The 52,381-nt window shown below is 33.5% G+C and carries 56 protein-coding genes, 4 tRNA genes and 1 other RNA gene; 50 read left to right on the plus strand and 11 right to left on the minus strand.

The window, feature by feature from the left end:
- Nucleotides 1-413: 413 nt before the first annotated feature.
- The 9 genes from trkA (at nt 414) to TA89_RS17060 (ending at nt 9,563) form a co-directional block, all read left to right on the plus strand.
- Complete coding sequence (gene trkA, locus TA89_RS17020) at nt 414-1,820, plus strand: Trk system potassium transporter TrkA (protein WP_040215146.1); 1,407 nt, start codon at nt 414-416, stop codon at nt 1,818-1,820.
- Nucleotides 1,771-3,222, plus strand: coding sequence for a TrkH family potassium uptake protein (locus TA89_RS17025; protein WP_040215147.1), 1,452 nt, complete (start codon nt 1,771-1,773; stop codon nt 3,220-3,222). The genes trkA and TA89_RS17025 overlap by 50 nt, the downstream gene beginning before the upstream one ends.
- Before the next feature lie 105 nt (nt 3,223-3,327).
- The gene (locus TA89_RS17030; RefSeq protein WP_052447591.1) at nt 3,328-4,260 is read left to right on the plus strand and encodes a ComEC/Rec2 family competence protein; all 933 of its coding nucleotides are present in this window, start codon (nt 3,328-3,330) and stop codon (nt 4,258-4,260) included.
- Nucleotides 4,261-4,295: 35 nt separating this feature from the next.
- Nucleotides 4,296-4,979, plus strand: coding sequence for a Crp/Fnr family transcriptional regulator (locus tag TA89_RS17035; protein ID WP_040215148.1), 684 nt, complete (start codon nt 4,296-4,298; stop codon nt 4,977-4,979).
- Nucleotides 4,980-5,049: 70 nt separating this feature from the next.
- Nucleotides 5,050-5,808, plus strand: coding sequence for a formate/nitrite transporter family protein (locus TA89_RS17040; protein ID WP_040215149.1), 759 nt, complete (start codon nt 5,050-5,052; stop codon nt 5,806-5,808).
- Nucleotides 5,809-5,882: 74 nt separating this feature from the next.
- Nucleotides 5,883-6,935: an anaerobic sulfite reductase subunit AsrA gene (asrA, locus tag TA89_RS17045; RefSeq protein WP_040215150.1), complete on the plus strand. Its 1,053-nt coding sequence runs from the start codon at nt 5,883-5,885 to the stop codon at nt 6,933-6,935.
- A complete protein-coding gene (gene asrB / locus TA89_RS17050; protein WP_040215151.1) occupies nt 6,935-7,726 on the plus strand; it encodes an anaerobic sulfite reductase subunit AsrB in 792 nt (263 codons plus the stop codon). The genes asrA and asrB overlap by 1 nt, the downstream gene beginning before the upstream one ends.
- 9 nt (nt 7,727-7,735) lie before the next feature.
- The gene (asrC, locus tag TA89_RS17055) at nt 7,736-8,686 is read left to right on the plus strand and encodes a sulfite reductase subunit C (protein ID WP_040215152.1); all 951 of its coding nucleotides are present in this window, start codon (nt 7,736-7,738) and stop codon (nt 8,684-8,686) included.
- Nucleotides 8,687-8,975: 289 nt separating this feature from the next.
- A complete protein-coding gene (locus tag TA89_RS17060) occupies nt 8,976-9,563 on the plus strand; it encodes a 5-formyltetrahydrofolate cyclo-ligase (protein ID WP_040215154.1) in 588 nt (195 codons plus the stop codon).
- Nucleotides 9,564-9,618: 55 nt separating this feature from the next.
- Here TA89_RS17060 and namA read toward each other — a convergent pair whose 3' ends face one another.
- Entirely contained in the window at nt 9,619-10,641 is a 1,023-nt protein-coding gene (namA, locus tag TA89_RS17065) for an NADPH dehydrogenase NamA (protein WP_040215156.1), read from the minus strand.
- A gap of 384 nt (nt 10,642-11,025) precedes the next feature.
- Here namA and TA89_RS17070 point away from each other — a divergent pair, with 384 nt between their 5' ends.
- Nucleotides 11,026-11,400 (plus strand): zinc ribbon domain-containing protein, encoded by a 375-nt coding sequence (locus tag TA89_RS17070; protein ID WP_040215158.1) that lies wholly within the window; start codon nt 11,026-11,028, stop codon nt 11,398-11,400.
- Between the two features lie 63 nt (nt 11,401-11,463).
- On the opposite strand, the gene TA89_RS17075 is transcribed toward TA89_RS17070, so the two are convergent.
- Nucleotides 11,464-12,348 (minus strand): phosphatidylserine decarboxylase, encoded by an 885-nt coding sequence (locus tag TA89_RS17075; protein ID WP_040215160.1) that lies wholly within the window; start codon nt 12,346-12,348, stop codon nt 11,464-11,466.
- Nucleotides 12,349-12,469: 121 nt separating this feature from the next.
- Complete coding sequence (locus TA89_RS17080) at nt 12,470-13,858, minus strand: pyruvate carboxylase subunit B (protein WP_040215163.1); 1,389 nt, start codon at nt 13,856-13,858, stop codon at nt 12,470-12,472.
- A gap of 231 nt (nt 13,859-14,089) precedes the next feature.
- On the opposite strand from TA89_RS17080, the gene TA89_RS17085 reads away from it, so the two are divergent.
- Nucleotides 14,090-14,164: transfer RNA gene (locus TA89_RS17085), tRNA-Arg, on the plus strand.
- Nucleotides 14,165-14,282: 118 nt separating this feature from the next.
- Here the strand turns inward: TA89_RS17085 and TA89_RS17090 are convergent.
- A complete protein-coding gene (locus TA89_RS17090; protein WP_040215165.1) occupies nt 14,283-14,750 on the minus strand; it encodes a hypothetical protein in 468 nt (155 codons plus the stop codon).
- Nucleotides 14,751-14,930: 180 nt separating this feature from the next.
- Here TA89_RS17090 and TA89_RS17095 point away from each other — a divergent pair, with 180 nt between their 5' ends.
- Both TA89_RS17095 and TA89_RS17100 read left to right on the plus strand, forming a co-directional pair.
- Entirely contained in the window at nt 14,931-15,113 is a 183-nt protein-coding gene (locus TA89_RS17095; protein WP_040215167.1) for a hypothetical protein, read from the plus strand.
- 294 nt (nt 15,114-15,407) lie between these two features.
- A complete protein-coding gene (locus TA89_RS17100; protein ID WP_040215169.1) occupies nt 15,408-15,794 on the plus strand; it encodes a hypothetical protein in 387 nt (128 codons plus the stop codon).
- 231 nt (nt 15,795-16,025) lie between these two features.
- Here the strand turns inward: TA89_RS17100 and TA89_RS17105 are convergent, their stop codons facing one another.
- Together TA89_RS17105 and TA89_RS17110 are read right to left on the minus strand one after the other, a co-directional pair.
- On the minus strand, nt 16,026-16,244 hold the full coding sequence (locus TA89_RS17105) for a hypothetical protein (RefSeq protein ID WP_040215171.1): 219 nt from the start codon (nt 16,242-16,244) through the stop codon (nt 16,026-16,028).
- Between the two features lie 575 nt (nt 16,245-16,819).
- Nucleotides 16,820-18,358, minus strand: coding sequence for a P-loop ATPase, Sll1717 family (locus TA89_RS17110; RefSeq protein ID WP_040215173.1), 1,539 nt, complete (start codon nt 18,356-18,358; stop codon nt 16,820-16,822).
- Nucleotides 18,359-19,352: 994 nt separating this feature from the next.
- Here TA89_RS17110 and TA89_RS17115 point away from each other — a divergent pair.
- The 12 genes from TA89_RS17115 (at nt 19,353) to TA89_RS17170 (ending at nt 26,905) form a co-directional block, all read left to right on the plus strand.
- The gene (locus TA89_RS17115) at nt 19,353-20,600 is read left to right on the plus strand and encodes an HlyC/CorC family transporter (RefSeq protein ID WP_040215175.1); all 1,248 of its coding nucleotides are present in this window, start codon (nt 19,353-19,355) and stop codon (nt 20,598-20,600) included.
- Between the two features lie 53 nt (nt 20,601-20,653).
- Nucleotides 20,654-21,115: a nucleoside deaminase gene (locus tag TA89_RS17120; RefSeq protein WP_040215177.1), complete on the plus strand. Its 462-nt coding sequence runs from the start codon at nt 20,654-20,656 to the stop codon at nt 21,113-21,115.
- Nucleotides 21,116-21,235: 120 nt separating this feature from the next.
- Nucleotides 21,236-21,311, plus strand: a tRNA-Leu gene (locus tag TA89_RS17125).
- Nucleotides 21,312-21,513: 202 nt separating this feature from the next.
- A complete protein-coding gene (locus tag TA89_RS17130; protein ID WP_040215179.1) occupies nt 21,514-22,053 on the plus strand; it encodes an ECF transporter S component in 540 nt (179 codons plus the stop codon).
- Nucleotides 22,043-22,633, plus strand: a complete 591-nt coding sequence (locus TA89_RS17135) for a class I SAM-dependent DNA methyltransferase (RefSeq protein ID WP_040215181.1) — start codon at nt 22,043-22,045, stop codon at nt 22,631-22,633. The genes TA89_RS17130 and TA89_RS17135 overlap by 11 nt, the downstream gene beginning before the upstream one ends.
- Entirely contained in the window at nt 22,630-23,043 is a 414-nt protein-coding gene (locus TA89_RS17140) for an arsenate reductase ArsC (protein WP_040215182.1), read from the plus strand. The genes TA89_RS17135 and TA89_RS17140 overlap by 4 nt, the downstream gene beginning before the upstream one ends.
- Before the next feature lie 142 nt (nt 23,044-23,185).
- Entirely contained in the window at nt 23,186-23,527 is a 342-nt protein-coding gene (locus TA89_RS17145; protein WP_040215184.1) for an ArsR/SmtB family transcription factor, read from the plus strand.
- Nucleotides 23,528-23,541: 14 nt separating this feature from the next.
- Nucleotides 23,542-24,558, plus strand: a complete 1,017-nt coding sequence (locus tag TA89_RS17150) for a permease (RefSeq protein WP_040215185.1) — start codon at nt 23,542-23,544, stop codon at nt 24,556-24,558.
- A gap of 15 nt (nt 24,559-24,573) precedes the next feature.
- A complete protein-coding gene (locus TA89_RS17155; RefSeq protein WP_040215187.1) occupies nt 24,574-24,801 on the plus strand; it encodes a thioredoxin family protein in 228 nt (75 codons plus the stop codon).
- 153 nt (nt 24,802-24,954) lie between these two features.
- Nucleotides 24,955-26,283: a magnesium transporter gene (gene mgtE / locus TA89_RS17160; protein ID WP_040215190.1), complete on the plus strand. Its 1,329-nt coding sequence runs from the start codon at nt 24,955-24,957 to the stop codon at nt 26,281-26,283.
- Between the two features lie 91 nt (nt 26,284-26,374).
- A tRNA-Ser gene (locus tag TA89_RS17165) sits at nt 26,375-26,463 on the plus strand.
- Nucleotides 26,464-26,692: 229 nt separating this feature from the next.
- Nucleotides 26,693-26,905 carry a hypothetical protein gene (locus tag TA89_RS17170; protein WP_040215192.1) on the plus strand — a complete coding sequence of 71 codons (213 nt, stop codon included), beginning with the start codon at nt 26,693-26,695 and terminating at the stop codon, nt 26,903-26,905.
- Nucleotides 26,906-27,034: 129 nt separating this feature from the next.
- Here TA89_RS17170 and TA89_RS17175 read toward each other — a convergent pair whose 3' ends face one another.
- Nucleotides 27,035-27,481 carry a Dps family protein gene (locus TA89_RS17175; RefSeq protein WP_040215193.1) on the minus strand — a complete coding sequence of 149 codons (447 nt, stop codon included), beginning with the start codon at nt 27,479-27,481 and terminating at the stop codon, nt 27,035-27,037.
- 152 nt (nt 27,482-27,633) lie between these two features.
- Nucleotides 27,634-28,053 (minus strand): Fur family transcriptional regulator, encoded by a 420-nt coding sequence (locus TA89_RS17180; RefSeq protein ID WP_040215195.1) that lies wholly within the window; start codon nt 28,051-28,053, stop codon nt 27,634-27,636.
- Between the two features lie 208 nt (nt 28,054-28,261).
- Here TA89_RS17180 and rbr point away from each other — a divergent pair, with 208 nt between their 5' ends.
- Nucleotides 28,262-28,849 carry a rubrerythrin gene (rbr, locus tag TA89_RS17185; protein ID WP_040215197.1) on the plus strand — a complete coding sequence of 196 codons (588 nt, stop codon included), beginning with the start codon at nt 28,262-28,264 and terminating at the stop codon, nt 28,847-28,849.
- Between the two features lie 95 nt (nt 28,850-28,944).
- Here rbr and TA89_RS17190 read toward each other — a convergent pair whose 3' ends face one another.
- On the minus strand, nt 28,945-30,222 hold the full coding sequence (locus tag TA89_RS17190; RefSeq protein WP_040215200.1) for a VanW family protein: 1,278 nt from the start codon (nt 30,220-30,222) through the stop codon (nt 28,945-28,947).
- Nucleotides 30,223-30,417: 195 nt separating this feature from the next.
- On the opposite strand from TA89_RS17190, the gene TA89_RS17195 reads away from it, so the two are divergent.
- The 15 genes from TA89_RS17195 (at nt 30,418) to ffs (ending at nt 41,187) form a co-directional block, all read left to right on the plus strand.
- Complete coding sequence (locus TA89_RS17195) at nt 30,418-30,927, plus strand: DUF2179 domain-containing protein (RefSeq protein ID WP_082023997.1); 510 nt, start codon at nt 30,418-30,420, stop codon at nt 30,925-30,927.
- Between the two features lie 42 nt (nt 30,928-30,969).
- Nucleotides 30,970-31,665, plus strand: coding sequence for a FadR/GntR family transcriptional regulator (locus TA89_RS17200; RefSeq protein WP_040215204.1), 696 nt, complete (start codon nt 30,970-30,972; stop codon nt 31,663-31,665).
- A gap of 393 nt (nt 31,666-32,058) precedes the next feature.
- Nucleotides 32,059-32,847 carry an electron transfer flavoprotein subunit beta/FixA family protein gene (locus TA89_RS17205; protein WP_040215206.1) on the plus strand — a complete coding sequence of 263 codons (789 nt, stop codon included), beginning with the start codon at nt 32,059-32,061 and terminating at the stop codon, nt 32,845-32,847.
- A gap of 12 nt (nt 32,848-32,859) precedes the next feature.
- On the plus strand, nt 32,860-34,050 hold the full coding sequence (locus tag TA89_RS17210; RefSeq protein WP_040215209.1) for an electron transfer flavoprotein subunit alpha: 1,191 nt from the start codon (nt 32,860-32,862) through the stop codon (nt 34,048-34,050).
- Between the two features lie 3 nt (nt 34,051-34,053).
- Entirely contained in the window at nt 34,054-35,490 is a 1,437-nt protein-coding gene (locus tag TA89_RS17215; RefSeq protein ID WP_040215211.1) for an FAD-binding oxidoreductase, read from the plus strand.
- Nucleotides 35,491-35,640: 150 nt separating this feature from the next.
- Nucleotides 35,641-36,417, plus strand: a complete 777-nt coding sequence (lgt, locus tag TA89_RS17220) for a prolipoprotein diacylglyceryl transferase (RefSeq protein WP_040215213.1) — start codon at nt 35,641-35,643, stop codon at nt 36,415-36,417.
- 280 nt (nt 36,418-36,697) lie between these two features.
- The gene (locus tag TA89_RS17225) at nt 36,698-36,958 is read left to right on the plus strand and encodes a metal-sensitive transcriptional regulator (protein ID WP_040215215.1); all 261 of its coding nucleotides are present in this window, start codon (nt 36,698-36,700) and stop codon (nt 36,956-36,958) included.
- A 44-nt stretch (nt 36,959-37,002) separates the two neighbouring features.
- Nucleotides 37,003-37,299, plus strand: coding sequence for a rhodanese-like domain-containing protein (locus TA89_RS17230; protein WP_040215216.1), 297 nt, complete (start codon nt 37,003-37,005; stop codon nt 37,297-37,299).
- 51 nt (nt 37,300-37,350) lie between these two features.
- Nucleotides 37,351-37,926, plus strand: coding sequence for a sulfurtransferase TusA family protein (locus TA89_RS17235; RefSeq protein WP_040215218.1), 576 nt, complete (start codon nt 37,351-37,353; stop codon nt 37,924-37,926).
- A 37-nt stretch (nt 37,927-37,963) separates the two neighbouring features.
- Nucleotides 37,964-38,359, plus strand: a complete 396-nt coding sequence (locus TA89_RS17240; RefSeq protein ID WP_040215220.1) for a DsrE/DsrF/DrsH-like family protein — start codon at nt 37,964-37,966, stop codon at nt 38,357-38,359.
- Between the two features lie 70 nt (nt 38,360-38,429).
- Nucleotides 38,430-39,557 (plus strand): MBL fold metallo-hydrolase, encoded by a 1,128-nt coding sequence (locus TA89_RS17245; protein ID WP_040215222.1) that lies wholly within the window; start codon nt 38,430-38,432, stop codon nt 39,555-39,557.
- A 22-nt stretch (nt 39,558-39,579) separates the two neighbouring features.
- A complete protein-coding gene (locus tag TA89_RS17250) occupies nt 39,580-39,807 on the plus strand; it encodes a sulfurtransferase TusA family protein (RefSeq protein WP_040215223.1) in 228 nt (75 codons plus the stop codon).
- 73 nt (nt 39,808-39,880) lie between these two features.
- Nucleotides 39,881-40,657, plus strand: a complete 777-nt coding sequence (locus tag TA89_RS17255) for a sulfite exporter TauE/SafE family protein (protein ID WP_040215225.1) — start codon at nt 39,881-39,883, stop codon at nt 40,655-40,657.
- Nucleotides 40,658-40,821: 164 nt separating this feature from the next.
- A tRNA-Ser gene (locus TA89_RS17260) sits at nt 40,822-40,912 on the plus strand.
- Nucleotides 40,913-40,923: 11 nt separating this feature from the next.
- Nucleotides 40,924-41,187, plus strand: an RNA gene (gene ffs / locus TA89_RS18150) — signal recognition particle sRNA large type.
- 155 nt (nt 41,188-41,342) lie between these two features.
- Here ffs and clpB read toward each other — a convergent pair.
- A complete protein-coding gene (gene clpB / locus TA89_RS17265) occupies nt 41,343-43,955 on the minus strand; it encodes an ATP-dependent chaperone ClpB (protein WP_040215227.1) in 2,613 nt (870 codons plus the stop codon).
- Between the two features lie 248 nt (nt 43,956-44,203).
- Here clpB and dnaX point away from each other — a divergent pair, with 248 nt between their 5' ends.
- From dnaX to TA89_RS17310, 9 genes are all read left to right on the plus strand, one after another.
- The gene (dnaX, locus tag TA89_RS17270) at nt 44,204-45,832 is read left to right on the plus strand and encodes a DNA polymerase III subunit gamma/tau (RefSeq protein WP_040215228.1); all 1,629 of its coding nucleotides are present in this window, start codon (nt 44,204-44,206) and stop codon (nt 45,830-45,832) included.
- 115 nt (nt 45,833-45,947) lie between these two features.
- Nucleotides 45,948-46,289 carry a YbaB/EbfC family nucleoid-associated protein gene (locus tag TA89_RS17275; RefSeq protein ID WP_040215230.1) on the plus strand — a complete coding sequence of 114 codons (342 nt, stop codon included), beginning with the start codon at nt 45,948-45,950 and terminating at the stop codon, nt 46,287-46,289.
- Nucleotides 46,290-46,483: 194 nt separating this feature from the next.
- On the plus strand, nt 46,484-47,080 hold the full coding sequence (gene recR, locus TA89_RS17280; protein ID WP_040215231.1) for a recombination mediator RecR: 597 nt from the start codon (nt 46,484-46,486) through the stop codon (nt 47,078-47,080).
- Nucleotides 47,081-47,331: 251 nt separating this feature from the next.
- A complete protein-coding gene (locus TA89_RS17285) occupies nt 47,332-47,865 on the plus strand; it encodes a 2'-5' RNA ligase family protein (RefSeq protein WP_040215232.1) in 534 nt (177 codons plus the stop codon).
- A 14-nt stretch (nt 47,866-47,879) separates the two neighbouring features.
- Nucleotides 47,880-48,404 carry a GNAT family N-acetyltransferase gene (locus tag TA89_RS17290; protein ID WP_040215234.1) on the plus strand — a complete coding sequence of 175 codons (525 nt, stop codon included), beginning with the start codon at nt 47,880-47,882 and terminating at the stop codon, nt 48,402-48,404.
- Nucleotides 48,405-48,612: 208 nt separating this feature from the next.
- Complete coding sequence (locus TA89_RS17295; RefSeq protein WP_040215235.1) at nt 48,613-48,990, plus strand: PH domain-containing protein; 378 nt, start codon at nt 48,613-48,615, stop codon at nt 48,988-48,990.
- A 90-nt stretch (nt 48,991-49,080) separates the two neighbouring features.
- Entirely contained in the window at nt 49,081-49,356 is a 276-nt protein-coding gene (locus tag TA89_RS17300) for a DUF2508 family protein (protein ID WP_052447592.1), read from the plus strand.
- Nucleotides 49,357-49,435: 79 nt separating this feature from the next.
- Nucleotides 49,436-49,690, plus strand: a complete 255-nt coding sequence (locus TA89_RS17305; RefSeq protein ID WP_040215237.1) for a pro-sigmaK processing inhibitor BofA family protein — start codon at nt 49,436-49,438, stop codon at nt 49,688-49,690.
- Between the two features lie 287 nt (nt 49,691-49,977).
- Complete coding sequence (locus TA89_RS17310; RefSeq protein WP_040215239.1) at nt 49,978-51,069, plus strand: hypothetical protein; 1,092 nt, start codon at nt 49,978-49,980, stop codon at nt 51,067-51,069.
- A 180-nt stretch (nt 51,070-51,249) separates the two neighbouring features.
- On the opposite strand, the gene TA89_RS17315 is transcribed toward TA89_RS17310, so the two are convergent.
- Complete coding sequence (locus tag TA89_RS17315; RefSeq protein ID WP_040215241.1) at nt 51,250-51,897, minus strand: DUF1700 domain-containing protein; 648 nt, start codon at nt 51,895-51,897, stop codon at nt 51,250-51,252.
- Nucleotides 51,898-52,381: the final 484 nt, after the last annotated feature.

Genomic DNA, 52,381 nt, shown 5'->3' on the forward strand with positions numbered 1-52,381 from the left:
CTTTAAAAATTATATAAAACTATATAAAAATAAACTCCTGTATTTTAATATATCAGGAGTTTATTTTTATAATGTGAAAATTATTAATCTGCTTTTGATGTTCATAAGGCGTGAAAGAAATGAAGGATTTATATATTAAAAAAAGTTATACACAAGATGTTGTGCATAATGTGCATAACTATTACTATATATTGAAATATGATGAAAAATGTAAAAATAAGAGATTATTTATTGAATTGCTTTATCTGATTTAAAGGAGGCTTAGCTTTATGAGGAGGAAATATAGGAGTGCATATCTCATAATTATACATTATAATGGTAAGTAACCTGAGGAATAAAGGATGTATATAAATATATCTTTATATTAGAGGGGGTATAAATTAAATGTAACATCATACCATTTGGAGGAAGCCATGAAGATCATAATTATAGGTTCCGGAAAGGTTGGGTATACCCTGGCAGAGAACCTGGTTAAAGAAAAGTTTGACGTAATAGTTATTGACAAAAATCACTACGCATTGGAAAGGATAGAAAATAACCTTGACGTAATGTGTATAAAAGGAAATGGTGTAAGCACAGGAATATTACTGGAAGCTGGGGTAGATACTGCTGATTTATTAATTGCAGTTACAGAAAGCGATGAAATTAATATGGTGTGCTGCTTAACGGCAAAGAAACTGGGGGTACTTAAAACCATAGCAAGAATTAGGGACCCTGAGTATGCAGCGGAGCTGTCTATTTTAAAAGAGCAGCTGGGACTTAATCTTGTTATTAATCCCGAGCAGGCTGCAGCAGAAGAAATAGCAAATTCCATAAGCTTTTCTTCCGCAATTAATATAGAAAGCTTTGCTAAAGGTATGGTGAAAATGATAGATCTTAAGGCAACCGCCGATATGAATATTGTGGGAAAAACCATACAAAAGATAGACAGAGAAACAAATTCCTCCGTACTTATCGGTGTTATAGTGAGGGCTGGAAAGGTTATTGTTCCAAAAGGAGATTTCATCATTGAAAATAATGATGATATGTATATAATAGGAAAGCACTCCTGCATTTATAATTTTTGCAAGCATTATAACAGAGAGCCTCAAAAGATTAAGAAGGTTATGATAGTAGGGGGAGGAAGAATAAGTTATTATCTTTCAAAGGCTTTAAATGAAATGGGTGTAAAGGTAAAGATAATTGAAAAAAACAGAGAAAGATGTGAAGAGCTTTCAGAGCTTTTGCCTGAAATCCTGGTTATAAATGAAGACGGCACCGATGAAGAAATTCTACTTTCAGAGAACATAGGGGATATGGATGGATTCATAGCTGTTACCGGAATGGATGAAGAAAATTTAATGTCTTCCCTTATTGCAAAGAGATCAGGAGTAAAAAAAGTTATAACTAAAATAAGCAGAACTAACTATATTAATATTGTAAAGGAAATCGGTTTAGATTCAATTATAAGTCCTAAGCTTATAATTACTAATCATATATTAAGATATGTTAAGGGAAAGAAATTGGACGCCTTTTTAAGACTAATAGATGGACAGGCAGAAATACTGGAATTCGTAATCAAGGATGATAACAGAATTTTAAATAAGCCTATTAAGGATTTAAACATACCTAAAAATGTGATAATTGCTACTATAGTTAGAAAAAATGAAGTTGTTGTCCCTCATGGCAGGGATATGTTTAAAAAGGGGGACAGGATAGTAGTAATATCTATGGGGAAAAACATCTCCAGCTTAGATGAACTATGTATTACTACACCTGGAGGAGCACACAATGAATTCTTTAATGGTATTAAAAAACTTGGGAGTCTTATTAATATGTGAAGCTATTGCAATGATTCCATCATTAATTGTGGCGGTAAAATATAAGGGCAGCGATGTAAATGCCTTCTTATATACAATACTTGTTTTGGTTTTCCTTGGAGGAATATCAAGATTTATAAAGCCTAAAAATAATAACATATATGCGAGAGACGGTTTTGCTATCGTGGCTTTTGGATGGATATTGGTGTCCTTTTTCGGAGCACTTCCTTTTTATTTCAGCGGAGCAATACCTTCTTTAATAGACAGCTTTTTTGAGGCAAGCTCTGGTTTTACAACCACCGGAGCAAGTATACTAAAGGCCATAGAAGGTCTCCCTCATGGTATTTTGTTTTGGAGGAGTTTTACCCATTGGGTAGGGGGTATGGGGGTTTTGGTTCTTACTCTTGCAATACTTCCTTCCGTAGGTGCAGGAACCCTTCAGATTATGAAAGCAGAAAGCCCTGGCCCTTCTCCAGGAAAGCTTGTACCAAGAGTAAAGGAAACTGCAAAGATACTTTACGGAATTTATCTGGTTATAACCGTGTTAGAGATAGTTCTTCTTATGATGGCAGGTATGAGCTTGTATGATGCCTTTATACATGCCTTCGGAACTGTGGGAACCGGTGGATTTTCCAATAAAAATTTAAGTGTTGGAGCATATAATAACATACTCGTAGAAGTGATTATAAGCATATTTATGTTTATATGCGGAGCAAATTTTACTTTATATTATCAAGCTTTAAAGGGAAATATAAAAGGGATATTTAAGGATGAAGAGTTTAGGCTTTATGCAGGCATTGTAATTGTTTCTATTCTCCTTATAACCTTTAATTTAACAGGAAGTATATTTAATTCTTTCGGAGAATCTTTAAGACATGCTTCCTTTCAGGTGAATTCTGTAATAACTACCACAGGGTATGCTACAGTAGATTTTAATACCTGGCCTGTATTTAGTAAAATTATACTTTTTGTTCTTATGTTTATAGGAGGCTGTGCAGGATCCACAGGTGGAGCTATAAAAAACATAAGGATACTTATTTTGTTTAAAACTATGAAAAGAGAGCTTTTAAAGATAATACATCCAAGAGCAGTGTACTCCATAAAGATAGGCGGAAAAACCATAAATGAAAAAACGCTTTCTGAGATTCTAACCTTTTTCTTTATGTATATATTTGTATTTATAACTGCGGTTATCATAGTAGCCCTAGATGGCAAGGATATTGTGACAACCTTATCCTCTGTAGCTGCTACTCTCGGTAATATAGGTCCCGGATTTGAATTGGTAGGACCTGCAGGTAACTTTTCAGAGCTGTCACAGCTTAGCAAGATGGTTTTATCCTTCTGTATGTTAATCGGAAGACTTGAAATATATCCTATACTGCTACTGCTTGTACCTAGCTTCTGGAAAAAGGTTAATATATAGATGAATTTTAATTAATACATATTAAAGAATAAAACAATAACATAGAAAAATCACTCAAAAAGCTTTATGTAAATTTTTATAGCTTTATTTGAGAAAGGAGAACAAATGAAGATAATAAGAGGAAGATTTTTAAGTTTAATTTTTATAATAGCTTTATCATTAGGAATTACTGCCTGCGGCAATCCCGTGCAGCAGAATAACAGCGAAAAGATTACAGGGGGGAATACAGAAAAAAGCGAAACTGCAAACAAGGAAGATAATAAGGGTAAAGCTCAGCTGAATGGAAATCTTACTGTACACTTTATAGATGTAGGTCAGGCAGATTCTATATTGATTCAGCAGGGAGAACATTCCATGATAATAGATGGAGGAAATAATGCTGATGCTCCTCTTGTTAAGGATTATTTATCCAAGCAGGGAGTTAAGAAGCTGGATGTAGTGGTGGGAACCCATGCCCACGAAGATCATATAGGAGCTTTAGATGATGTTATAAAGGCCTTTCCTGTAGATAAGATATATTTTCCTAAAGTGGAGGCAACCACTAAAACCTTTGAAAACTTTATAAAGGCAGCTAAAAGTAAAAACCTACAGTTTACCAAGCCTGAGCAGGGAAAAACCTTTAAGCTAGGAGATGCGGTGTGCACCATTATGGCACCTATAAGCTCCAAGTATGAGGGTGCTAATGACTACTCTATAGTTTTAAAGGTTCAGTATGGGAATAATTCATTCCTTTTCACCGGAGATGCGGAAGCAGTAAGTGAAAAGGAAATGGTGAACAAGAAACTTGATTTAAAGGCTGATGTGCTTAAGGTAGGACATCACGGAAGCAGGACCTCCACCACCAGTGAGTTTTTAAAGGCGGTATCGCCTAAGTATGCAGTTATTTCCGTAGAAAAGGGAAATGATTACAAGCATCCTCATGATGTGGTAGTAAACAGGCTGAAAAAATCTGATGTTAAAATATACAGGACAGATGAACAGGGCACTGTAAAAGCAGTTTCCGATGGCAATAATATAAGTTTTACTACTTCAAAATAATTAATAGTTTAAAGTGTGGGAGAAAGGAGATTTGAATGGCTATATCTTTAGATGAGATTAAAGCTATCAAGGTTTTCAGCAGGGCACACTCAAGTACAGAAGTAAAAGCGCAGAAGGATTTTGTTAAAATATATTTAAAAAAGGAAGAAAAGCTATTAGAAGAACGTCAAAAAACAAACAATGTGTATTTTGTTTTAGAGGGTAAAGTAAGCATATTTAAGCTTACAGAAGGAGGCCAAAAAAAGATTATTTATCTATTAGGGAAGGGTGAAATGATAAATGACGATATATTTGGCAGGGATAGTTCTTCTGTGAGCTGTGAAGCCTTTGAGGATAGTATTATCTTGTCTATTAATATAAAAAATTTAAAAGCTTTAATGGAAAAAGATTTTATATTTACCACAGAGGTGCTTTCCTCAATAAGCACAAAGATGAGGAGGCTCTATAGGCAGCTTAAAAATACAGTTGCAACAAGGATAGACAGAAAGGTAGCTATAAAGCTTTGGAAGCTGGCTAAAGAGTATGGCGTAGAAGTAGAGGAGGGTACATTAATTGATCTAAATCTCACTATTAATTTCCTTGCTGAAATGCTTGGTCATCCTAGGGAAAACATTTCTAAAGCTATGAAGCATCTTGAGGAACAGGGGCTTATAGTCAATAAGTCTAAAAAAATAATAGTGGATTGTGAGAAGTTAATAAAATTTCACAAGGGTATGTGATAAATATCACATACTTTTTTTATATAGCTAATTATAATTTAATTAAAGTATGAAAGGTGAGGATTTAAACATGGAAATGATTGAAAGGGTTTCTCAAGCAGCAAAGGGTAAGCTGTCACTTCTTAATAAAGGAAAGGGCAGATATTTGGTTTCATCTATTTTAGCAGGAATGTTTATAGGCTTTGGGGTTATACTTATGTCTACTGTAGGAGGAATATTAAATGAAGCCTCATCTCCCTTCAGTAAAATATCAATGGGTGTCTCTTTTGCCATGGCTCTTAGTCTGGTTATAATGGCAGGAGCAGATTTATTTACCGGAAATAATCTGGTTATGAGCATAGGTTATCTAAACAAGGATATTAAAGCTATAGATGTGATTAGAATATGGTTTTTCAGCTATGCGGGAAATTTAATAGGTTCTATGCTTGTATCTTTTATTTTTGCAGGAACTGGACTTGCCTCAGGAACCACAGGAAAATTCTTTACTGCTTTATCTGAGGCTAAAATGAATGCTCCTTTTATTCAATTATTTTCAAGAGCGGTATTATGTAACATACTGGTTTGTCTTGCAGTATGGTGCGGAATAAAACTGAAAGAGGAAACTGCAAAGCTTATAATGATATTCTGGTGCATATACGGTTTCGTAGTATCAGGCTTTGAACACAGCGTAGCAAATATGACTTTATTCTCTACGGCTCTTATGATACCTCACGGAGCTGCGGTTACTTTGGAAGGTTTTGCTTATAACTTGTCAGTAGTAACCCTTGGAAATATGGTAGGTGGAATAATATTTGTGGCAGCTGCTTATTTTTACATATTAAAGGATTAATAAATATATACCTGCATATTTCAATTAAATGCTTCTGAAATAGTCAAGGGGTAAATATTAAGGAGGAATATAAATTGGGGATTAGGGTTAAAGTTGATAAATTTAATGAAATATTGAAAGCTATATCCAAAGATTATAAGGTATTTGCCCCAGTGGTACAAAAGGGCAAAAATACCTTTTCAGAAACAGATCTCATAGCTTACAAAGAAGTAAAATCCATAGAGAAAATAGAATTTAATAAAAAGGCTCAATATTCCTCCAAAGAGGCTGTTATGCCAATAACTCAGACTTTGTTTTATTTTACAGAGGAGAATTATACAGAGCCTAAGTTAGATTCTAAAAAGGTTCTTGTGTTTTTAAGAAGCTGCGATATACATGCTTTTAAAAGAACCGATGAAATATTTTTAAAAAATGGATTAATGGATAATTATTATAAAGTATTAAGGGACAAGATTAAATTTGTTTTAATGGGATGTGAAAAGAGCTTTGATAACTGCTTCTGTGTAAGCATGGGTACAAACACCACTGAAGATTATCAAATGTATGTAAAGCCTTCAGGAGATGAAGTGCTTATGGATATAAAGGATGAAGAGCTTAAGAAGATAGTTATGGCTTTTGAAGATGATAATCTTACAATGGATGATAATTTCAATTTAGAGGGCAACCTTGCTATTGAGGAGGTAAAACCGGAATTTGTTAAGGAAAATTCGGTAGAGGTTAAAATTTCCCAGGGAATAGATAAGAGCTTATTCAGCCACGAAATGTGGAAAGAATATGATGAAAGGTGTATTGCCTGCGGCAGATGTAATTTTGCATGTCCCACATGTACATGTTTTACCATGCAGGATATATTCTATAAGGACAATAAAAATGCAGGAGAAAGAAGAAGAGTATGGGCATCCTGTCAGATAGAAGGCTACACTGACATGGCTGGAGGTCATATCTTCAGAAAAGCCAATGGAGATAGAATGAGATTTAAAGTTATGCATAAGATATATGATTTTGAAAAGAGGTTTGGCTATCATATGTGTGTCGGCTGCGGAAGGTGCGATGACATATGCCCTCAATATATATCTTTATCAAACTGCATAAATAAAATAAATCATGTAGTGGGAGAGCTGAAATAATGGAAAATATATATATGCCTTTTAAGTCAGAAATATTGGATATCTATGCTCATACAGATATAGAATACAATTTCACCTTAGAATATAAGGGGAAATGCAGGCCTGGGCAGTTTTTCGAGGTTTCCCTTCCAAAGTATGGTGAAGCACCTATATCTATATGCGGTATCAATGAAAATTCTGTGGATTTAACTATAAGAAGGGTTGGAGTTGTAACAGATGAAATTCACAATATGCAGCCTGGAGATACTCTGTTTTTAAGGGGACCCTTCGGTAATGGTTTTGATATTGAAAATTATAAAAATAAAGAAGTCATAGTAGCAGCAGGAGGAAGTGGGTTGGCTCCTGTTAAAGGAATAGTAGATTATTTTTCTCAAAATCCTTCAGAAGCGGTAAGCTGCACCTTGATGGCAGGATTTAAATCTCCTAAAGATATACTGTTTAAGGAATCCTTAAAGGAATGGGAAAAGAATATTGGTTTATATGTAACAGTGGACGGTGCTGCTGAGGATTATGAAGGCAGAGTTGGACTTATAACTAAATATATCCCTTCACTGTCTATAAAGGATGCTGAAAATGCACAGGTGGTAGTAGTGGGACCTCCTATGATGATGAAATTTACAGTGGCAGAATTCCTTAAAAGAGGAATAAAGGAAGAAAACATTTGGGTTTCCTATGAGAGAAAAATGTGCTGCGGAGCCGGTAAATGCGGGCACTGTAAGATGAATGATACCTATATATGCTTAGACGGACCGGTATTTAGATATACTGAAGCTGCAGATTTGGTAGATTAGGAGGTTTCTATGGATATTAATACTAAATCACTGATGAAAAATGCCTTTAGAGTTACAAAGCATAAAGGAATAACAGCCATAAGAATAAGGGTCCCCGGCGGGCACTTAAATGTAAAGTATCTTGATATACTTAAAGAGATTGCAGACAAATACGGTAACGGAACCCTGCATATAACTACAAGGCAGGGCTTTGAAATACCGGGAATTGACATGAAGCACATACCTGAAGTAAACGAGCTTATTCAGCCTATAATAGAAGGCTTAAATATTAATCAGTCTGAGGAAAAAGAAGGCTATCCTGCAGCGGGAACAAGGAATATATCCTCGTGTATAGGAAACAGGGTGTGTCCCTTTGCTAATTACGATACCACCTCCTTTGCAAAAAGGATTGAAAATGCTGTCTTTCCAAATCACTATCATGTAAAGATAGCCTTAACAGGTTGTCCTAATGACTGTATTAAAGCAAGAATGCACGATTTTGGGATAATTGGTATGACAGAGCCTCAATATGACAGCTATAAATGCGTAAGCTGCGGAGCCTGCGTTAAAAACTGCCAAAAGAGAGCAACAGGAGCCCTGCGCATGGAAAACTTTAAAGTGGTAAGGGATCATGAAAAGTGCATAGGCTGCGGAGAATGTGTAAACAAGTGTCCAACAAGAGCGTGGGCACGCAGCGACAAAAAGTATTATAAGCTGGTTATAATGGGTAGGACCGGAAAGAAAAACCCAAGGATAGCTGAGGATTTCATTAAATGGGTAGATGAAGACAGTATCATAAGAATAATAAAAAATACCTATGACTACGTTGACAAATATATAGACAAAGAAGCTCCTAATGGAAAGGAGCATGTAGGCTATATAGTAGACCGAACAGGCTACCAAATATTCAAAGAATACGCCCTAAAGGACGTAAACCTCCCGCCTTTAGCGGAAGTAAAAAACCACATTTACTGGAAGTAAATGTATCTACCCCTGGGGTGCTTCCAGCAAAAGGAAGCACCCCAGGGGTGAATCCATAAAATGGAACAGGGCGCAGCTGTGATTAACAGCTGCCTTTTTATATCATTTGGATTATATTGTATAATGATATAAAGCAGATACTTAATCTATCAAAAATAAGCTGAGTAGATTAAGCAGGCTAAATAATATAAACAAATAAAATAAACTAAACAAACTAAGCTGTTTACCCAAACTAAACAAAAATAAGTGTATAAATAAATACAAATTAAAGAGTAAGGAGGTTTTAACTATGAATAATTTAAGTAAAAAGGATGTAAGAAAGAAGATAATAGCTCAAAGAGATATTCTTAGTGAAGAGGAGATAAGGGAAAGGTCTGAAATTATAAAAAATAAGCTCTTTGATATTGATGAATATAAGAACGCAAAAAATATATTTCTCTTTACCAGCTTTGGAAGTGAAGTAGATACCCATGAAATAATCAGGCAGGCTTTAAGACAAGGAAAAAGGGTAGCTGTTCCCAGAGTAAATAAGGAGACTAAGCTTATGGAAGCTAAGATTATAGATAATTTAGAGGATATGGCTGAAGGATATTACGGAATTCTGGAGCCTTCTGAAGCAGCTGAGGAAATGTCCCCTGAGTCTATAGACTTAATAATAATGCCTGGCGTAGCCTTTGATTTAAAGGGAGGAAGAATAGGCTATGGAGCTGGATTTTATGATAAGTTTCTCAAGGAAGTGTCTGAAAGCACTCCCAAGATTGCAATAGCTTATGAGCTGCAGCTTATAGAGGAAGTTCCCATGGAATCCTATGATGTTAGAATAGATGGAGTGATTACAGAGAAAAGAATTACTATATTTAAAAAGTCATCCTTTTAAAAAGTCACTTTTCAGGTGCCAGGCACCTGAAAAGTGACTTTTTTTCTTCTGGTTTTTAATATTTTGCTCTGTCGTACTGATGAGGATATTCTATTTCTTCTCCCAGTTCCTTTGCTGCTCTTAAGGGCCAGTAAGGTTCTCTTAAAAGCTGCCTTCCAAGGAAAACAAGATCTCCTCTGTTATTTTGTATTATTTCTTCTGCCATTTCCGGTGAGGATATGAGCCCGCCTGCTATAACCGGTATGTCTACAGCTTCTTTAATTTTTTCTGCATAGCTTATCTGGTATCCGGAAAATACATTTATTTTAGCATGAACTACTGCTCCGGAGCTTACATTTACAGCATCTATACCTTCTTTAGCTGCAAGCTTTACAACCTCTATGGTATCTTCTATATGATGACCGCCTTCTGCATATTCCTCTGCTGAAAGTCTTAAAAATATAGCTTTATCTTCCGGCCATACCTCTTTTACAGCCCGTATTATTTCTATTAAAAATCTAGCCCTGTTTTCAATGCAACCTCCATACTCATCCTTTCGTTTGTTGCATAAAGGAGAAAGAAATTCATTGATGAGATAGCCGTGAGCACCATGAATTTCTACAGCGTCAAATCCTGCTTCTAAAGCTCTTCTTGCTCCCTCCTTAAAAGCGTTTATCACCGTTTTTATATCTTCCTTAGTCATTTCCTTAGGAACTCTATAGCTTTCATCAAAGGCTAAGGAAGACGGTGCTATAGGCTCTATATAATCTATAATTGATTTTCTTCCGGCATGACCTAGCTGTATTGCTGTTTGTGCACCATAACTTCTGCATAAATCAGCTATTTCCTTTAAACCTTCTATGTGAGAATCCTTCCATATTCCAAGATCTCTGGAAGAAATTCTTCCTCTATCTTCAACTCCGGTAGCTTCAACGATTATTAAACCGATTCCCCCAATAGCTCTGGCGGCATAATGAATAAAATGCCAGTTATTAGCATGACCTTCTTCGTCAGAGGAATTCATGCACATAGGAGCCATAACTATTCTATTCTTAAGTTTCAAATTCTTAATTTTAAATTCACTGAATAATTTTGCCATTAAATATCACCTCTTGAATAAATTATATTTAAATTAGTAATTTATAGCAATTGATAATGCTTTTATTATGTTTAATATTTAAGAACAAAGAGTTAAAAAAATGTAACTTTTTCTCCAAAGAAAAATCAAGAAAAAGTTAAGAATATAATAAAACTGTAACTAATAATATACTTTAGTAAATAATGGCTCTAAAATATTGTGGATCAATAACAAGAATGATAATTATATGTATATAAACTATAAAGCTATTAAATTTATATTATTAATTATTAACTATATTAACTGAAAATATAGATAGCTCAAAACATAAAAAATTAATATTAGGTATTTATATATTTCAGTGCTATAATGTTCTAGGAAACTTGAATATAAGGTGGAGAGCACATGTTTTTTATAGGGATATTCGGTATAGAAAGCAAGCAAAAGGAAATAGGAATGTTAGAGGACTTAGGCTGTAAAAGTTGTTCTCGAAAAAGCCTGAAGATTATTAAAGTATATAATTATTTTCATTTTTTCTTTATACCTTTATTTAAATGGAATAAATCCTATTATGCCGTTTGCAAAACCTGCGGGGCTATATATGATATTCCCAGAGAAAAGGGCGAAGGAATAGAAAAAGGATATAAGGACTTAATTAATTATTGGGATTTAAAGTTTTCGGAACATAGTGAAAGCATCCAGCATACCTGTGAAAAATGTGGGAAAAAGCTGGAACAAAATTTCCTGTACTGTCCTTATTGCGGAGAAAAACAAAGATAAAATTAGTCAGCATAGATTTGATATGCTGACTTTTTTGCTTTTTTATATTAATTTAAATTAAGCTTATTTATTTCCTATGGTTTCTCCCATGATAACCTTAGTTTCATATCCTAAGGAGGTTTGATAAACTATGTCCTTATGGATATTTACAGCATCCTTTTTAAAGAAAAGTATAGTTGTAGAGCCACCAAATTTAAAATATCCCTTTTCATCGCCTTTTGAGACCTTTTCGAAAGGGGTATAGCTTTGAACTATGGTACCTACACAGGTTGCTCCCACTTCTACATGAATTATATCTCCAAAATTCTCCGATTTAAAAATGCTCCACTCCCGCTTGTTTTCGCAAAAGAGTTTAGGTATTTTTTCTAAGGCTATAGGATTTACAGAATAGTATCTTCCTTTAATCTTTTTTGTTTCTCCGCAGATTCCGTCATCTACGAAGTGAAATCTATGATAATCTGTAGGACACAGCCTTAAAATCAGACAGGTTCCACCTTCATACTCCATTGCGGTTTTATCATCCTTTAAAAGTTCTTTTAAAGAATAGGTTAAGCCCTTTATCTGAACTAAATTATCTAGATCTATATTTGTAAAAGCCAGAAGCCTTCCATCTCCAGGGGAAATAAGAATATCCTTATTTTTATCTATAGGTCTGCTTTCCTTAGAAAGCTTTCTTATGAAAAATTCATTAAAACTTGAATATTTCCCTGCAGGAGGCTCACATAGAGACATATCTATATCAAAATCCCTGATAAAGGCATCTACCTTTTTAGCGCTGAAGCTTGTATCGCAGTAAAGTCCGTATAATCTTGAAAAAAGCTTCTTTTTTATAAATAGCTCCGTAAGAGATTTACCTACAGGAGATGTGTAAACCCATTTAAGATATTTGTCTCCTGCTACCTTTTCAATATCATATTCCTTTGTTTTTCTATTATATATTTTAATCATATCATCTCTCCAGAAAATTTATAAAAATAATTGCTCCTACATTATAAGGTTTATAAAAGCTCCTGTAAAGGAGCTTTTAGTTTTGTCAGGTGCCAGGCACCTGACAAATTCCAAATCATATTTATATGACCTCAGCATTTACCTCTCTTCGAAGGTCTTCTGTTTTAGGTGCAGATTTTCTTTTTTTGAAAAACTCCTCTGCAATTTCCGGGAAGGAGATATAGGATAAAACATCTTCATCCCTTGTGGTTATATCCTTTAATTCCTCTTTTGTCTTTTCAAATATAGGCTCTAAGTTATCTGCAAATCTTTCTGTTATAGGGGTTTCTCCCCCTAAAGCCTTTTCTAAAAGCTCTGGATTTATTTCTCCGGGAGCTTTTCCATACTCTCCTCTGCAGTATGCTTTAACTTCTTTTAATATCATTTTATATCTTTCTCCTGTAAGGACATTTACAGTTGCCTGAGTACCTACCATCTGGCTCATAGGAGTAACTAGAGGAGGATATCCTAAATCCTCTCTAACCCTTGGAACCTCATTAAGAACTTCATCAAGCCTACCTAAAGAATTTTGAGCCTTAAGCTGTGAAATCATATTTGAAAGCATACCTCCAGGTATCTGATAGGTGAGAGCTTCCGGTTGAGGAGTTAAAACCTTAGGATCCATAACTCCTGCCTTTAAAAAACCTTCTCTTATAGGTTTAAAGAAGTCATTGATATATTTAAGCTTTCCGGAATCTAAGCCTGTTTCAAAACCTGCTGCATTTAAAGCGTGATGCATGGTTTCTGTAGGGGGCTGAGAAGTACCGCTGGAGAAGGAGGAAATAGCACAGTCAACACCATCTACTCCTGCCTCTGCTGCCTTTAAATATGCCATTTCCGCTAAGCCGTTAGTGCAATGGGAGTGAAGATAAACAGGAAGTTTAACCTCTTCCTTTATGCTCTTAACTATGTCATAAGCTGTCTGAGGCATAATAAGTCCCGCCATATCCTTAATACAGATAGAGTCTGCTCCCATGTTTTCCAACTGCTTTGCAAGCTTGGTATAATTGCTTATATCATGAATAGGACTTACTGTGTACACTATGGTACCCTGAGCATGAGCACCCTGCTTTTTAGTTTCGTCCATTGCAACCTCTATATTTCTGTAATCATTTAAAGCATCGAAGATCCTTATTATATCCATGCCGTAATACACAGCCATCTTAACAAAATTTCTTACCACATCATCAGGATAATGCTTGTATCCCAATATATTCTGGCCTCTAAGCAGCATTTGAAGCTTGGTATTCTTTACTACTGTCTTAATCTTTTTAAGCCTCTGCCATGGATCTTCATTTAAATATCTCAGACAGGAGTCAAAAGTAGCACCACCCCAGCATTCCAAGGAATGATAGCCTGCTTTATCCAGCTCATCTAATATTTCGGCAAATTGAGGAAAGGACATTCTGGTTGCTATTAAGGACTGATTAGCATCTCTTAAAACCGTTTCCGTTATATTAACCTTTTGCATATAAATTCACCTCTCTAATGGGATGTAATTTAATCCATATATATTATTTTACCATATAATGAAGGAATATATAATTTTTTTGCAGTTATATATGCAATTTTTAGAAAATTTAGAGAAGAGCAATTTATAGTAATGAATAAGTAAATTACCGCATATTTTAATATAGCTGCAAAGCACCTCATATTGACAATGTCTTTACTTTGCTATACAATAAATATTGCAATTTGATATGCCTCCATAGTTAAATGGATATAATAGTCCCCTCCTAAGGGATAGTTACAGGTTCGATTCCTGTTGGGGGTACCAGATATGCAGAGAAAATGGCTTAACCATTAGGGTTGAGCCGTTTTTTTATGACTTTTAGGGAATTAAAAGGGAATTAAAGCTATTAGGAAGAGATTAACCGTTATTAATTTGAAGGCAGTTACCTAATGTAATGAATACTAGTATACCTAATAACTAAGTTACGTAATTCTTCCGTTGCTTTTAAGTCTAAAGGATTACGATCTAATTTTTTAATTACTGGAATTAAAATCGATAAATCATTTTTCTGTAATACTTCAGTAATTGTATTATTATTAGTAATATTATTATTTAATGTCCATAGAACATTATCTAAATCTGTATTTTCTTCGTAATATGAGGTGTATTTGTACAGTGCAGATGCCTCTGCAGTACCACAAGATAACATAGCAATTGCTAATAATTTATCCCTGTTCTCATTTTCTATGAATTCAATTCCTATAGAAATTGTTTGTAATGCAATAGAAAATTCAGTATTAGCAGTATCCATTTTACTTTCATACTCTTCTTTTTGGAATAATTGAAATATATTAAATATAAGAGATACAGCTAATAAGATAAGTATTAGAAGCTTTTTTGTTTTTGTCATTTTATATATATCTCCTTTTATATTGTTATAAAAACATAGATTTTTTATTATAAGGTAAATTTCTTATATCTAATTATAGATTCAATACCATTAATTTACAACAGATGTTAGTAATACCTTGGTAATAAATAATATTCTCAAAAAATCATTAATGAAGAAGAAGGTTACTATAAAAAATGTTTGGATATTAACTCTGAATATATAGATAAAAATATTGAAGTGTATTTAAAAATAGGCTGCATTTATGAATACACAAAAGGTATGAAAGAAGAGCTTAGCTATCTTAAAGAGATTCAAAAAAAGCTTCCTAATAATGATAGATTAAATTATGTTATCAGTGAATTAAGCTTAAGCGTGAAATAATTTCATATTAAATTGGAAGCTAGTATTTTCAATAATTTATGTATTATTATAATTCATATGAAAATACATGAAAATTAGTTGGAGAAATTACCATTGTGGTTTAAGATATGCAGATAGAACGGCTTAACTTTAAGGATTGAGTCGTTCTTTTCGCCTCCAGGAATAAAAGTAATCAAAAATTATATTACAAATATTTGAAGAAATACTATTATATTGGATAAAATGCTGTATAATTATATATATCTGATTAAGGATTCTTATAATTTATCAGCTGCATTACTTTAGGGGGTATTTATGAAAAATAAATTTAAAGTCTTACTTAGTTTAATTTTTTTTGGTTTAATCCTGATAGGATGTGACCGCAAGGAAATTAAAGCTTCTGAAATAGTGGATGTGATTCAAAGTAACTATTTGTCTATAGAAATTAATGATAAAAAATTAGAAGCTGGAAGCAACAAGCAATATTTAATTGATGATTTCATACCCAGATTATCAAAATATACTTTAAAAACATATGATGGTGAATTTTCAAAGGATTATTCCTATAAGGTTATTATTACCTATAAAGACAATTCAGAAATTACATTAATAGATAATAAGTATTTAATGATTAATGATACAAAATATGAAATTATAAAGGGAAATATTAATTTTGATAAATTTTATAATTTTATTAAGTAAAGAATTTTCACGTAATTATATATAAATATAGTTTAAAAAGGTTGATCAGAGAGGCAACCTTTTTTATTATGAAAAATTAAAATAAGAGAGTATATTAAAATCTGCTTCAAAGAAAAACTGCTTAAACCTTTTTATATTAGGAAAATAAATTAACTCCATAAGCTTGCCCTGTATTCTAAATCTTTGGGTTCAAGGTCACCGTAAAGATTTATATCCAAAGCGTGCTGGGCTTCATGTTTTAAATAGAAAATGCTGAAGGAAGGCTTGTAAAATTTCTTTGATAACAATATTTTTAACCTTAGGTTCAGGTAAAGCTTCAAAAAGCCTTTTATAACTTTCAGCGAGTTTTTGTTTATCAGTAAATTGATTTAAATAAGCAATGGCACTGTGAAAATTCCCTTTAACAAGCAAACCTTTAAAAATAATTTTATTCGATTTTTTAATTTCCATGTGATAAACCTACCTATATAAAAACGTGGAATGATAAGCAATTTTTATGTAAATTCTCGTCAGATGATTAAAAATAATATTAACAAATTTATCAATATAAAAATATAGTATAGTATACCGGAATAAAAAAGATTTTATTTTAATATGAATATTAAGGTGTAGGTTGTCAATAATATATATGAGGTGTTTTATTATAAAAATAATTTTAATCAGGTAGCAAAAATATATGGATACGCATAATATGTAATGTGTGCATAAATAATATAGAACTGAAATCTAAATTATAATTATTATTAAAAAGTTAATATTATTTGATAGCATTTTGTTATATAATGTAATTAATAAAATTTTATATTTTTTATATGAAATGTGTTTACATTTAATTACAGTTATATTACAATGATTAGGTGTGTAATGGTTATTATCTTTGAATTAGAATTTATGTAAAATTATATAGATACCAAGTAGGCATTTAATGTCTATAGAGGAAAATCAGTTAGGGATGTAGATGCCCGTAATTTAGTAGGGATGTAGATGCCCGAAATGAAAGCACAAATTATACATTTGTGCTTTTTTCATTCCAGAAATAAATATCGTCTTAATGCAAAATGGACGGTAAACCTTTTGGTAAAATCTATATTTTTATCTCCATCTTTTCTATATGCCCAGGAAAATCTGGATTGTTCTCCCTTCTTCCAGGTGTTGCCTATGATACTGTATTTGTATAAGTTTTCAATGGCTGTTTTTATGCTTGTTATTTTAGGATAATCCTCCCGATTTTCTTCATAAAACCGTTCTATGGTGGTATAATCAAAGGATTTTTTCCTAAGATCCTTAAGTAAGCTTAAAAGCTGATCTACATATTCATTATCCAGATGTATATAAAGTTCATTGTATAATTCGCTGCAGAATTTATCTGAATAATCTTTTTTACAGTGAGCAATCATGCTGCTGGTTATTTTAGATTCATTGGGATATTCACGGATAACTATCTGCAAATAACGGATAAAATCTCTGGGTCTTCCAAAGCTATAATCGATTATATACCTTACCATATCTTTATTGTCTACCTTTTCCGGAAACAGAGCTTTATATAATTCTTCATTGCTTAAGTCCGACAGCTTGCTGCAGGATACTCTTATTTTGTTTAAAATCATCTCCATTAATACATGTTCATAGGGGAAGTTATAGTGCTTGTCTATCCAATAAAGGTTCACCTCTTTATCATCTCTGATCTTACTGAGGTTTGATGAGTGTTTATTTATTTCCTGCAATATGTCTGATCTCATCAAAATAATACATTTTGATTTTTTTATGTTGTTTTCGTTAAATAAAATATTTACCTCATTAATTGCTTCAATGAGCCTTAACAAGAATTTAGCACTTGTACTGGAATCATCCAGCTTAAGTTCCAGCTCATCCAGGTCGTCTAAAATTATAATGACATTGAGATAAGATAGACAGGTCAATATCCAATTCTGAACCTCAAGCAGGCATTCATAATATTTTTTACAATCATATTTTTTTGCTTTTTTCTTTAAAGCATTAAGGCTGGATTTATAATTTATTATTACGCTTTCTATACTGCCGCTGCCACCTAGTTGATCCTCTGTAGTGTATGAGTCACATTTATAATTGCCTTTTTGATATCGCACATTAAAGAAGGATTTAAGGTTACGGAGGCTGGATTTATACTTCATTGCATCTGATGCATTTTTAAAAAAACTCATCTCATCTCTATTTAAAAAATTTATGTTTTTGCCTATTATACATTTGCTTATTTCTCTATACACCACCCATTTAAAAAAAGAAGTATATTCATCCACATCTAAATGAGCAGGACCTAGTTCAATGAGTTTTTGGAAGGTAACAACATTTTTATTTATGATAGTACATACGCTGTTATCCTGAGAGTTTACCTCAGCTTGTATATATCTGCCTAAAATAGTTTTTCCGCTGCCTTTCTGGCCGGATACTATAAATTTTAGGCTATCGTTTAATAGTTCATCATACTTTTCATTATCCTTATAAAACAATTCTTTAAAATTGCTGTGGTTAGCTTCGTCATCACCATTGGTGTTACCGATATAAATATCTTTCAATCTAATATTCATGATAACTCCTTTCCTTATAAATGCAGGGAAATACCCTGGTATATAAATGGAAAAAACAATCTATATATTATGTAATAAATCATATAAAAATAATGAAAGCAGTTATGTTAAAATAGTAATATAGGTAAAATGGCTTAAACCTAAGATTGGAGTTCTTTTATCTTACATTCGAAAGGAATAAAGGTTAATTTAGAAAAGGCCACAGAATTCAAACAAATGAAATTAGAAAACGCAATTAAAACAATGAAGTTTAAAAAGTAACAAAAAAAGTTATAAAAAGTTAACTTTAATATAAAGAATAATTTAATTATAAAACATAATTAAATAAATTACAAATATTAGTAAACATTTATTTCATAATTTATTTTTCTGTAACATTTTACCTTTTTTAAATAATTCCATTACTTATTTATATGTTTTAATAAGAGGCAAATAGCTTGATAAAAAAGCTTTTTAAGGATATAATAAATATATAGAATATTCAAAAAATAATTCCGAAAGTATTCTCATTTAATCAATGAGACACTTATAAAAAGTTACGGGAAATATATCAGTATCCACTGAATGTTATCCTGTAACTTTTTATTTTGTCATAGAATTGACACATATAAGTAGTATTCTTAACATGAATGATTTTTTTACATACCCTTTACTAAGCTCTTTTTCAGCATGTAACAGCACTGGAGGAGAGCTTACTTTTAGTAAGAAGCATTTTCTTTTCAGTATTGTACAATTTAATGAAAAATAATTATATTAAGGTTCTTTAAAAGGTGATAAGAAGAATATCTTTTAAAGAACCCTTTATTTTTGAATAAATTGTATTATAAAAGGGGATAAAACCCTGAAAATAATAGCTATATAGTGATTTAAGGTCAATTTATAGAGTTTTCATTCAATTTAAGTTTATAAAAGTAATTTATAAAACTAAAATTATGGTATAATAAAATATCGATAAATAAAATTTAATAATAAAGTTTATAGGAGTGTGGTTTTTTTGGAACCTAGTAGTACGTGGGAGATCGTATCACTTATTGTTTTACTTTGCTTTTCAGCATTCTTTTCAATGTCAGAGACAGCTTTAATGTCTCTCAGCAAAATCAGGATACGTCATATGGTAGAGGAGAATGTTAAAAATGCAGCTTTGGTAGAAAAATTAGTTGGAAACCCACATAAGCTTTTAGGAAGTATTTTAGTAGGAAATAATGTAGTTAATATAGCAGCTTCCGCGCTTGCAACCTCTATATCCTACAAAACCTTTGGAGATAAAGGTGTGGCTATAGCAACTGGTCTTATGACAATATTAGTTTTAATCTTTGGAGAAATAACTCCAAAATCCTTAGCAGCTCAGAATTCAGAGGCTGTATCACTAAAGGTAAGCAAACCTATTGCTTTTTTTGTTTATATATTAAAGCCTTTAGTAGTGATATTTACTTATATATCTTCCCTGTTTATAAGGCTTTTGGGAGGCAATCCTGATGCTACTCAGCCATTTATAACCCAGGAGGAGCTTAAAACCATGGTAGATGTCAGCGAAGAAGAAGGCGTTCTAGAAATTGAAGAAAAGCAGATGATATATAATGTTTTTGAATTCGGAGATCTTCAGGTAAAGGATGTTATGGTTCAGAGAGTGGACATTATAGCTGTAGATACAGAAGCAAGCTATGAGGAAATACTTCAGGTTATAAAAACCGAGCAGTTTTCCAGAATTCCTATATATAATGAAACCATAGACGATATAGTAGGTATATTAAATGTAAAAGATTTATTGGTAATGGGAACTCCTGAATCGGATTTCGATGTTACCAATATAATGAGAGAGCCTTACTATACCTTTGAGTTCAAAAAAATAACAGATCTTTTTGCGGAAATGAAGAAAAGCAGAAATCATTTATCTGTAGTTTTAGATGAATATGGCGGAACTGTAGGTATAGTTACTATAGAAGACCTTGTTGAAGAAATTGTCGGTGATATTGAAGACGAATACGATGATGAAGTGGATAAAGAAATAGAAGTAATAAAGGAAGATGAATATGTAGTATCAGGAAGCACAAGAATTCCTGATCTTAATGATATGATTGGAATAAATATTGAGTCTGAGGAGTTTGATTCTGTAGGAGGCTTTGTTATAGGCCAGCTTGGAAGATTTCCGGAGCAGGCAGAAGAAATTCAATATCAGCATATTAAATTCGTAGTAGAAGATATAGATAAAAACAGAATAAAAAAGGTAAGGATATTTACTTAATACAAAAATAGCTGCAATAAAATGCAGCTTTAAATTTTATAAGCGGTGATAATATGGATTTTATGAAGGAAGCTTTAGAAGAAGCCAAAAAAGCCCTTTTGCTTAATGAAGTTCCTGTAGGAGCAGTAATAGTTAAAGAAGGAAAAATAATAAGCAGAGCTCATAATTTAAGAGAAACCTTAAAATCTCCTTTAGCTCATGCTGAGGTTTTAGCTATAAAGGAGGCGTCAGAAAGGCTTAACAGCTGGAGGCTTAATGGGTGCACATTATATGTTACCCTGGAACCCTGTATTATGTGTGCAGGTGCTATAGCCCAGGCAAGAATTTCGGAAATACATATAGGAGCTATAGATCCTTCTGCAGGAGCCTGCGGTTCAGTAATAAATATCCTTCAAAATGATAACCTCAATCTCTACACTAAGATGTTTTGGGAATATAATAAAGAATGTGGAGATGTGCTTACGGAATTTTTTCAAAACAGAAGAAAAGCCTGTAAAGTAAATATGAAAAAATAATATACTGCAGAAATAAACAGTTCTTTATATTTAAAGTACTGCTTATTTTTTATGCTATAAAATTTTTTTTGAAAAGGATATTTATTTTATTAAGTAATACTGATATAATATAGTTTGTATACAGGGGTGGCGGAACGGCATACGCGCTAGTTTCAGGCACTAGTTTTTGAGGGTTCAAATCCCTTCCCCTGTACCAAAGCCGTGATTTTCCACAATAGGAAATCACGGCTCTTTTGTTTTAAATGTAAATAGAGTAAATAAGAGATGAAATTAACTATATAAATTTAAAGGTACAATAGAGAAAAAGTATGATTATTTTTTAACAAAGTTCTGTTGTTATAGCTGTAATTTAAAGTATAATATAAATGTAATATAAATTGGTGGGTAGGAGAGATTTTATGAAGAGGGAATTTAACTTAAAACAACTTATTAGAGCATCCTTACTTATTGCCATAGGGGTAATTCTGCCTCAGGCCTTTCATGCTGTAAAGGATGCAGGTGCTGTCTTTTTACCAATGCATATTCCTGTTTTAATAGGAGGGTTTATACTTAATCCTTTTTATGCAGCATTGGTAGGAATAATAACACCGGTGTTAAGCCACTTGTTTACAGGTATGCCGCCTATTCCTATCATATATGTAATGATATTGGAGCTGGCTTCCTACGGAATTGTTTTATCCTTAGTTTACAATAAGGGAAAGAGAAATTTATATACAGCATTGATATCTTCTATGTTACTTGGAAGAGCAGTGAATATTTTAGGAAATTACTTAATACTTCATATGTTTATGCATAGACCCTTTAACCTTGCTGCAGTTGCATCTGCAATATTTATAAAGGGATTGCCTGGAATAGCTCTTCAGCTTGCAATAATCCCTGTTATAGTCCTTGCTCTTAAAAAATCCCTGGGAGTATCTTTAAACAGATATGAAGGATAAGGAATTTTTTAATAATGTGGCAGAAAAATGGGATAATATGTGCTGTCATAAGGAAGAAAAGATTTTATATATTTTAGATAAAGCAGATATTAAAAGGGGAAGCAGCGTTTTAGATATAGGCAGCGGTACCGGAGTGATGATACCTTATATAGAATCTGAATTAGAAGAAGATGGACAAGTTACTGCTTTAGATATAGCAGAAAAAATGTTAGAGGTGTCTAAGAGAAAGCATAAATACCGCAATTTAAATTTTATAAATCAAGATTTTTTATATTATAATACTGAAGAGCACTATGATATTATAATGGCTTATTCCTGTTATCCTCACTTTCATAATAAGAAATTGTTTTTCCAGAAGGCTTATGAGCTTTTAAATCCTGAGGGAAAGCTGATTATTGCTCATAGTGAAAGCAAAGAAGCTATTAACGGAAGACATGGAGATATAGAGGATAAATTAAAATCAAATAAGCTTGGAGATATAAAGGATTTAGCTGACATTGCAGCAAAAAACGGCTTTAGAGATATCTTTAAAGAAGATAGTGATGAATACTATATTTATATAGGAGGAAAGAAAGTTTGAAATTAAAGGTGGCTTTTATATGCGTTCATAATTCTTGTAGATCTCAAATGGCAGAAGCTATAACAAAGCTATATGGTTCTGAAGTAATTGATGCATATTCTGCAGGTACGGAAACAAAACCTAGAATAAATGAAGATGCAGTTAAAACTATTAAGAGGCTCTATGGTATAGACATGGAGAAAACGCAGTATTCCAAGCTTCTTAATGATATACCGCCAGTGGATATAGTTGTTAAGATGGGCTGCAATGTAGTATGTCCTATTTTACCCGGAAGGCATTTAGAAGATTGGGGTATTGAAGATCCTACGGGAAAATCTGAAGAAGAGTTTGAAAGAACTGCTAGAATTATTGAAGAAAAGATTAAGGATCTCGTTTTAAGAATAAAAAACAACAAAATTAAATTTGATTAAAAGGATAACTCATAAGAATCATTAAAAAGAATCTTATGAGTTTTTATATTTGAATTCATTGACATTTTAAGGTATGAATGAATATAATACTTATATACGCATATGGGAATATAAGAATATAAAAAAGGAGAAGGGTAATTAAGTGGAAAGTTTAACGGATTTTTTTAAATTGTTATCTGATGACACCAGATTAAGGATACTTGTTTTGCTGTATCATAAAAAATTATGTGTCTGTCAGCTTCAGGGAATAATGGGAGAGTCACAGCCTAAGATATCCAAGCATCTTGCAAAGCTTCGTGATCTAGGCATTGTTCAGGATGAAAGACAGGAACAGTTTATATATTATTATTTGAATATTAAAGATAAGCTTTTTGAAAGCATATTGAAAAGTGTAGTAGATAATATTGAAGCTTATGAAGTACTTAAAAGGGATATTGAAAATTTAAATGATGCTGAAGTGTTTTTAAAATTATGTAAAAGATAGAGGGATTGTATAAAATGGAAATAATAAATGCTTTTTTTAGTTTTATTAATAATGAATTTTTAAAGATGAACTGGCTTTCAGAGCTTGTGAGAAGGCTTGTGGAGGATATATTAAATCTGTCGGTTTCCGAGCGGATTGGAGGAAGTCTGCACTTTTTTATATATGATACCATAAAGATATTTATATTGCTTTCCGTACTGATATTCCTTATATCCTATATTCAAAGCTACTTCCCTCCGGAGAGGACAAAGAAGCTTTTAGGAGGAATAAAGGGTATTAAAGGTAACATATTAGGAGCGCTTTTAGGCACTGTAACTCCTTTCTGCAGCTGCTCAAGCATACCTATTTTTATAGGATTTACATCTGCAGGGCTTCCTTTAGGGATAACCTTTTCCTTTTTAATCTCATCCCCTTTAGTGGATCTAGCTTCCTTTTTAATTTTAATGTCCTTTTTTGGAATAAAGATAGCTTTAGCTTATGTTATAGTTGGTATTGTACTTGCTGTTTTAGGAGGAACTCTCATAGATAAGCTTAATATGGAAAGCTATGTAGAGGGATATGTAAGGGAAATAGAAAGTCCTGATATTGAACCTATTGAGCTTACCATAAAGGAGAGAACTTTCTACAGTAAAAGTCAAGTAAAAGAGATTATTCAAAGAGTCTGGATGTATGTTATAATAGGGGTTGGTATAGGAGCTCTTATTCACAACTGGATACCTACACATATAATAGAGACAATAATAGGAGGAAATAATCCTTTTGCTGTGATTATAGCCACTGCTGTAGGGATTCCTATGTATGCGGATATTTTTGGAACCCTTCCTATTGCAGAAGCTCTCTTTGGAAAAGGGGTAGGCATAGGTACTGTGCTTTCCTTTATGATGGCAGTTACCGCTCTTTCACTTCCTTCAATAATAATGCTGGGTAAGGTGGTTAAGCCAAAGCTGCTTACTATATTCGTAGTCATAGTATCAATAGGAATAATGATAATTGGTTACTTATTTAATGCTTTATCATTTATTTTTATATAGAATAAGGAGGTATATATGATTATTAAAATTTTAGGAACCGGCTGTGCCAACTGTAAAAAGCTTGAGGAAAATGCCAAAAAAGCTGTTGAAGAGCTTAATTTAAATGCAGAAGTACAGAAGGTAAGCGATATTAAAGAGATAATGTCTTACGGCGTGATGAAAACCCCTGCTCTGGTAGTGGATGAAAAGGTAAAGATTATGGGAAGAGTAGTAACTGCCGAAGAAATTAAAAAGTATTTATAGGTAAAATTAATTCAGCCTTCCTATGTGGAGGGCTTATAAAATGGAGGTAATAAAAAATATGGATGATGGGCCGTTAAGTAGGCAAAATATAATAAGAGAGTCTTAAATTTTAGTATTTATTTTTTAGGACTCTCTTTTAGGAGGTCTTAAAAAATGAATATTGTAGAACTTATAAGAGAAAAAAAGCTTTTAGAAGCAAAAAAAGAACTTATGAAGCATAATGCTGTGGATATAGCACAGCTTTTTGAAGAGCTTGAGATGGAGGATGTAGTTAGGGTATTCAGGCTTCTTCCAAAGGATTTAGCTGCAGATGTATTTACTTATTTAGATAGGGAACAGAGAGCTCATATAGTTGAATCCATAACAGATATAGAAATATCAGGCATAATGGAAGACCTGTTTATGGATGAAGCTGTAGATGTCCTTGAAGAACTTCCTGCTAATGTTGTAAAAAAGATATTAAAAAACACATCCCAAGACAGAAGGAATCTTATAAATCAGTTTTTAAACTATCCTGACAGTTCCGGCGGAAGTATAATGACCATTGAATATGTGGATCTGAAGAAGGAGATGACAGTAAAGGAAGCTATAGCTCATATCAGAAAAACAGGTATAGATAAAGCAACTATAAACACCTGCTATGTCATGAGCGAGGATAGAAAGCTTGAGGGATTGGTATCTATAAGAAAGCTTATTTTAAGCAATCAGGATGTGGCTATTAAGGATATTATGAAAACCGACATTATATATGTAACCACTTTAGATGACCAGGAATATATTGCAGAGCTGTTTAAAAAGTATGATTTAGTTACCATACCTGTAACTGATAATGAAAACAGGCTGGTAGGAATTATAACTATAGACGACATTATAGATATAATTGATCAGGAGGCTACTGAAGACTTTCAGCTCATGGCTGCTATGGAGCCTACAGAAGAGGAATATTTAAAAACCAACGTATGGTCCCTAGCCAAACACAGGATAATATGGCTTTTGGTTTTAATGATATCAGCAACCTTTACAGGAAATATAATTAAAAGATATGAAGATGTTCTTCAATCCGTAGTGCTTTTAACCGCCTTTATCCCTATGCTTATGGATACCGGAGGAAATGCAGGGTCACAATCCTCTACTTTGGTTATAAGAGGATTAGCCTTAGGTGAAATAAAACTTAAAGATGTATTTAAGGTTATGAGAAAGGAATTAGGCGTGAGCCTTATTGCAGGTTCAGTGCTTTCAGCAGTTAACTTCATAAGATTATACTATTTTGAAAAGGTAGAGTTACTAATGTCCATTACTGTATGTGTAAGCTTATTTGCTACAGTAATACTTGCAAAAGTTATAGGAGGACTGCTTCCTATGGCCGCTAAAAAGCTAAAATTGGATCCTGCCATAATGGCAAGTCCATTAATAACCACTATAGTAGATTCTATTGCTCTATTCATATATTTCTCCATGGCTGTATGGCTTTTGGGTATATAAAAAGAAAATAAGGGTATGCTGAAGTTATTTAATTGTAAATATCATTGAAATTTTAGCGATTTTTCTATATAATAACTTCAGTATACATTATGGAGAGGTGTCCGAGTGGCCGAAGGAGCTTGTCTCGAAAACAAGTTTACGCTTTGCGTAACAAGGGTTCAAATCCCTTTCTCTCCGCCATAGTTTATTTAGCTGTCAGATTTATAAGTCTGTCAGCTTTTTTATGCTATAAATTAATTTCGTTATAATTACGCCGTGGATATAAAGGATTTGCTAAGATTATTCATCTTAATTAAACCTTTATATCCACGGTGTTTTCTTAACCCCATTTTTATTTAAATAAGAGTATATTATAGTCAAATACATATAATTTTTCGATGATTTTAGGAATAGTAAAGGAGAATATATCATGGTAAAACCACAGGTAATGAAAGAATGTCAATGCATTAATTTTAAAGATAAATATATTCATGTTATAAAAGCTTCAGAATCATATTTGGAAAAGCATCCTTATATATTCTTTTTCACAATATTAATAGCTGCGCCTATAGCTTCTGTAGCAGCTTTATTTATATCTTTATATATAATTCTTCTTCCTATAATATATTTAATGGGAATTTAATCATAAAGATGAATGAATATAGAAAATACTTTGGTAAGGATAAATTTTCTTTAGAAAAAAGAGCTGATGCACAGGAATGGGGAGTCTGTGCATCAGCTCTTTTAATTACTTTAAATATAGTATTTATAATTATCCAAGATATGCTCTTATCATCCAAAGAGTTTTTTCATAGTCTGCGGCAAAGTCAGTCATCATATCTGCAGTAACGGGATCTCCTGATTCCTCTGCAAGGTTTATTATTTCCATAGAATGATTATACATTAAGTTATAATCCTCTTTTAAAGCTTTTACAGCATCTAAGGAGGAGATACCCTCACTGGATTTTTCCTCCATGGTTGATAACTGAAGATAATCCTTCATGCTTGCAGCGGGCCTTGAACCTAAAATCAACATTCTTTCTGCAACCTGGTCTAAATCTTCAGAGGCTTTATTATAAAGCTCTTCAAATTTACTGTGAAGCTCAAAGAATCCTCTCCCTTGAATATTCCAATGATAATTATGAAGCTTTACATTTAAGATGTTTAAATTAGCTAAATATATATTAAGTTCCTTTAATAAGTTTTCTTTATTTTTCATACTATCTACTCCTTTGAATTTGTTTTAAATTTGTATTGATTACAATTTAATAATAATTGTTATTTATTCTTTTGTCAAGGGGTTTAAAAGAAAAAAGCTGTTTTAAAAGAATTATTTACAATCTTTTAAAACAGCTTAATGATTAGTATCCATTATATTTGCTTTTTAGCACACTCAGGGCAAATGCCTATAAAATGTATGTGCTGCTCATTTATTTTATAATCCTCCAGCTCTTTAAGTGACATTTTGCTGAAATCTAAATGTATGTCAAAAAGATTTTTACATAGTTGACATTTAAAATGAGCATGATCATTAGGATTATAAATATCATATCTTGCTTCGTTGCCTTCTATAGTTATAATTTCTACAAGCTTCTTTTCAATAAATAGATTCAGTGTATTATAAACTGTGGTTTTTGACAAAGTAGGAATTTTATCCGTTAAAGCTTCATATATTTGATTAACGGTAGGGTGGTTATGATTATCTAATATATATTGAAATATCTTTGTTCTCTGATAAGATGGCTTTACGTCTTTTTCTCTTAAATAACTATCAATGTTATCTATTTTCATAGTGAACTTCCTTTCATTATTTCATATAGATAGCAGGACATCTATGGTTATATTATATTGATATCACTATAATTTTGCAACTGTTGCTTAATAATAATAATTATTATTGACAAAATATATATAAATTGTTAATATTAAATCAAGGATATAGATATAGTGTTAAATAATTATCAAAAAATATTCATATTTTAAGGCGGGGAGGATCATTATGAAATCATTAAAAGGAACTAAAACAGCAGAAAATCTTTTAAAATCTTTTGCAGGAGAATCTCAGGCAAGAATGAGATATACCTATTATTCAAGCGTAGCAAGAAAACAAGGATATCTTCAGATAGCAGAGATATTTATTGAAACTGCAGAGCAGGAAAAAGAACATGCTAAAAGATTTTATAAATTTTTAAAAGAAGATTATCAAGGTGAAGCTATAGAAATCACAGCTTCCTATCCGGTAGCATTATATGATAATACAGCTGACAATCTAAAAGCCGCTGCTATGGGAGAAAATGAAGAATGGAGCGATATGTATCCAGGATTTGCTGCTATAGCAAGAGAAGAGGGCTTTCCTGAAATAGCTATAGCATACGACATGATTTCAAAGGTTGAGAAAGAGCATGAAGACAGATACTTAAAGCTATTAGAAAACGTAAATAATGGACAAGTATTTAAGAGAGATGAAAAGGTTCTATGGCAGTGCAGAAACTGCGGATTTATTTTAGAAGCCTTTGAAGCTCCAGAGAAATGTCCTGCATGCCTTCATCCAAAGGAGTATTTCCAAATAGCTGCAAGAAATTATTAATATAATTAGATATTTATAAGCAGATAATTTAAGGGGAAAATCCGGAAATTTTAATTAAATATCCGGATATTTTCCCTTTTATTTTATAATGGCGGTTAATGGATTTTATAGGTATCTGTAGATAATATCTCAGTTTTTATTAGCTTTCCATTTTCATAGGTGTGTTTATAAGCTCGTGACTTTAAATACCCTCCTTTTTGAGAGATTATAGAGCTTGTAAACTTGTAAGTATAGGGACCTTCGTCTTTTTTGCCGTAGAAATTTACGTAAAGAGATCCTTCGCTTACATAGCTTTCTATATATATAGGGGTTTCTTTATTATTTTTAAATTTAAAGTCTGGATTATTACCACTTATTGTGGCATCAAGACTTGGAGGTACATATCCTACAGTTAAGGAGTGAGGCTTTCTTTCCACTATATCCATGTTGGATAATAACGCGGTGTTATATAGGGTAGTTGCAAGCTGGCATATACCTCCTGCTATGGCGGTAGAAACTGTACCATTAGAAAAAACCGGAGCGGATTTATAACCCTTTGCTGCAGTCCTTGAACCAAGAGCCTTATTCAGGGAAAATACCTCCTGAGGCTTAAGATATGTTCCGTTTACCGCAGCAGCGGCAGTTATTATATTGCTTGTTCTATTTCCTGTAGGGCTTAAAGAGGTTTTAAATTCTGCAATCAATGAATGGGAATCCTTTAATATTTCCTCTGTTATTAAAGCATTGGTTATTTCAAAAGGAATAAGGATTTCAATATTTAATGGTGAACTTCCTGTGAAGCTTTCTACCGCTTTAATAATCTTATCCTTAAGCTCCTGCTCTTTTATATTCACTCCTGATACTTCCTTCTCAATTTCAAAGCTTGAACCCTTCTTTTTCAAAACTGCATCTACAGGAAGCTTGTTATATTTATTGGAAACTTCTTTGGATAATTCCCCAATGACCTCCTTTGAATAGCTGAAGGAAATAGGAATACTATATTTAGGCTTTTCTTTAATGAAAAGTAAGGATATGGTTTTTAAAAAAGTCCTTTCTCTGCTGATGCGGTTAATCTCCTTTAAGGCTTTATCTATATGGTATTCTGCATTAAAATCTGATAATGCCTTGGTTACGGTGTTGTCCTTATATTTCATATTTATAAAAGAATTTTGAAGAAACTCTTTAGGTTTTAAAGAAAGTATTTTTTCTGAAGCTTCTTCATAGGTCATAAAAGATACGTCTATATTATCAACATAAGTGAATTTTGGAAGACGTCCCTTATTATGAAAACCATAAGCAGTTAGGAGAAAAATTGAAAATAACATGGCCAAAAAAACTGCGTATATCATTAATTTCTTCTTATTTATCTTCTTTTTATTTTTTGGACTTTCCATGCTAATCCCCCTAATAATAAATCCATAATATTAATTAAATATTCAAGTGAGTTTTTAAATAGAACGTGTTCTTCTAATTAAAAAAATATCTTTATCTCTATACTTTTAATATTAATGTTACTTTTGAAGGGTTTATTTTTTGAGAAGTTTATACTATTATAGTTAATAAATACATAATGTTGGGATGGGATGTTTATGGTAAATTATCTCCTAATATTTATAGCTAAAATCATTGAGGTTTCTTTAATGACTCTCAGAACGGTTCTTATAACAAGAGGAGAAAAAGTATATGGAGCCGTTATAGGTGTATTTGAGGTAGCTATATGGCTTGTTTTAGTAAGTTCAGTTTTAGTAGGAATACAAGAAGACCCTATACGAATGGTGGTTTATGCTTTAGGTTTTGGTGTAGGTAATCTTTTAGGATCAACCCTTGAAGAAAAGCTTGCCTTAGGCCTTGTAACTATAAATATAATAGTGGCTGATCAGGATGCTTTAAAAATTGCTCAAATTTTAAGGGAACGGAATTTGGGGGTTACAACTATTGAAGCTGATGGCTTTAAGGAGCACAAAAAAATACTTATGGCTCACGTTAAAAGAAAAAGAAAGAATGAAATAATTAAACTTATAGAAAACAGCGGAATTAACTCTGTTATCTCCATAAGCGATACCAAAACGGTTTACGGAGGTTATGGATTGAAAAAGTAGACTTTACCTTAGAGAGAGATAGGACGAAAGTTGGGGATTAGTATGTTTAAACCTATAAAAAACGCCAGGGTTTATGAACAGGTAGTGGAGCAGATTAAGCTCCTTATATTTAAGGGGATCATTAAAAAGGGGGATAAGCTACCCACAGAAAGGGAACTGGCAGAGCAGCTTCAGGTAAGCAGAACCTCTGTAAGGGAGGCATTAAGAGCTTTAGAAGTTATAGGACTTATCGAAAGTCGACAGGGGGCAGGAAACTATATAAGGGAAAGCTTTAATGGAAGCTTATTTGAGCCTTTATCCACCCTGTTTATTTTAGATAATGGAAAGGCTGAGGACATACTGGAATTCAGGGAGCTATTGGAGCTTCAGACGGTAGTTTTAGCCTCTGAACGAATAGATTCAGAAGAGGCTGAAGAGATGAAGTCCATACTTGTAGCCCTTAAAGCTTCTCAGGATGAAGAGGAAAGCATTTTATTAGATAAGAAATTTCATTACTACATAGCAAAAGCTTCAAAGAACATTCTTATATTAAATATACTTGAGGTTATCTCGCAGCTTATTGATGAATTCATAAGAGATTCGAGAAATAAGATATATAAAGCACAGAAGACCTGGAGCAATTTAAATATCCACCATGAGAAAATATTAGAGGCTCTCATCAATGGAGATTCTCATCAGGCATTTTCTGCAATGAAGGGTCACTTTGACCTTATAAGAAAAAATTTTGATGAGAAATAGTATTATTATAAATAAGAGTTTTTTATGATATAAAAGGCATGCAAAGCACGGCGCAGCAGATTTAAGTTAATTGCTGCGCCGTGTTTTTTGGATAATCATTGGTCATACCAATTATGATAATGTTAAAAGAGGAGATGCAGATATAGTGAAAATATTAACTATAAAATTAAATTTGTTATGTCTTTATGCTAATAATAGATGAATAAATCGTTGTTTTAGGCTTTATAGAGCTTTTATTTTATATTAATAAGGTTAATATTATAACAATTGTGGAAAATAATAGTACGCAGTGATATTATTAAAATATAACAAACTGGTCATACCAATTTGAAAAAACAATCTGATACCTATAAGGTAATCGTTGTCATAAATTTAATCTTGGGGGGAAATAAAATGAATATTATCGTTTGTATAAAGCAGGTGCCAGGAACCTCAAAGGTGGAGGTAGACCCTGTAACAGGAGTTTTGAAAAGGGATGGTATTGATTCTAAGATGAATCCTTATGATTTATATGCTTTAGAAACAGCATTAAAGCTAAGGGAAGAAAAAGGAGGTAAAGTTTCCGTTATAAGCATGGGGCCTCCTCAGGCTATGGCTGTTATAAAAGAAGCATATATGATGGGAGCAGATGAAGGAACTTTGATCTCAGACAGAAAGTTTGGCGGAGCCGATGTGCTTGCTACCTCTTATACCCTTTCTCAAGGGGTAAGAAAAATGGGAGATGCAGACATAATAATATGCGGAAAGCAGACAACAGACGGAGATACCGCACAGGTTGGACCTGAAATGGCTGAATATTTAGGAATACCTCATGTTGCTAATGTAAGAAAGATAGTAGAGCTTAGAGAAGCATCCATAGTGGTAGAAATGGATATGCCTGATACTGTGGAAGTGGCAGAGGTTCAATACCCTTGTCTAATCACAGTGGAGAAGAACATATTTGAGCCAAGACTGCCTTCTTATAGAAAAAAGCTTTCTACAAAGGATAGAGAAATTAATATATTAAGCCTGAAGGATTTAGAAGATCAGGATGAAAAAAAATACGGCTTAAACGGATCACCCACTCAGGTAGAAAGAATATTTCCTCCTGAGGTAAACAATGATAGGGAAACCTGGACAGGAAGCTCAGAGGAAATAACTCACAAGCTTATAGGAAAGCTTAAAGCTTTAAAATTTATTTAGGGGGATTATTAAATGGGAAAGTTGGTTATAAATCAGGAAAAGATATTAAATATAGATGAACTTATTAAAATATGCCCCTTTGGAGCAATGGAAAACAATCAGGGAAGATTAGAAATAAATTCAGCCTGTAAGATGTGCAAGCTATGTGTAAAGAAGGGTCCTAAAGGCGCTGTAACATTTCAAGAGGAAAATATAAAGAGTATAGATAAATCTAAGTGGAAAGGCATTGCTGTATATGTAGACCATGTAGAAGGAAATATACATCCTGTGACCTTTGAGCTTATAGGGAAGGCAAAGGAGTTGTCAGAAAAGGTTAATCAGCCTGTGTTTGCTCTGTTTATGGGCTATGGTATTTCCGGAAGTGCTCAGGAGCTTTTACATTACGGAGTGGATGAAGTGTTTGTATATGATGATGAAAATTTAAAGGATTTTAGAATAGAACCTTATACTGCTGTATTTGAGGATTTTATAAATAATGTAAAACCTACCGCTGTATTAGTAGGAGCTACAGCTATAGGCAGATCCTTAGCTCCAAGGGTAGCTGCAAGATTCAGGACAGGTTTAACTGCTGATTGTACCATTTTAGATATAAAGGAAAATACTGATTTAGTACAAATAAGACCTGCTTTTGGAGGAAATATAATGGCACAGATAGTAACTCCAAACTCCAGACCTCAGCTGGCAACGGTTAGATACAAGGTTATGAACGCTCCTGAAAGATCCGGGGAAGCTCATGGAAAGGTTAATCACTGTACCATAAAAGAAGAAAAGCTCTCCTCAGGAATTAATGTGTTTAAGGTTATTGCAAAGGAAAAGGAAAGCGGTATAGCAGATGCTGAAGTTATAGTTGTAGCTGGGAGAGGTATAAAGTCCCAAAAAGACTTGGCTATGGCTCAGGAGCTGGCAGAGATTTTAGGAGGTCAGGTAGCAGCCACTCGTCCTTTAATTGAAGCGGGATGGGAGGATGCTAAAAAGCAGATAGGATTAAGCGGAAGAACCGTAAGACCTAGACTTATTATAACTTTGGGAGTTTCCGGAGCAGTACAGTTTACTGCAGGGATGAATAACTCAGACTATATATTTGCTATTAATAAAGATGAAAAGGCACCTATATTCAAGGTTGCTCATTATGGTATAGTAGGGGATATTTACGAAATAGTTCCCCAGCTTATTGAAGCGTTAAGGGCTGAAAGGGAGGAATAGGATATGACAAAGGATATTTTACAGTGTAATAAGATCTTAGATTCAGAGTATAAAACTGTAGATGCAGCAGATATAGAATGTTTATTATCATTAATTTCTGATAAAGAAAAAGTTCTTTTAGGGGAGCATATTAACGAAGATTACAGCCATGATGAATTAGGCGGGGTTAAAAGGAGGCCTGATGTAGTTATACAGGCTTCAAATGCTGAGGAAGTTTCAAAGATTATGAAATATGCCTATGAAAAAAGAATTCCTGTAACGCCAAGAGGTTCAGGAACAGGACTGGTAGGAGCTTCAGTGCCTATTTATGGCGGTATCATGATTGATTTAAGTGGAATGAACAAAATACTTGAGCTGGATGAGGAAAATCTTACCCTTACGGTAGAGCCTGGGGTTCTTCTTATGGAAATAAGCAAATTCGTAGAGGAAAGAGACTTGTTTTATCCTCCGGATCCAGGTGAGAAAACAGCTACCATAGGAGGAAATATAAACACCAATGCCGGAGGGATGAGGGCTGTTAAATATGGTGTTACCAGAGATTATGTAAGAGGACTTGAAGTTGTGCTTCCAAATGGTGAAATGATAGAGGTAGGGGGAAAGGTTGTTAAAAACAGTTCAGGATACAGCCTGAAGGATTTAATAGTAGGTTCAGAAGGTACCTTAGGAATAGTGACTAAAGCTGTGCTTAAGCTTCTTCCTCTCCCTAAGAGATTCGTAAGCCTTTTGGTGCCATTTCCAAATCTGGAAAAGGCTATCGATACTGTTCCTAAAATTATAAAATCAAAATCAATACCTACAGCTATTGAATTTATGCAGAGAGAGGCTATAGTTGCAGCAGAGGAATTTTTAGGAAAAAAATTCCCGGATAACAGCTCCAATGCATATCTCCTTTTAAAATTCGATGGAAACTCTTTAGAAGAAGTGGAGAATAACTATGAAAAGGTAGCGGATATCTGTCTTGAAAATGGAGCTTTGGATGTGTTTATTTCCAATACGGAAGAAAGAGAAGAAGCTATATGGAGTGCCAGAGGAGCTTTCTTGGAGGCTATAAAGGCATCTACTACAGAAATGGATGAGGTGGACGTAGTAGTACCGAGAAATAAGGTGGCTGAATTTGTAAAATACACTCACGAAATGGAAAGTAAGCATAATATAAGAATAAGAAGGTTTGGTCATGCCGGGGATGGAAACCTTCATATATATATCCTTAAGGATGAATTAAGAGAAGAAGAGTGGGAGCTTAAGCTTAAGGCAGTAATGGAGGATATGTATAAAAAAGCTAAGGAGCTTAAAGGTCAGGTATCCGGAGAGCATGGCATAGGATATGCAAAAAAGGTTTATTTAAATCAGTCTCTTTCAAAGGAAAGTTTATCTATAATGAAGGGAATAAAGCTGGCTTTTGATCCTCTAAATATTTTAAATCCCGGTAAGGTATGCTGATAAAGTATGAACAAGCGGCACCGCAGAGATTCAAAACTCAGCTGTTATTTAGGGGTAATACTTCTTTTTCAAATATCAATTATCTATCTCCCTCTTGAAACAATTGGTAAAGTATCTTAAAATTAAGTAAAAAACACAGGGAGGAAACCAATGGATCCTATAGCGTTTAGTATTTTTGGATTAGAGATAAGATGGTATGGTATTCTTATAGCTTCAGGAATTATGGTTGGTATGCTTATAGCTCAGCTGAACTGCAGAATTAAGAACATCAGTTTCGATAATTTTCTTGATACTTTTTTAGTTTCCCTTATACCGGGAGTAATTGGAGCAAGGCTCTATTATGTAGCTTTTGAATTTGAAAATTATAAGGATAATCTGATGTCTATATTTAATATAAGAGAAGGTGGGCTCGCTATTCATGGAGCTCTTATCTTTGGAATAGGAACTGCTTATATATATTCTAAAATTAAAAAGATTAACTTTTGGGATATGGCGGACATTGCCGCTCCATCCTTTGCTATAGCTCAAGCCATAGGAAGATGGGGAAACTTCATGAATGGAGAGGCACACGGTGGAGCTGTAAGCTATGAATTTATAAGTAAGTTTCCGGAGTTTATACAAAAAGGGATGTATATAGATGGGAGCTACTACCATCCAACCTTTTTATATGAATCTTTATGGAATTTAGCTTTATTTATAATTTTAATGATTATAATTTACAATAGGCAGGATCATCGCAGAGGAATAGTTATTTTTTCCTACATAGCTCTATATTCTCTCGGGAGGATCTTCATTGAAGGAATGAGAACAGACAGTCTCATGATAATGGGATTTAGGGCGGCACAGATAGTCAGCCTTTTAGGGATAATAATTGGAATTATAGGTATAATTATTATCAAAAGAAGGAAAAAAACCTGGTTTTATTAATAAAAGCAATTGAAGCAGCGGAAAGCTTTAAACTGTACCCTACTCCTTATACAGTAGAATATACTGATAAGGGCAGGAGTGTAGGATTCTAAAAGCACCGCTGTTTTTTTTATGTCTATTTTTAAAATAATATATACAATTTGTAAAGAATCATTATTTGATAATAATACATATTGACACTATACCCCAGGGGGTATATAATACAATCAAAGTCAAATAAAAATATACGCAATCAGAATATAAAAATTGAAACTAATATCAAAAGAAAGGAATGAACTATATGGAATATGATGACCAGGTGAAAAACAGGGTGAAACGGATAGAAGGTCAGATTAGAGGAGTATTGAAGATGATGGAAGAGAATAAAGATTGTAAAGATGTCATTACTCAACTCTCCGCAGTTCGTTCCGCAGTTGATAAATCTATTGGAGTACTGGTAAGTTCAAACTTAATTCAATGCTTTGAGGAAAGCGGCAAGGATGAGTATAGAAGAGATGAATTAATAAGAGAGGCTGTAAATTTACTGGTAAAAAGCAGATAGGCATTTATCAAGAATCAATATATTAGTATTTAAGGAGGTAAACTATGAAGCAAATTTCAGCAAAAGAAGTAGAAAAACTATTAAATCAGGGAAAAAAGTTAAACCTTATAGATGTTAGAGAAGCGGATGAAGTAGCTCAGGGCAAAATTCCGGGAGTAATGAATATTCCCTTAGGACTTCTGGATGTAAGAATGTTTGAGCTGGATAAGTCAAAAGAATATATAATGGTATGCCGTTCAGGAGCCAGGAGCGGTCTAGCTACGCAATTTTTACAGGATCAAGGCTTTAATGCTGTTAATATGAGGGGAGGTATGATTCACTGGGAAGGTAAGGTTATATAATTTTTTTTAATAATTTTATACCCCCGTGGGTATATGAGAGGAGGATTTATAATGGAAAATATAAAAGCAGATACGATTTTAGATGCAAGAGGAATGGTTTGTCCAATGCCTATTGTAAAAACCAAAAAGAAAATCAAGGATTTACACGCAGGAGAAATACTGGAGGTCCTGGCAACAGACAGAGGCTCAAAGGCTGACATTAAAGCCTGGGCAGAAAGTACCGGACATCAATATCTAGGAACTATTGAAGAAGGAGATGTTCTGAAGCATTATTTAAGAAAATCCTCTGATGAGGAAACTATTGAGAAAAAACATCCCAAGGTGGCAGACAATGAGGAGTTAGAAAATAAATTAAAAGAAAAGGATGATATTATTGTCCTTGATGTAAGGGAATCGGCAGAATATGTGTTTAACCACATTCCCGGAGCAGTTTCCATTCCTTTAGGGGAACTGGAAGAACGAATGAATGAGCTTAATAAGGAAAAAGAAATATATGTTGTATGCCGTACCGGAAGCCGAAGCGATTTAGCTGCACAAAAGCTTACAGAAAAAGGCTTTAATAAGGTAATTAACGTTATACCGGGCATGAGCAAGTGGTCCGGAAAAACAGAAAGCATTAATTCTTAATAAATTTAAATTAAAAAGTGATCAGGAGGAATATTTAATGAATAAAAAAGTAGCAATCATAGCAAGTAATGGAGGTCTTTTTGATGCTTACAAGGTGTTTAATATAGCAAATGCAGCTGCAGCAACAGATCAAGAGGTAGCAATTTTCTTTACATTTGAAGGACTTAATTTAATTCATAAGGAAGGAAGCAAGCAGCTTGCAATGCCTGAAGGAAAAGAGCATTATGCCGAAGGATTTGCTAAAGCAAACGTTCCGTCTATACCAGAGCTTATAGAAATGGCACAGGAAATGGAAGTTAGATTTATAGGCTGTCAGATGACCATGGATGCTTTGGGAATTGGAAAAGAAGAATTAATTGATGGTATAGAAGTAGGAGGAGCTGTAACCTTCTTGGATTTCGCAAAAGATGCAGATGTAACTTTATCCTTTTAATGATAATTAAGAATAAATTATAAAAACAATATTTTTTTAAAAATAATATACCGTAGGGGGGTAATTTAAGATGAGTTTAAAAATGGTAAATTCCCATGATATTGCAAAGAAAGTATTTAATAAAGAAAAATTATTTATATTAGATGTAAGAAACAGAGATGAGTTTAATGATTGGAAAATAGAAGGCATAAACTTTGAACATTTAAATGTTCCATATTTTGAACTTCTGGATGGAGTAGAGGGGATAATGAATAAAATTCCTTCTGATAAAGAAATATTAGTAGTTTGTGCTAAGGAAGGATCCTCACAGATGATTGCAGAGATGCTTTCAGAAAAAGGTCTGGATGTTACTTATCTCCAGGGTGGAATGAAGGCATGGAGTGAGCATCTGGAGCCCATAAAGATTAAGGATTTAAAAAATGGAGGAGCTGTATACCAGTTTGTTCGTATTGGTAAAGGATGTTTATCCTATATGATAGTTTCCGATGGAGAAGCAGCTATAATTGATGCTACAAGATTTGCAGATACCTATATTGATTTTGCTCACAGCCTGGGTGCAAAGATTACCAATGTATTTGATACACATTTGCATGCTGATCATATTTCCGGAGGACGTGCAATTGCTGAAAAAACAAATTCGTTATACTGGTTGCCGCCAAAGGATGCTTCTGAGGTAACCTTTAATTATCAGCCTCTTGAAGATGGAAATGAAGTTAAAATAGGAAATACTGCTATAAATATTCATGCTTTATATTCTCCAGGTCATACTATAGGATCCACCTCCTTTGTAGTTGATAATCAATTCTTATTAACAGGAGACATTCTATTTATAGACTCTATCGGAAGACCTGACCTTGCAGGATTGGCACAGGATTGGGTGGGAGACCTTAGAGAAAGCTTGTATAAGAGATATAAAGAATTATCAGAGGATCTTTTAGTACTTCCAGCTCACTTTATGATAGTCGAAGAATTAAATGATGATGGAAGCGTATATGAAAAGCTGGGTAAGCTGTATGAAAAAAATCACGGGTTAAATATTGAAAGTGAAGAAGAATTCAGAAAAATGGTAACGGAAAATTTACCGCCTCAGCCAAATGCTTATAAGGAGATTCGTCAAACAAATATGGGTAAAATCACACCTGAGGATGATAAACAGCGTGAAATGGAAATTGGACCAAACCGCTGTGCAGTTCGATAATAAAAAATTGGAGGTAGTTAAAATGGATTCAGCAAAAGTATTAGATGCAAAAGGACTAGCTTGTCCAATGCCTATTGTTAAAACTAAAAAAGCTATGGATGAAATTCAATCAGGAGAGATACTTGAAATTCATGCTACAGATAAAGGGGCAAAAAATGATTTATCAGCTTGGGCAAAAACTGTTGGACACGAGCTTCTTAAGCATGAAGAAGAAAATGAAGTTTTAAAGTTCTGGATTAAGAAAGCTTAGTGCAGAAAAATACAAAAGTAAATGAAAATAAGGGGAACCGATTAAGGTTCCCTTTCTATAAGGAGGAATAATAATGGATTTTGCATTTATAATCACCATTTTTCTCATCGGATTTATAGGCTCCTATATATCCGGGATGTTGGGAATTGGTGGTTCTATAATAAAATACCCAATGCTTTTATACATTCCGCCACTATTTGGTTTAGCAGCCTTCAGTGCACATGAAGTCTCAGGAATAAGTGCGGTTCAGGTGTTCTTTGCAACCATTGGTGGTGTATGGGCATATCGTAAAGGTGGGTATCTAAATAAAACCTTAATTGGATATATGGGAGTTAGTATATTACTTGGAAGCTTTATTGGAGGCTATGGTTCCAGGATGATGAGCGAAGGAACTATTAATTTAATATACGGAGTTTTAGCATTAGCAGCAGCGATTATGATGTTTATACCTAAAAAGGGAATTGATGATATTCCTTTGGACCAGGTTAAGTTTAATAAATGGCTTGCAGCAGGACTTGCCTTCATAGTAGGATTAGGGGCAGGTATTGTGGGAGCAGCAGGAGCCTTTCTGCTTGTACCCATAATGTTGGTGGTCTTAAAAATTCCTACCAGGATGACTATTGCATCTTCCTTAGCTATCACATTTATATCTTCCATAGGAGCAACTATAGGAAAGATTACTACAGGACAGGTAGACTATGCATCTGCAGCAATAATGGTAGTAGCAAGCTTGATTGCATCTCCCCTTGGAGCAATTGCAGGTAAAAAGATAAATGCTAAGGTGCTTCAAAACTTATTGGCGGTATTAATATTTGCCACCGCTATTAAGATTTGGATGGACATACTCTAAAGGTTATAAAATCACTAGGGGCTTATGCCCCTTTAGCTGTTTAAATGGAATTAATTTTACAGTGAAGAATTTATAGAAACTACTTGACTGTGAGTTATCTAGTTGTTATAATGAAATACGTCGCAGGAATGCGAGTAATATAAAAATTTTAGTTATGGTAACATGGAGAGATGTCCGAGTTGGCTTAAGGGGCACGCCTGGAAAGCGTGTGTAGGGGAAACTCTACCGAGGGTTCGAATCCCTCTCTCTCCGCCATTTAAACTTTGCCGTGCTAGATGGGGAGTTAGCGGTGCCCTGTACCTGCAATCCGCTACAGCAGGATTGAATTCCTCACTTCGGCTTTAACCTGTAGGGTCTGCCCCATATAAGTGGTGTTGAGAGTTGGGTCCCACGCAACGGAAGCCCGTGAACCCCGTCAGGTCCGGAAGGAAGCAGCGGTAAGTGGATCCTTTCGTGTGCCGTGGATTAACCTGGCTTGAGCTAACTGTATGGGTAACGCTTATAGGTTACTGCCAACGTGAGGTGCACGGTTTTTATTATAATTAAATATGGTGCCAGGCACCTGACAAGTGACAAAAATAAAAGGCATATTTCAGAAATACATCAAAAGGTATTTCTTTTTTTATGCCTTTTTTTATTTTTGCTATAAATGGATATTCTTTTCAATTAAATCCGTATGAAGCTTTTATTTATCTTTTTTATGGCTTACAATCATATCCTTTCCATCATAATCTACAGTGATTATGCTGTGAGGAGCAATGTCCTCTTTTATAATAAGTCTTGCAATTAAAGTTTCTACCTCTCTTTGTATAAAGCGTTTTAATGGCCTTGCACCATAAATTGGATCATAAGCCGCTTCAGCTAAATATTCTTTTACTTCCTCGGTAAGTTCTATATCAAGCTGCTGGCTCTTAAGTCTTTTTCTTAAATCTATCAATAATAAATCTGTAATTTTAAATATATCTTTTTTAGTAAGAGGCTTATAAAATACAATTTCATCCAATCTATTTAAGAATTCAGGTCTGAAGGAATGCTTTAAAAGCTCCTCAACCTGGTTTTTAGCTTCATCAGTTATGCTGCCGTCTTCTGCTATACCTTCTAACAAATAGGAAGAACCAAGATTAGAGGTAAGTATTATTATAGTGTTTTTAAAGTCCACGGTCCTTCCCTGAGAATCTGTAATCCTTCCATCATCCAGCACCTGAAGGAGTACATTGAACACATCAGGGTGAGCCTTTTCCACTTCATCAAATAAGATTACTGAGTAGGGTTTTCTTCTCACTGCTTCCGTTAACTGTCCACCCTCCTCATAGCCTACATATCCCGGAGGAGCTCCTATAAGCCTGCTCACAGAGTACTTCTCCATATATTCGCTCATATCAATACGGATTATATTTTTTTTATCATCAAAAAGGGTTTGAGCTAGGGTTTTAGCCAGCTGAGTTTTACCTACACCGGTAGGGCCAAGAAATAAAAATGAGCCTATAGGTCGATTAGGATCTGCAATTCCTGCACGTGAACGGAGAATGGCTTCAGTTACCCTTTTAACCGCTTCCTCCTGTCCAACAACCCTTTCATGAAGTATGCTTTCAAGGTTCAGAAGCTTTTCTCTTTCCCCCTCCATTAATTTAGATAGGGGGATTCCTGTCCAGCGGGAAACTATCCTTGCAATTTCTTCATCTGTAACTTTATCTCTCAGCAGAGAGTTTTCAGTTTGCTTTTTTTGTGCTAAAGCCTCTTCCTTGACAAGTTCTTTTTGAAGCTCGGGGAGTCTGCCGTATTTTAGTTCCGCTGCTTTATTTAAATCATAGCTTCTTTCAGCCTTTTCTATTTCACCATTAATTCTTTCTATTTCCTCCCGAAGTTTTTGGACCTTAGAAATAGCTGTTTTTTCATTTTCCCATTTAGCCTTCATAGCGTTAAAGGTAGAATTCATTTCAGAGAGTTCCTTTTGAATTTCTGATAAATGCTCTCTGGCAAGCTGGTCTTTTTCCTTTTTTAAAGCTGCTTCTTCTATCTGAAGCTGAATTATCCTCCTTGAAATCTCATCCAGCTCCGTAGGCATGGAATCTATTTCTGTACGTATCATAGCACAGGATTCATCCACTAAATCTATGGCCTTATCAGGGAGAAATCTATCAGATATATAACGGTTTGACAGGGTGGCGGCAGCTATTAATGCCTGATCCTGTATTTTTACTCCGTGAAATACTTCATACCGTTCCTTTAAGCCTCTTAAGATTGCTATGGTATCTTCAACGGTAGGCTCATTTACCATTACCGGCTGAAATCTTCTCTCCAGTGCAGCATCTTTTTCTATATACTGCCTGTATTCATTTAAGGTGGTAGCCCCAATGCAGTGCAGTTCCCCTCTGGCTAAAAGAGGTTTAAGGAGATTTCCTGCATCCATAGACCCTTCGGTTTTACCTGCTCCTACTATATTATGAAGCTCATCTATAAACATTATAATTTGTCCCTGGGATTTTTTTATTTCATTTAATACTGCTTTTAACCTCTCTTCAAATTCTCCCCGATATTTAGCACCTGCTACTAAAGCTCCCATGTCCAGGGAAAAAATTCTTCTGTTTTTTAAACTGGAGGGTACGTCCCCTCGAACTATCCTTTGTGCAAGTCCTTCTGCAATAGCTGTTTTACCAACTCCCGGCTCACCAATTAAAACAGGATTATTTTTTGTTTTTCTTGATAAGATTCGTATAACGTTTCTTATCTCATTATCCCGTCCTATTACAGGATCAAGTTTTTGATTTTCTGCCTTTTTTACTAAGTCATAGCCGTATTTTTCAAGGACATCATAGGTGTTTTCAGGATTTTCACTGGTTACTCTGGTATTTCCTCTAACCTCCTGAAGTGCTTTTAAAAAGTTATCTTTATTAAGTCCGAATCTTGAAAATACATCTTTTAAAGCATTATTAGGGTGATTTAAAAGTCCAAGCATTATATGTTCTACTGAAACAAATTCATCCTTCATTCTTTCTGCAGTCTTTTCCGAATATAATAAAGCTTCATCTACATCCTTGGAAACATAAATCTTTCCTGCTTCTCGTCCTGAGCCGGTGACAGCAGAAAGTCTTCTTATCTTTTGAAGCAGAGCTTCAGTGAAAGCCTCAGTATCTATATTAACCTTAAGCAGCATTTGAGGTATAAGGCCTTCCTGCTGAGTAACTAAAGCATAAGTCAAGTGCTCCTGCTCTATCTGCATATTATTATGGCTGAGAGCTAAAGATTGTGCTTCTTGAATAGCTTCTAAAGATTTTTGAGTAAATTTTTGCATATTCATCTACATCACTCTCCTGATTTAATTATACTCATCTATGGCTAATTTTATTTAATTTAAACTTGTTAATAATATAATTATATCAGTTAAATTTTTCGAAATAAACGGTGCTATCTGTCTCTGTTACTGATTAATCCAACAGAAGAAAATTATATATGATTTCTTAAAATTCTTTTTATTTATAATTGTAAAAACTATAGCGTTTTAGTGTATAATAATAAGGTAGAACACAAGAAATGAGGTGAGACACCTTGGCTTATACTGCGTTATACAGAGAATGGAGACCTAAAAATTTTGAAGATGTAGTTGGACAGGAACATATAACTGTAACTTTAAAAAATCAAATTAAAAATCAAAGAACTGCTCATGCGTATTTATTTTGTGGGACAAGAGGGACAGGTAAAACCTCCACTGCCAAAATAATGGCTAAGGCACTTAATTGTCTTGATTTAAAAGATGGGGAACCCTGCAATGAATGCGAAATGTGCACAAAGATTAATCAGGGGTTGGCTATAGATGTTACTGAATTAGATGCTGCTTCAAATAATGGAGTGGATAAAATAAGGGATATAATAGATGATGTCCAGTATCCACCCCAGGAAGCAAGATTCAAAGTATATATTATGGATGAGGTTCATATGCTTTCTCAGGGAGCTGTTAATGCCTTTTTAAAAACCCTGGAGGAGCCTCCTAAAAATGTGGTGTTTATTTTGGCTACCACAGATCCTCAAAAGCTTCCCATAACGATACTATCAAGATGTCAAAGGTTCGATTTTAAAAGGATAAGCACAGAAAAAATCACTGCGCTGCTAAGAAAAATAGTAAGCGGCCAGGGAGTATTTGCCGACGACAATTCTTTGAGTTTAATAGCCAGGATTGCCGATGGAGCAGCCAGAGATTCTTTAAGTATATTGGATCAGGCTATATCCATGGGCGGAGGAAAAGTGGAATACTCTAATGTAATCAATATGCTTGGACTTGTAACCAATGAGAATCTCTTTAAGCTTACTGATTCCGTCATTGAAAGAAATGTGGAAAAAGCCATGAATGTAATAGATGAAATGGTTATGGCAGGAAAGGATCTTTATCTTTTTATAAAGGATTTTATAGCTCATTACAGAAATCTATTAATGGTAAAGGTAAGCAATTCTCCTGAAAGCATAGTTGATATGTCTTTAGAAAATATTGAGCTTTTAAGAGAACAGGGAAACAGGATAAGAATAGAAGAAATAATGAGGAATATAAGGATACTGCAGGAATGCGAGGAGCAGGCAAAGTCCAGCAAGCAGGCAAGACTTTATTTAGAGCTTGCGGTTATAAAGCTCTGTAAAATAGAGTATGATACCTCTCCGGAGATAATTTTAACCAGGATTAATAAGCTGGAGGAGCTTATTAAAAGAGGTAGAGTAGCATTCCCGTCAGCAGGAGAAGAGGCTCCCAAGAAAAATATAAAAGTGAAAAGCACCATTTCTCCTAAAAAGAAGAATCTCAGCACCGAGGCTGAGGAAGACTCTTCTTCAATGATAAATGTTGATTCAAAGATAACTATAGATACGGTGAGAAGGGCATGGAAAGATATTCTGGACAGCTTTAAGGCAAGAAGGAATATGCTTATATATGCTTCCTTAATGACAGGAAGACCTGCCTCCTGTGAAAAGGGAATCATTGAAATACAGTACGAGGAACAGTTTGCTTTTAATAAACTCAGACTGGAAAAGGAAGATAACAGAAAAATAGTGGATGAAGTGTTTTCTGAAATATTAAAGGATAGGGTTAAGGTCCGCTACACTGTAGACAGAAAGCAGCAGGAAAGTAATAACCCCATGGATCTTCTAATAGAAGCCATAGGGGAAGATAACATTGAAATAATTGATGAATAATCTGTCTTGGTAACTATAAAATATACATTTTATTAAACCGGGGCATAAATATAGTCATAAGTACTAAAATACTATATAATAATATGAGTAAATTCTAAATAGGGAGGTTTATCATATGGCAAAAGGATTTCCAGGCGGCTTCGGCGGCGGAAACATGAATAATTTAATGAAGCAGGCACAGAAACTGCAGAAACAGATGGAAGAAATGCAGAAAGAGCTTGAAAATAAAGAATTTGAATCTTCTGTAGGCGGTGGAGCAGTAGTTGTTAAAGCAAATGGCAAAAAACAGCTGGTGTCAATAAAAATAAAGCCTGAAGTATTGGATCCTGATGATGTGGAAATGCTTGAGGATATGGTTTTAAGCGCAGTAAATGAGGTTATTAAAAAAGCAGAGGATGAAACAAACAGCGCTATGGGAAAAGTTACTGGCGGCTTCAACATGCCGGGATTATTTTAAACACAGCATTTTGAGTTTACAATGTAAAACAAAGGACTTAAGATTCACTACTGAGAATTGAAAATTACGATGTGATAATTTAGATTTAAGAATTGAGATGTAATCAATAAGAAAAATTTTTCCTCAGGGGAAAATTTTTTCTTTATGGTATTTAAATTCTTCCTTCTAGATTGTCTTAAAAAGGAAGTGAGAAATTGGATTTTTATCCAGTGGCTATAGAAAAACTAATTGAAGAATTTGCTAAACTTCCTGGAGTAGGGCATAAAACTGCTCAAAGGCTTACCCTTCACATATTAAATCTTCCAAAAGAAGAGGTGGAGGAGTTTTCTAATGCCTTAGTTCAGGCTAGAGGTACCATAAAGTATTGCTCAGTCTGCGGGAATTATACAGATTCAGATCCTTGTGCCATATGTTCAAATCCAAACAGGGAAAAGGGAGTAATCTGCGTAATAGAGCAGCCCAAAGATATAATGACTATGGAAAAGATCAAGGAGTTTAATGGGGTATATCATGTGCTTCATGGAAACATATCCCCCATGCAGGGAAGAGGTCCTCAGGATATAAGGATAAGAGAGCTTGTAGCAAGAATGTCTCCGGAAGTAAAGGAGGTCATAGTGGCTACAAACCCTACCATAGAAGGAGAGGCTACTGCTATGTACATCTCCAGAATACTAAAGCCTCTTGATATGAAGGTTACAAGGATTGCTTCTGGAATACCAGTAGGCGGAGACTTAGAATATGCCGATGAGGTAACACTATCCAAGGCTTTAGAAGGCCGTAAGGAAATATAGATATATAGGGACAAACAGGTGCCAGGCACCTGACAAGTGACTATAAATAATTTTTTGTAAATATATGGCTAAAGGTCTTTCCTTTAGCTTTATTTTTTTGTAGATTATATGAAATATATTTTTACTGTTTTCTAGAAAAAAATGGTATAATTGCGTATACATATTATATTTTTCTTAAGAATTAATCATGCTTATAGTTAATTTTTGCGTTTAATAAAGCATATAAAGAAATAGAGGGGGATACAGGTACTATGATAAAAAGATGCATTATGGTATTTCCGCGTTTTAAAAATATAGATTTAATAGAGGAAATAAGGGAAAAATATGATCCTCTTGCTCATCATGTACCACCTCATATAACCCTGATTTTCCCCTTTGAAAGTAATATCAGTGGAGATATATTAAGAGAGCATATTGAAAATGTACTTAGTGGTATAAAGCCTTTTTCTGTTACACTTAAGGAAATTACTCCTTCAACCTCCTTTGGTAATTACTTGTTTCTAAATATTACAGAGAGTAAGGAACAGATAATTCAAATACACAAAAGATTATACAGCGGTATTTTAAAAGAATTTTATCCTCCATGGCTGAATAACGAGGAGTTCATTCCTCACCTTACTGTTGGAAATGTGAATAATATAGAGGAATTCAATAAAGCAGTAGAAGAAACTAAAAAAATAAAGGATATATTTAAAACCACTGTAGATTCAATAAGCGTAGAAATTATAGATAAAGATGAAAACTCAATAATAGAAATGGATTTGAAATTAAATAATATTGTATGAAAGGGTGAAAGCTTATGACTAAAGTATATCTGGTAAAGCCGGGGATTGAGTATAAGGAAGAATATTTAAATATGATTGAAGAATGGAAAAGTACCGGCGAAGAGTTTACCCCCTGGGTTTTAAGCTTTGATGCCAGTGATTTTTCAGCACTTATAAAAAAGCTAGAGAAAATGAGTGTAGGAGAAGGGTTGGAACCTGAGTTTGTTGAAAACTCTACCTATTGGCTGGCAGATGATAAGAAAAGAATTTTAGGTGCTGTAAACATAAGGCACAGGCTTAATGAGGATTTATTAGACAGAGGCGGACATATAGGATATGGAATAAGGCCTAGTGAAAGAAAGAAGGGTTATGCCTCAGAATTATTAAGACAGGCATTGATTATAGTTAAAGAAATGGGCATGAAAAGGGTGCTCCTAACCTGCGATAAGGAAAATAAAGGTTCTGCTAAAACAATAGTTAAAAATAAAGGAATATTGGAATCTGAAGGTGTGTATAAGGGAATTGCTTTTCAAAGATATTGGATTGATTTAGATAATTAATGAGAAATAAATATATAAGAAGATAAGATTAAATAAGCATTTTTCAAGGAGAATAGTTCAATTACCTGGGAAATATTATACCATCAGTATTATAATGTCAGATACCCGGCGGCTGATATCATAAGTATGACATTAAAATTATCTACATTACGCAAATAAATATGCTAAAATTAAATAATATAAAAACTGTTTAAAGGAGGATTGAAAAATGGGGATATTTAATGGAGTAATAGGAAACGCATCAGAAATAAATCCAGAGGAATTAAAGGCAAAATATAAGGAATTATTATATCCGGGAGAAATTGTAGAAAAAGCATATCTGCTTATTAGAGATATGTTCATTTTTACAAACAAAAGATTAATACTGGTGGATGTACAGGGTATGACTGGAAAGAAAATTGAATATCACTCAATTTTATATAGAAGCATCACCCACTTCACCATTGAAACCTCAGGTCACTTCGATCTTGACGCTGAGCTTAAGATATGGATATCAGGATCGGATATGCCTATACAGAAGCAGTTTAACAGTAAACTTAATATATACGAACTTCAGAGGGTATTGGCTGAGTACGCTTCACGATAATTTGTCACTTGTCAGGTGCCTGGCACCAGCTTGAATACTTTTTCCTATTTCTGTCAAGGATTTCAGATAGTACAGAAATAGGAGGTTCTTATGTCGGAGAATATTATACAGGTTGATTTTAATAAGAAGGAATTAAAGGAAATAAAAAAGACCCTGCTTGAAGGGATAAATAAGGCTTTAGCTGATATAGAGGCTGCAGAGTGCTTTTTTCAAAACGCTACTGATCCGAAGCTTATAGAGGTGGCAATCTTTTATAAGCAAGCTGCTGTTACCAGATATGAATATCTCATAAAGCAGGCAAAACACCTAAATATAGGCATTAATGCAAAATATCTTATAAATAATAATTCTATACGTACCATATAGTAATATATAATAATATTATTATATTAAGGATGATAAAGTAATTTAAATCAAGAAATAATTTTACGAAGGGGTTGATGGCATGGACGTATTTATTTATTTTATTATAGCTATGGTTGCTTTAGTTTTAATAGTAAAATTGTTCTCATGGCCTATAAAAATATTGGTTAAGCTTTTAATAAACGGAGTTTTGGGAGCTATACTGCTATGGCTGGTTAATTTATTCGGGCAAATGTTTGGGTTACAAATAGGAATCAATGCTGCTACTGCTTTAATTGCTGGATTTTTCGGAGTGCCCGGGGTTATATTTTTAATAATCTTTAAGCTTTTCTTTTAAATAAATTAAATAGATGAAATGAAACAGACCACCTGTTGCAAGTGGTCTGTTTTTTAATTAAAGATGGGAGTAGGAAGAATTCTAATTAAAAATTATTGGGGCAAAGCCTTATATTTAAGAGGAGCATTATTAATAGCCTTTATACTGCTAGTATATGTACTTTTTATATTTGTGTTACAAAATAAGCATTATAGAAGCAAATAAATAATAAATTTACAGTAATTAACTTAAATGTGTTATAATAGGATATAATAGGCAGAATAATTTCATAAGATGGGTGGATTATTATGAAAAATTATTTTTCAATAGCGATGTTTAAAGAGGAATTTAAAAAGGCAAAGTGGTTTTCTCCACTGCTATTTTTAGTTTTGTTCATTATTTTTAATAATGGTGAAATGTTAAGTACTATTAAATTAAGTGACAGCAGCGGATTTAGTGCCTCCTATGGAATAAAGAACTTTATTTCTTTGTCCTGGGTTCAAAGCCTTAAGCTGATTTTCATATATATAATAGGATGCACTATATTAATGAATAACAAAATAAAATATCTTCGCTCAGAAGATTTCAAGGATGATAAAAGAATATCCTATTTAATTACCGAAGGAGTATTTTTAATAACTGCTATAACTATAAGTTTTATTGGGAATTTTTTAATAAAGCTTGCGGCTTATGGTATAAATAAAAGGATTTTTTATGATACAGCTCACATTGGAGTTTCATACCTGTTAAAATTTTTAATATTTCATCTTATTCTTATAATATTGATGGTATCCATAAGCCTTTTTCTCAATTCCCTTTTCGGAAAAAAGATTTCTGTAATTATAATGCCTATATTAGTGATATATTCGTACTTCCTTATTTTTGGGACAGGATATTACCTTATAAATGAAAGCCATATTAAAACAAGAAGCTTTATTAAATGGGTAGAAGAAGCTACTATTTATAAAGTTTTTAATATGATAAACTCAGATTTTAGGCTTGCTCTGCAGGACAATAAAATGCAAATGTCCATCATGCTGTTTATGTTATGCGGTGCTGTACTTATTTTTTTATTATCACTGATTTCCTATAGATATATGAAACCGGAGAGGCTGGACAGATACTTTATGTATGTGGGAGTGGAAGCTGTGGTGATGGGAATCATATTTTTTACATGCTCCCTGTATCTTTCTTTATTTACTGCGCTGATAATGATACTTCGAAGTGAAAATGCAGATATAATATGGGCATGGAAGTATTCATACAGGTTTATTTTTATATATACTGGATTAGCAGCTGCTGTTCGGTTAACTTATGTCTTTATAGCAAATAGGTATTGGGAAGTACTTATGGGAAGTAAATTAAAGAAGAGAAATCAGGATAATAACTTAAATATTTAATAATCAGGTAATTTAACAAATATAAAAATAATAAGACATCCTTTTCCGTGGGATGTCTTATTATTTTAAGCGGATATTAAAAATGACTGAGAGTGACTATTAAAAAGCATATACCAAAAGATATCAGCATTAAAGCTGTTAAAAACACCAATATATTTTTCAATGTAGGTTTTTTCATAATTAGTCACTTTCCTTTCCGTTTAGAGGATAGCCAATTTTTCTACCAAGCTTTTTCATTAATCCATAATTAAACTTCAGCATTAATATTCCTAATATAAAAACTATTATTCCTAAAATAACCACGCCTAATATTCCAAAAAACATCGCAGATTCCGGAAGTTTAAAAGGAAGGTTTACCAGATGAGGAGCAAATATAACGGAACCGGCAATAGCTACCCCTGATAGTGAAACTAAGATGGATGCTAAAAATAAAGTTAACAGTACAAAAAACAGGGGAAGAGACATAATAAGAAAAAATATAAAGCCCAATATGCTGAATATGGTTTTGAAGAATTTAGACAACATGGATTGTATAACACTCATTGATGGAAGCTCTACTGATGATATATCAGTTTTATCAGTTATTTCTGAAAAGCTTTCTTGATGAGAGGTGGTGATTTCTTCTGAAATTATATCCATATTTTTTATGCAGCTTTGAGCAATTATATACGGATCCCCTAAGCTGGTGATAAAATCATCTTCCGATATACCTTTAGACTCGGCATCTTTAAACTTGTTTCTATATTTATTAAGTACTATTTCTACAGAGGTTTCAGGATACCCTGATAAATTTGCTTCTAATATACTTAAAAAATCTGATTTTTTCATAACTTATTTTTAGTGAGGATAATTATAATATATATGAAAGACTCACTAAAATTTACCTCCTTTCATTATATACATTTAATTAGTACATAATAACTGATTGGCTGATTTTACTTTATATAAAAATCTTCTATATTATAATACAGTTTTTTTCTTTTTAATTAAAGTCCTCATATCTTATATATTAATACAAAAGATATTGAAATAAACTACTCCCAGTGTATCAATATAAGTATATCAAAGAAATATAAAGTAAAGAGGAGGAATGTGGATGGTTTTTTTCATTAAAACAGTATTAAATATAAAGAGTATATCTATATTCATGATACTATATACAAGTCGCTTGCGGCAGAGCGATGATAAATAAACAGCACTAAATAAAAACTTTAAATTAATAAATAAAAATTAATTTAAAATTTAAATAAAATGTGTTGACAAAACAAAGCCGCCGTGATAATATAATCAAGCGGTGAATGAAAAGCCGCAG

The sequence above is a fragment of the Clostridium polynesiense genome, from assembly GCF_000820705.1.
Lineage (GTDB): Bacteria > Bacillota > Clostridia > Clostridiales > Clostridiaceae > Clostridium_AA > Clostridium_AA polynesiense.

Bases quoted from the DNA above. Each gene is read 5' to 3' on its own strand.
- trkA (WP_040215146.1), top strand. From the start codon at position 414: ATGAAGATCATAATTATAGGTTCCGGAAAGGTTGGGTATACCCTGGCA.
- TA89_RS17025 (WP_040215147.1), top strand. From the start codon at position 1,771: ATGAATTCTTTAATGGTATTAAAAAACTTGGGAGTCTTATTAATATGT.
- TA89_RS17030 (WP_052447591.1), top strand. From the start codon at position 3,328: ATGAAGATAATAAGAGGAAGATTTTTAAGTTTAATTTTTATAATAGCT.
- TA89_RS17035 (WP_040215148.1), top strand. From the start codon at position 4,296: ATGGCTATATCTTTAGATGAGATTAAAGCTATCAAGGTTTTCAGCAGG.
- TA89_RS17040 (WP_040215149.1), top strand. From the start codon at position 5,050: ATGGAAATGATTGAAAGGGTTTCTCAAGCAGCAAAGGGTAAGCTGTCA.
- asrB (WP_040215151.1), top strand. From the start codon at position 6,935: ATGGAAAATATATATATGCCTTTTAAGTCAGAAATATTGGATATCTAT.
- asrC (WP_040215152.1), top strand. From the start codon at position 7,736: ATGGATATTAATACTAAATCACTGATGAAAAATGCCTTTAGAGTTACA.
- TA89_RS17060 (WP_040215154.1), top strand. From the start codon at position 8,976: ATGAATAATTTAAGTAAAAAGGATGTAAGAAAGAAGATAATAGCTCAA.
- namA (WP_040215156.1), bottom strand. From the start codon at position 10,641: ATGGCAAAATTATTCAGTGAATTTAAAATTAAGAATTTGAAACTTAAG.
- TA89_RS17070 (WP_040215158.1), top strand. From the start codon at position 11,026: ATGTTTTTTATAGGGATATTCGGTATAGAAAGCAAGCAAAAGGAAATA.
- TA89_RS17075 (WP_040215160.1), bottom strand. From the start codon at position 12,348: ATGATTAAAATATATAATAGAAAAACAAAGGAATATGATATTGAAAAG.
- TA89_RS17080 (WP_040215163.1), bottom strand. From the start codon at position 13,858: ATGCAAAAGGTTAATATAACGGAAACGGTTTTAAGAGATGCTAATCAG.
- TA89_RS17090 (WP_040215165.1), bottom strand. From the start codon at position 14,750: ATGACAAAAACAAAAAAGCTTCTAATACTTATCTTATTAGCTGTATCT.
- TA89_RS17100 (WP_040215169.1), top strand. From the start codon at position 15,408: ATGAAAAATAAATTTAAAGTCTTACTTAGTTTAATTTTTTTTGGTTTA.
- TA89_RS17105 (WP_040215171.1), bottom strand. From the start codon at position 16,244: ATGGAAATTAAAAAATCGAATAAAATTATTTTTAAAGGTTTGCTTGTT.
- TA89_RS17110 (WP_040215173.1), bottom strand. From the start codon at position 18,358: ATGAATATTAGATTGAAAGATATTTATATCGGTAACACCAATGGTGAT.
- TA89_RS17120 (WP_040215177.1), top strand. From the start codon at position 20,654: ATGGATTTTATGAAGGAAGCTTTAGAAGAAGCCAAAAAAGCCCTTTTG.
- TA89_RS17130 (WP_040215179.1), top strand. From the start codon at position 21,514: ATGAAGAGGGAATTTAACTTAAAACAACTTATTAGAGCATCCTTACTT.
- TA89_RS17135 (WP_040215181.1), top strand. From the start codon at position 22,043: ATGAAGGATAAGGAATTTTTTAATAATGTGGCAGAAAAATGGGATAAT.
- TA89_RS17150 (WP_040215185.1), top strand. From the start codon at position 23,542: ATGGAAATAATAAATGCTTTTTTTAGTTTTATTAATAATGAATTTTTA.
- TA89_RS17155 (WP_040215187.1), top strand. From the start codon at position 24,574: ATGATTATTAAAATTTTAGGAACCGGCTGTGCCAACTGTAAAAAGCTT.
- mgtE (WP_040215190.1), top strand. From the start codon at position 24,955: ATGAATATTGTAGAACTTATAAGAGAAAAAAAGCTTTTAGAAGCAAAA.
- TA89_RS17170 (WP_040215192.1), top strand. From the start codon at position 26,693: ATGGTAAAACCACAGGTAATGAAAGAATGTCAATGCATTAATTTTAAA.
- TA89_RS17175 (WP_040215193.1), bottom strand. From the start codon at position 27,481: ATGAAAAATAAAGAAAACTTATTAAAGGAACTTAATATATATTTAGCT.
- TA89_RS17180 (WP_040215195.1), bottom strand. From the start codon at position 28,053: ATGAAAATAGATAACATTGATAGTTATTTAAGAGAAAAAGACGTAAAG.
- rbr (WP_040215197.1), top strand. From the start codon at position 28,262: ATGAAATCATTAAAAGGAACTAAAACAGCAGAAAATCTTTTAAAATCT.
- TA89_RS17190 (WP_040215200.1), bottom strand. From the start codon at position 30,222: ATGGAAAGTCCAAAAAATAAAAAGAAGATAAATAAGAAGAAATTAATG.
- TA89_RS17195 (WP_082023997.1), top strand. From the start codon at position 30,418: ATGGTAAATTATCTCCTAATATTTATAGCTAAAATCATTGAGGTTTCT.
- TA89_RS17200 (WP_040215204.1), top strand. From the start codon at position 30,970: ATGTTTAAACCTATAAAAAACGCCAGGGTTTATGAACAGGTAGTGGAG.
- TA89_RS17205 (WP_040215206.1), top strand. From the start codon at position 32,059: ATGAATATTATCGTTTGTATAAAGCAGGTGCCAGGAACCTCAAAGGTG.
- TA89_RS17210 (WP_040215209.1), top strand. From the start codon at position 32,860: ATGGGAAAGTTGGTTATAAATCAGGAAAAGATATTAAATATAGATGAA.
- TA89_RS17215 (WP_040215211.1), top strand. From the start codon at position 34,054: ATGACAAAGGATATTTTACAGTGTAATAAGATCTTAGATTCAGAGTAT.
- lgt (WP_040215213.1), top strand. From the start codon at position 35,641: ATGGATCCTATAGCGTTTAGTATTTTTGGATTAGAGATAAGATGGTAT.
- TA89_RS17225 (WP_040215215.1), top strand. From the start codon at position 36,698: ATGGAATATGATGACCAGGTGAAAAACAGGGTGAAACGGATAGAAGGT.
- TA89_RS17230 (WP_040215216.1), top strand. From the start codon at position 37,003: ATGAAGCAAATTTCAGCAAAAGAAGTAGAAAAACTATTAAATCAGGGA.
- TA89_RS17235 (WP_040215218.1), top strand. From the start codon at position 37,351: ATGGAAAATATAAAAGCAGATACGATTTTAGATGCAAGAGGAATGGTT.
- TA89_RS17240 (WP_040215220.1), top strand. From the start codon at position 37,964: ATGAATAAAAAAGTAGCAATCATAGCAAGTAATGGAGGTCTTTTTGAT.
- TA89_RS17245 (WP_040215222.1), top strand. From the start codon at position 38,430: ATGAGTTTAAAAATGGTAAATTCCCATGATATTGCAAAGAAAGTATTT.
- TA89_RS17250 (WP_040215223.1), top strand. From the start codon at position 39,580: ATGGATTCAGCAAAAGTATTAGATGCAAAAGGACTAGCTTGTCCAATG.
- TA89_RS17255 (WP_040215225.1), top strand. From the start codon at position 39,881: ATGGATTTTGCATTTATAATCACCATTTTTCTCATCGGATTTATAGGC.
- clpB (WP_040215227.1), bottom strand. From the start codon at position 43,955: ATGAATATGCAAAAATTTACTCAAAAATCTTTAGAAGCTATTCAAGAA.
- TA89_RS17275 (WP_040215230.1), top strand. From the start codon at position 45,948: ATGGCAAAAGGATTTCCAGGCGGCTTCGGCGGCGGAAACATGAATAAT.
- TA89_RS17285 (WP_040215232.1), top strand. From the start codon at position 47,332: ATGATAAAAAGATGCATTATGGTATTTCCGCGTTTTAAAAATATAGAT.
- TA89_RS17290 (WP_040215234.1), top strand. From the start codon at position 47,880: ATGACTAAAGTATATCTGGTAAAGCCGGGGATTGAGTATAAGGAAGAA.
- TA89_RS17295 (WP_040215235.1), top strand. From the start codon at position 48,613: ATGGGGATATTTAATGGAGTAATAGGAAACGCATCAGAAATAAATCCA.
- TA89_RS17300 (WP_052447592.1), top strand. From the start codon at position 49,081: ATGTCGGAGAATATTATACAGGTTGATTTTAATAAGAAGGAATTAAAG.
- TA89_RS17305 (WP_040215237.1), top strand. From the start codon at position 49,436: ATGGACGTATTTATTTATTTTATTATAGCTATGGTTGCTTTAGTTTTA.
- TA89_RS17310 (WP_040215239.1), top strand. From the start codon at position 49,978: ATGAAAAATTATTTTTCAATAGCGATGTTTAAAGAGGAATTTAAAAAG.
- TA89_RS17315 (WP_040215241.1), bottom strand. From the start codon at position 51,897: ATGAAAAAATCAGATTTTTTAAGTATATTAGAAGCAAATTTATCAGGG.